56 protein-coding genes and 1 pseudogene (1 of these 57 only partly in view) are annotated in these 57,671 nt (G+C 43.3%); 39 read left to right on the forward strand and 18 right to left on the reverse strand.

The features are described from left to right. Nucleotides 1–92 precede the first annotated feature (92 nt). The 5 genes from JOE45_RS17335 to JOE45_RS17355 form a co-directional block, all read right to left on the reverse strand. On the reverse strand, nt 93–776 hold the full coding sequence (locus JOE45_RS17335) for a hypothetical protein (protein ID WP_210023124.1): 684 nt from the start codon (nt 774–776) through the stop codon (nt 93–95). A 193-nt stretch (nt 777–969) separates the two neighbouring features. After that, a complete protein-coding gene (locus JOE45_RS17340) occupies nt 970–1,329 on the reverse strand; it encodes a ribbon-helix-helix domain-containing protein (protein WP_210023123.1) in 360 nt (119 codons plus the stop codon). A gap of 434 nt (nt 1,330–1,763) precedes the next feature. Next, nucleotides 1,764–2,795, reverse strand: a complete 1,032-nt coding sequence (locus JOE45_RS17345) for a hypothetical protein (protein ID WP_210023122.1) — start codon at nt 2,793–2,795, stop codon at nt 1,764–1,766. Nucleotides 2,796–3,171: 376 nt separating this feature from the next. Continuing rightward, nucleotides 3,172–3,393 (reverse strand): hypothetical protein, encoded by a 222-nt coding sequence (locus tag JOE45_RS17350; protein ID WP_210023121.1) that lies wholly within the window; start codon nt 3,391–3,393, stop codon nt 3,172–3,174. Between the two features lie 168 nt (nt 3,394–3,561). Next, nucleotides 3,562–4,482, reverse strand: coding sequence for a restriction endonuclease (locus JOE45_RS17355; RefSeq protein ID WP_210023120.1), 921 nt, complete (start codon nt 4,480–4,482; stop codon nt 3,562–3,564). Between the two features lie 92 nt (nt 4,483–4,574). Here JOE45_RS17355 and JOE45_RS17360 point away from each other — a divergent pair, with 92 nt between their 5' ends. Both JOE45_RS17360 and JOE45_RS17365 read left to right on the forward strand, forming a co-directional pair. Then, on the forward strand, nt 4,575–5,690 hold the full coding sequence (locus JOE45_RS17360) for a hypothetical protein (protein ID WP_210023119.1): 1,116 nt from the start codon (nt 4,575–4,577) through the stop codon (nt 5,688–5,690). A 68-nt stretch (nt 5,691–5,758) separates the two neighbouring features. After that, nucleotides 5,759–6,580, forward strand: a complete 822-nt coding sequence (locus tag JOE45_RS17365) for a NaeI family type II restriction endonuclease (protein ID WP_210023118.1) — start codon at nt 5,759–5,761, stop codon at nt 6,578–6,580. A 35-nt stretch (nt 6,581–6,615) separates the two neighbouring features. Here JOE45_RS17365 and JOE45_RS17370 read toward each other — a convergent pair whose 3' ends face one another. Then, nucleotides 6,616–7,860: a DNA cytosine methyltransferase gene (locus tag JOE45_RS17370; RefSeq protein ID WP_210023117.1), complete on the reverse strand. Its 1,245-nt coding sequence runs from the start codon at nt 7,858–7,860 to the stop codon at nt 6,616–6,618. A 218-nt stretch (nt 7,861–8,078) separates the two neighbouring features. On the opposite strand from JOE45_RS17370, the gene JOE45_RS17375 reads away from it, so the two are divergent. The 3 genes from JOE45_RS17375 (at nt 8,079) to JOE45_RS17385 (ending at nt 10,342) form a co-directional block, all read left to right on the forward strand. Then, nucleotides 8,079–8,492 (forward strand): very short patch repair endonuclease, encoded by a 414-nt coding sequence (locus JOE45_RS17375; RefSeq protein ID WP_210023116.1) that lies wholly within the window; start codon nt 8,079–8,081, stop codon nt 8,490–8,492. A 140-nt stretch (nt 8,493–8,632) separates the two neighbouring features. Beyond that, the gene (locus JOE45_RS17380; protein WP_210023115.1) at nt 8,633–9,802 is read left to right on the forward strand and encodes a DUF262 domain-containing protein; all 1,170 of its coding nucleotides are present in this window, start codon (nt 8,633–8,635) and stop codon (nt 9,800–9,802) included. Nucleotides 9,803–9,811: 9 nt separating this feature from the next. Continuing rightward, nucleotides 9,812–10,342, forward strand: a complete 531-nt coding sequence (locus JOE45_RS17385) for a HEPN domain-containing protein (RefSeq protein WP_210023114.1) — start codon at nt 9,812–9,814, stop codon at nt 10,340–10,342. A 319-nt stretch (nt 10,343–10,661) separates the two neighbouring features. Here JOE45_RS17385 and JOE45_RS17390 read toward each other — a convergent pair whose 3' ends face one another. After that, nucleotides 10,662–12,761 (reverse strand): AAA family ATPase, encoded by a 2,100-nt coding sequence (locus tag JOE45_RS17390; protein ID WP_210023113.1) that lies wholly within the window; start codon nt 12,759–12,761, stop codon nt 10,662–10,664. Nucleotides 12,762–13,062: 301 nt separating this feature from the next. Then, a complete protein-coding gene (locus tag JOE45_RS17395; protein ID WP_210023112.1) occupies nt 13,063–13,725 on the reverse strand; it encodes a hypothetical protein in 663 nt (220 codons plus the stop codon). A 703-nt stretch (nt 13,726–14,428) separates the two neighbouring features. Between JOE45_RS17395 and JOE45_RS17400 the strand changes: the two genes are divergently transcribed. From JOE45_RS17400 to JOE45_RS17450, 11 genes are all read left to right on the forward strand, one after another. Next, nucleotides 14,429–15,037 carry a hypothetical protein gene (locus tag JOE45_RS17400; RefSeq protein WP_210023111.1) on the forward strand — a complete coding sequence of 203 codons (609 nt, stop codon included), beginning with the start codon at nt 14,429–14,431 and terminating at the stop codon, nt 15,035–15,037. Between the two features lie 667 nt (nt 15,038–15,704). After that, on the forward strand, nt 15,705–18,146 hold the full coding sequence (locus tag JOE45_RS17405) for an AAA domain-containing protein (RefSeq protein WP_210023110.1): 2,442 nt from the start codon (nt 15,705–15,707) through the stop codon (nt 18,144–18,146). A 258-nt stretch (nt 18,147–18,404) separates the two neighbouring features. Further along, nucleotides 18,405–19,397 carry a ParB N-terminal domain-containing protein gene (locus tag JOE45_RS17410; RefSeq protein WP_348632553.1) on the forward strand — a complete coding sequence of 331 codons (993 nt, stop codon included), beginning with the start codon at nt 18,405–18,407 and terminating at the stop codon, nt 19,395–19,397. 633 nt (nt 19,398–20,030) lie between these two features. Further along, complete coding sequence (locus tag JOE45_RS17415) at nt 20,031–20,807, forward strand: DeoR/GlpR family DNA-binding transcription regulator (protein ID WP_210023108.1); 777 nt, start codon at nt 20,031–20,033, stop codon at nt 20,805–20,807. Between the two features lie 4 nt (nt 20,808–20,811). Further along, nucleotides 20,812–21,756, forward strand: a complete 945-nt coding sequence (pfkB, locus tag JOE45_RS17420) for a 1-phosphofructokinase (RefSeq protein WP_210023107.1) — start codon at nt 20,812–20,814, stop codon at nt 21,754–21,756. A gap of 31 nt (nt 21,757–21,787) precedes the next feature. Next, complete coding sequence (locus JOE45_RS17425) at nt 21,788–23,164, forward strand: fructose-specific PTS transporter subunit EIIC (RefSeq protein ID WP_210023106.1); 1,377 nt, start codon at nt 21,788–21,790, stop codon at nt 23,162–23,164. A gap of 14 nt (nt 23,165–23,178) precedes the next feature. Continuing rightward, nucleotides 23,179–23,631, forward strand: coding sequence for a PTS sugar transporter subunit IIA (locus JOE45_RS17430; protein ID WP_210023105.1), 453 nt, complete (start codon nt 23,179–23,181; stop codon nt 23,629–23,631). 23 nt (nt 23,632–23,654) lie between these two features. Then, entirely contained in the window at nt 23,655–23,927 is a 273-nt protein-coding gene (locus tag JOE45_RS17435) for an HPr family phosphocarrier protein (RefSeq protein ID WP_210023104.1), read from the forward strand. 40 nt (nt 23,928–23,967) lie between these two features. Next, nucleotides 23,968–25,692, forward strand: a complete 1,725-nt coding sequence (ptsP, locus tag JOE45_RS17440) for a phosphoenolpyruvate--protein phosphotransferase (RefSeq protein ID WP_210023103.1) — start codon at nt 23,968–23,970, stop codon at nt 25,690–25,692. A gap of 323 nt (nt 25,693–26,015) precedes the next feature. Next, nucleotides 26,016–27,206: an aromatic acid exporter family protein gene (locus tag JOE45_RS17445; RefSeq protein ID WP_210023102.1), complete on the forward strand. Its 1,191-nt coding sequence runs from the start codon at nt 26,016–26,018 to the stop codon at nt 27,204–27,206. A gap of 246 nt (nt 27,207–27,452) precedes the next feature. Continuing rightward, nucleotides 27,453–27,680, forward strand: coding sequence for a DNA-binding protein (locus tag JOE45_RS17450; protein WP_210023101.1), 228 nt, complete (start codon nt 27,453–27,455; stop codon nt 27,678–27,680). A gap of 356 nt (nt 27,681–28,036) precedes the next feature. Here JOE45_RS17450 and JOE45_RS17455 read toward each other — a convergent pair whose 3' ends face one another. Further along, complete coding sequence (locus JOE45_RS17455; RefSeq protein ID WP_210023100.1) at nt 28,037–28,438, reverse strand: sensor histidine kinase; 402 nt, start codon at nt 28,436–28,438, stop codon at nt 28,037–28,039. 5 nt (nt 28,439–28,443) lie between these two features. Continuing rightward, entirely contained in the window at nt 28,444–29,349 is a 906-nt protein-coding gene (locus tag JOE45_RS17460) for an MEDS domain-containing protein (RefSeq protein WP_210023099.1), read from the reverse strand. Between the two features lie 197 nt (nt 29,350–29,546). Between JOE45_RS17460 and treC the strand changes: the two genes are divergently transcribed. The 7 genes from treC (at nt 29,547) to JOE45_RS17495 (ending at nt 36,145) form a co-directional block, all read left to right on the forward strand. Beyond that, a complete protein-coding gene (treC, locus tag JOE45_RS17465) occupies nt 29,547–31,241 on the forward strand; it encodes an alpha,alpha-phosphotrehalase (protein WP_245247364.1) in 1,695 nt (564 codons plus the stop codon). Nucleotides 31,242–31,261: 20 nt separating this feature from the next. After that, nucleotides 31,262–31,981 carry a trehalose operon repressor gene (gene treR / locus JOE45_RS17470; RefSeq protein WP_210023098.1) on the forward strand — a complete coding sequence of 240 codons (720 nt, stop codon included), beginning with the start codon at nt 31,262–31,264 and terminating at the stop codon, nt 31,979–31,981. 22 nt (nt 31,982–32,003) lie between these two features. Beyond that, the gene (locus JOE45_RS17475; protein ID WP_210023097.1) at nt 32,004–32,864 is read left to right on the forward strand and encodes a carbohydrate ABC transporter permease; all 861 of its coding nucleotides are present in this window, start codon (nt 32,004–32,006) and stop codon (nt 32,862–32,864) included. Then, nucleotides 32,854–33,675 (forward strand): carbohydrate ABC transporter permease, encoded by an 822-nt coding sequence (locus JOE45_RS17480; protein ID WP_348632554.1) that lies wholly within the window; start codon nt 32,854–32,856, stop codon nt 33,673–33,675. The genes JOE45_RS17475 and JOE45_RS17480 overlap by 11 nt, the downstream gene beginning before the upstream one ends. A gap of 61 nt (nt 33,676–33,736) precedes the next feature. Next, nucleotides 33,737–34,990: a sugar ABC transporter substrate-binding protein gene (locus JOE45_RS17485; protein WP_210023096.1), complete on the forward strand. Its 1,254-nt coding sequence runs from the start codon at nt 33,737–33,739 to the stop codon at nt 34,988–34,990. Nucleotides 34,991–35,080: 90 nt separating this feature from the next. Then, complete coding sequence (locus JOE45_RS17490) at nt 35,081–35,737, forward strand: MgtC/SapB family protein (protein WP_210023597.1); 657 nt, start codon at nt 35,081–35,083, stop codon at nt 35,735–35,737. A gap of 180 nt (nt 35,738–35,917) precedes the next feature. Further along, the gene (locus JOE45_RS17495) at nt 35,918–36,145 is read left to right on the forward strand and encodes a MerR family transcriptional regulator (RefSeq protein WP_210023095.1); all 228 of its coding nucleotides are present in this window, start codon (nt 35,918–35,920) and stop codon (nt 36,143–36,145) included. A gap of 222 nt (nt 36,146–36,367) precedes the next feature. Here the strand turns inward: JOE45_RS17495 and JOE45_RS24255 are convergent. Beyond that, nucleotides 36,368–36,625, reverse strand: a pseudogene (locus JOE45_RS24255) (SIR2 family protein); the annotation flags it as partial. A gap of 539 nt (nt 36,626–37,164) precedes the next feature. Between JOE45_RS24255 and JOE45_RS17505 the strand changes: the two are divergent. Beyond that, entirely contained in the window at nt 37,165–37,467 is a 303-nt protein-coding gene (locus tag JOE45_RS17505; RefSeq protein WP_210023094.1) for a helix-turn-helix domain-containing protein, read from the forward strand. A 331-nt stretch (nt 37,468–37,798) separates the two neighbouring features. On the opposite strand, the gene JOE45_RS17510 is transcribed toward JOE45_RS17505, so the two are convergent. Both JOE45_RS17510 and JOE45_RS17515 read right to left on the reverse strand, forming a co-directional pair. Then, nucleotides 37,799–38,977 carry an NAD(P)/FAD-dependent oxidoreductase gene (locus JOE45_RS17510; RefSeq protein ID WP_210023093.1) on the reverse strand — a complete coding sequence of 393 codons (1,179 nt, stop codon included), beginning with the start codon at nt 38,975–38,977 and terminating at the stop codon, nt 37,799–37,801. A 26-nt stretch (nt 38,978–39,003) separates the two neighbouring features. Continuing rightward, nucleotides 39,004–39,444, reverse strand: a complete 441-nt coding sequence (locus tag JOE45_RS17515) for a DUF1641 domain-containing protein (RefSeq protein ID WP_210023092.1) — start codon at nt 39,442–39,444, stop codon at nt 39,004–39,006. A 411-nt stretch (nt 39,445–39,855) separates the two neighbouring features. On the opposite strand from JOE45_RS17515, the gene JOE45_RS17520 reads away from it, so the two are divergent. The 11 genes from JOE45_RS17520 to JOE45_RS17570 all read left to right on the forward strand — a co-directional run bounded on the left by JOE45_RS17520 (nt 39,856) and on the right by JOE45_RS17570 (nt 50,637). Then, a complete protein-coding gene (locus JOE45_RS17520; RefSeq protein ID WP_210023091.1) occupies nt 39,856–40,227 on the forward strand; it encodes a GNAT family N-acetyltransferase in 372 nt (123 codons plus the stop codon). A 189-nt stretch (nt 40,228–40,416) separates the two neighbouring features. Continuing rightward, nucleotides 40,417–41,199, forward strand: coding sequence for a 5-deoxy-glucuronate isomerase (gene iolB, locus JOE45_RS17525; protein WP_210023090.1), 783 nt, complete (start codon nt 40,417–40,419; stop codon nt 41,197–41,199). Nucleotides 41,200–41,572: 373 nt separating this feature from the next. Further along, the gene (locus tag JOE45_RS17530; RefSeq protein ID WP_210023089.1) at nt 41,573–42,865 is read left to right on the forward strand and encodes a hemolysin family protein; all 1,293 of its coding nucleotides are present in this window, start codon (nt 41,573–41,575) and stop codon (nt 42,863–42,865) included. A 281-nt stretch (nt 42,866–43,146) separates the two neighbouring features. Continuing rightward, the gene (locus tag JOE45_RS17535) at nt 43,147–44,316 is read left to right on the forward strand and encodes an ABC transporter substrate-binding protein (protein ID WP_210023088.1); all 1,170 of its coding nucleotides are present in this window, start codon (nt 43,147–43,149) and stop codon (nt 44,314–44,316) included. Nucleotides 44,317–44,443: 127 nt separating this feature from the next. Next, on the forward strand, nt 44,444–45,307 hold the full coding sequence (locus JOE45_RS17540) for a branched-chain amino acid ABC transporter permease (RefSeq protein WP_210023087.1): 864 nt from the start codon (nt 44,444–44,446) through the stop codon (nt 45,305–45,307). A 19-nt stretch (nt 45,308–45,326) separates the two neighbouring features. After that, complete coding sequence (locus JOE45_RS17545) at nt 45,327–46,277, forward strand: branched-chain amino acid ABC transporter permease (RefSeq protein WP_210023086.1); 951 nt, start codon at nt 45,327–45,329, stop codon at nt 46,275–46,277. A 1-nt stretch (nt 46,278) separates the two neighbouring features. Beyond that, nucleotides 46,279–47,040, forward strand: a complete 762-nt coding sequence (locus JOE45_RS17550; RefSeq protein ID WP_210023085.1) for an ABC transporter ATP-binding protein — start codon at nt 46,279–46,281, stop codon at nt 47,038–47,040. After that, a complete protein-coding gene (locus JOE45_RS17555; protein ID WP_210023084.1) occupies nt 47,040–47,756 on the forward strand; it encodes an ABC transporter ATP-binding protein in 717 nt (238 codons plus the stop codon). Before JOE45_RS17550 ends, JOE45_RS17555 begins: the two co-directional genes overlap by 1 nt. 187 nt (nt 47,757–47,943) lie before the next feature. Then, the gene (locus JOE45_RS17560) at nt 47,944–48,741 is read left to right on the forward strand and encodes a GDSL-type esterase/lipase family protein (RefSeq protein ID WP_210023083.1); all 798 of its coding nucleotides are present in this window, start codon (nt 47,944–47,946) and stop codon (nt 48,739–48,741) included. Nucleotides 48,742–48,752: 11 nt separating this feature from the next. Beyond that, a complete protein-coding gene (locus JOE45_RS17565; protein WP_210023082.1) occupies nt 48,753–49,664 on the forward strand; it encodes an ABC transporter ATP-binding protein in 912 nt (303 codons plus the stop codon). Continuing rightward, entirely contained in the window at nt 49,657–50,637 is a 981-nt protein-coding gene (locus JOE45_RS17570; RefSeq protein ID WP_210023081.1) for an ABC transporter permease, read from the forward strand. The genes JOE45_RS17565 and JOE45_RS17570 overlap by 8 nt, the downstream gene beginning before the upstream one ends. A gap of 172 nt (nt 50,638–50,809) precedes the next feature. Here JOE45_RS17570 and JOE45_RS17575 read toward each other — a convergent pair whose 3' ends face one another. Both JOE45_RS17575 and JOE45_RS17580 read right to left on the reverse strand, forming a co-directional pair. Next, complete coding sequence (locus JOE45_RS17575; RefSeq protein ID WP_210023080.1) at nt 50,810–50,941, reverse strand: stalk domain-containing protein; 132 nt, start codon at nt 50,939–50,941, stop codon at nt 50,810–50,812. Between the two features lie 26 nt (nt 50,942–50,967). Then, nucleotides 50,968–51,147 carry a stalk domain-containing protein gene (locus JOE45_RS17580; RefSeq protein ID WP_210023079.1) on the reverse strand — a complete coding sequence of 60 codons (180 nt, stop codon included), beginning with the start codon at nt 51,145–51,147 and terminating at the stop codon, nt 50,968–50,970. A gap of 102 nt (nt 51,148–51,249) precedes the next feature. Here JOE45_RS17580 and JOE45_RS17585 point away from each other — a divergent pair, with 102 nt between their 5' ends. The 4 genes from JOE45_RS17585 (at nt 51,250) to JOE45_RS17600 (ending at nt 55,174) form a co-directional block, all read left to right on the forward strand. Then, nucleotides 51,250–52,149, forward strand: coding sequence for an aldo/keto reductase (locus JOE45_RS17585; RefSeq protein ID WP_210023078.1), 900 nt, complete (start codon nt 51,250–51,252; stop codon nt 52,147–52,149). A gap of 23 nt (nt 52,150–52,172) precedes the next feature. Beyond that, the gene (locus tag JOE45_RS17590) at nt 52,173–52,817 is read left to right on the forward strand and encodes a LytTR family DNA-binding domain-containing protein (RefSeq protein WP_210023077.1); all 645 of its coding nucleotides are present in this window, start codon (nt 52,173–52,175) and stop codon (nt 52,815–52,817) included. A gap of 133 nt (nt 52,818–52,950) precedes the next feature. Beyond that, nucleotides 52,951–54,465, forward strand: coding sequence for an acetyl-CoA hydrolase/transferase family protein (locus JOE45_RS17595; RefSeq protein ID WP_210023076.1), 1,515 nt, complete (start codon nt 52,951–52,953; stop codon nt 54,463–54,465). Between the two features lie 289 nt (nt 54,466–54,754). Beyond that, nucleotides 54,755–55,174: a YkvA family protein gene (locus tag JOE45_RS17600; protein WP_210023075.1), complete on the forward strand. Its 420-nt coding sequence runs from the start codon at nt 54,755–54,757 to the stop codon at nt 55,172–55,174. Between the two features lie 181 nt (nt 55,175–55,355). Here the strand turns inward: JOE45_RS17600 and JOE45_RS17605 are convergent, their stop codons facing one another. From JOE45_RS17605 to JOE45_RS17615, 3 genes are all read right to left on the reverse strand, one after another. Then, nucleotides 55,356–56,870 carry a LysM peptidoglycan-binding domain-containing protein gene (locus tag JOE45_RS17605; RefSeq protein ID WP_210023074.1) on the reverse strand — a complete coding sequence of 505 codons (1,515 nt, stop codon included), beginning with the start codon at nt 56,868–56,870 and terminating at the stop codon, nt 55,356–55,358. A 110-nt stretch (nt 56,871–56,980) separates the two neighbouring features. Beyond that, nucleotides 56,981–57,415 (reverse strand): Hsp20/alpha crystallin family protein, encoded by a 435-nt coding sequence (locus tag JOE45_RS17610; protein WP_210023073.1) that lies wholly within the window; start codon nt 57,413–57,415, stop codon nt 56,981–56,983. A 24-nt stretch (nt 57,416–57,439) separates the two neighbouring features. Further along, nucleotides 57,440–57,671: the 3' portion of a spore germination protein gene (locus JOE45_RS17615; protein WP_210023072.1), read on the reverse strand. Its footprint extends 11 nt past the window's final position; 232 of the gene's 243 nt are visible here — the last part of the coding sequence; its start codon lies off the right edge, out of view — the gene reads right to left on this strand; it ends in the stop codon at nt 57,440–57,442.

A 57,671-nucleotide genomic window follows, 5' to 3' on the forward strand; every position in this document is an offset into this window, starting at 1 on the left:
TCTTTTATTCAAAACGAACACAAACACGTGTTCCTGTTTAATTGCAAAAAAAGAAGAGCAACTATGTAGCTGCCCTTCTTTTGACCAGATTCTCACTGTTCGTAGATTTTGTCCTCAGTCATTTTTCGAAGCAATTTTCCAATTTGCTCAACTTGTTTTAGATAATGCTCAGCGTATTGTGTCATTCGATCATCTGGAACATGTCTAGTTATATAACGAAAATCATCAACAATTATGTCAGCGATATTCATTTTAAGTTGGTGAACAAGAATAAAACGGATATCTGAAGAACTATAAAAAACCTCGTAAAAATTCGCGTAGTCATCGGCATCGATATCTTGATTAATATTATCGATGGATCGGTCTATTGTTTTTTTCGTGTTTATTATATCTTGAGCATAGGCCGCTACTGTTTCGTAATCTTGCAATTTAAAAGGTAGACCAGTTTTGTATATCGTAATATGTCGAATCAAAAGCACAAAGACAGATTTCAGGTGTTTAGGTATCTGAAAATCACGGCCTACTTTGTACTCTGATAGCTCTTTTCCCATCAGGGCACACGCTTCTTTGAAGTTTTTAAGAGTATTACGATAAGCACGGTCTTCACTAAGGTACGGATATACTTCACTTGCTAAGAATTTCAATGAGTAATAGTTTTTCTCATTGTTCTTTTCTTCGTTCCTATTTTTGTTTTTTTCCTTATCGTTGTTCCTATTCTTGCCTTTTTTCATAACTTGCCCATAATGAGCTGGTCTATTATATGGATTCTTTGGCATTTTTCCCCCGACGTTATAGTTGGTTTTGTGACATACACAATTATATTCGGAGTATTAAGCTTAGAGCAAACCGAGAATGTCTGCCCGCTGTAGACAAATAAAAGTATGAGTTTCTCTATGTTTCTTTAACAATTCTTACGTCCGGACGTGAGTATCTTGGCATAGTATAGGTGGGCAATATTTGACAAATGCTTTATGATTCGCTATGTCCATATAGTTGTCGCAAAAGGGCATCAGAAACTGCTTCGCTGAAGCTTCGAATCTTTCTCATCTTTTTCTGTTTCTTCAATGCATCGAATAGTTCAATTGGAAGATAGACTGTAACCTTTTGATATCCGTCTCCAAAATGCGGGGAACGGCTTTTATTGTCTTCGTGTTCTTTGACTTCGACTATTTCTGTGGGACGTTCGGGTGCCTGGAGTGGGACCAGCTTAGTTTCGTTCTCATTCTCTTTGTTTACTGATCCCCAATTGATACCGTGGAGGGGTTCATTTCTTCTGCCCCCCAAATCCAGGCTACGCTTTCTCCGCATGGTGTATCCGCTTGCTTCCATTCAAACCAACCTCCTGCTTTGTTTGAAATCCGACGTCGACATCGATGTCGATTTTGTTATAAGGATGTTTGTGTGCAAGTGAAAAGTAATGCGAGGAATGAGGCCTGTTTTCTTCTATGTTCCAGTTACGTGCCGCACGCCGAGCGTCTCGGCGTCATTCTAATATATAATATACCATTATTTTACATTTCGATTGCAGTTTTTTGATTTGCTTAAGTGCAAAAAATAAAGGCTACCTAGTTTGTAACCTTTATTTAATTTTAGACAAAGTTGTCTTTATAGTAAACCACTGATGTGTCGATCAATTGTTGTTGTTAGTTAGGTTTAACTTTTTCCATTCATTAAAATGAACTAAATCAATGCTTAGTTGTTTTATAACATCTTCAATCTTTACAATCATGTGTTTTGCCTCCTAGTTGAGTTCTATAAATAGATTAGTTTCCGAGCTTGTACTTTGGATTAATTAAAATTTTTTCCGCTGAGTGTCGGGTATGGAAGCGCATGTCTCTTGTGGATTGATTTGCTTGTTCAGTAAAAGCTTCCTTCAACGTAGCGTTTTCGAATTGGAAGTAGTCCCTGCCTTTCTGACTGCCGAACAGGGCGACCATGGCGTAGTTAAAACTAGCGGGGTTGCAGATTCCTGCGGTACCGGGCGGAAGAAGATCAATGATGTGGCCGATCGTCAATTCGTTGGAGTCGATAATATGCTTATCCAGAGAGAGAAGCAGGGAGGCGAAAAGGACGTCAGCGTTTGATCGCAGCTTGATCTTCGACAAATCAAAGCGTCGTGATTTCGCGTCAGTCCAAGAGAAATTGGTGATTTCAGGCTCCTTGGTCGAGTAGCCTGCTGCTACGTTCTTATATGCGTTACGGTTGCCGTACGCCTTGAGGAAGCGATCGAGCTGCAGGCGGTTTTTGGCTCCATAGGACAACTTGGGGATGATCGCGCGGAAGAGTTCGGAGTAGCGTTCGAGGTCCTGCAGGGAGCGTGAGAAGGTCTGTTCGCTGTCCTGATGGTTAATCGCCTTGAGCAGCTCCGACATAGCCTGAATGCGATGTTGGTCGGCTATCTCGAAGTCGTCTGGGCGCAGCAGGTGAAGGAGAAAGGCTGCGGCGTTGAAGCCGTTTTGCCAGTCGTGCAGGCGTTTCTCCCAGAACTGAAACGATTGCGCGGCCCCGAAGGAAGCGCCCTGGACAAACTCGGGCCACGCCTTGACGATGGCGAGGATCGTTCTGCTGTGAGCCGAGGGCATGTCTTTCCGCTGCCAGGCACCGAAATGCCAGCCGAGCGCCTGCCTGAGCGCGGTGATCGGCACGGTGGCGGGATCGCAGAACATTCGCTTCCACTCGTCCAGCGGCTCTACCGGGTATCTGGTGTAGGGGAAACGGGACAGGTGCTCGTCGATCTGCTCTTGGATGAGCGCGGCGATTGCGCGTTTTTCTTTTTCGCTTAGTGTTATGGACATCTGTATCGCTCCGTTTAGTAGGAAAATTGGCGACGGTATCGTCGGTTGCGCTTGATGACGCTCCGGTCGCTACCGTCGCTTATTTAGGGACAGACAGGGGTCAGAAGTATTTATCAAAGTCTACGGGATTAGGTGCGAATGTATTTTTCTGATCTTGATTTTTAGGCAACCTGTAGTCCTCGTCGTGGCCGTTCAGGGCGATCCGCTGCTCCGGCGTTAGGAACGGGTCTTTGAGTTGGATGTAGAACGGCTTGGCCAGCTCCCGTACCCAGGCGAGCGCGGCGGGGACGGTACCACCATGAAAAACGGGAGGACCGTCTATCCAGAGGTCCTCCCATACGAATTCAACTTGTTCGCTTTTTGCGTCAATGTGTACTTAAATGTCTGTTCCGTCGACATACGGATTGGTGCCGTTCTTGTCGGTAGTTCTAAGGACAAGCCTTACCTTAATCGCGTTATCCACGGTCAAATCCTCATGTACTTCAGCCATCGCGGAGGCCATCACCCACACATTTGCACTTTCCCGTTCACTTAGAGTGCTCCCATTGTATTCAAATGTTTCTTTGAGCTTGTCCAAAATGAGCTTGACTGTTTTCATTACATACATCCTTCCAAATGAGAATAGCCCAAGGAGGAATTCCTTGGGCTTCATTATTATAGTACATGTTTAAGAACGGAGACTTTACGATTTTGATAATGTTATTTTACAGTGAAACTTAATTGATTCTTAGTATGGAACATGACCTCACAGAGAACCAGCCTGCTATTAGTGCTTGCTTTTGTTAGATATAGGGTCGAAGTAAATGTAACCTTGTGTTTGAGCTGCCCTAACTTTGGCATCAAGCATATCACTGAATGATATGTTACCACCGAAAACAAAGCTAAGGTCCCCACCGTCAATTAAAATTGTCTTAATCGATTTTCCAGATGTGAGCGCCGAGACGGAGTCGCGTGAGTACCCGTTTATGGAAACAAAGAAACCACGGCCATACATCTTCCCCTCCACCTTATATGCAAAGTGGTAAAGAGCATCGCTGGCTGTTAAAGCGTCGTGCCATTTAGCTTCTACAATATAGTTCTCACCATCAAATTTTATTGACCCATCGATTTGTTCTCCCTTAATCTTAAAAGACTCAGTTATTTTAAGGCCTTCATATTCCGCCAAGTCCTGAAGCAGTTTTTCTAGCTTATACCCTCTCTCTTGGGTCGATATAGTCACATCACTATAGAGCCTGATAAAATCGTTATTCAGACTTGACAGAGATATCCTTTGCATTTGAGCGGCTCTAGCTGCTTCCTGTTGACGACGTTCCTCTTTTACTTTAGCATCGCGTATTTCTTGTACTTGCTTCAAATGATTAATACACCGCAATGCTTCAGCTTCATCCAGCTTCTTTAGCTTCTTGAAATAATAAGGGTCAAAGTGGTTCCATTCTTTTAAAGATACGAGCATTGCTCTAAACTGCCCCCACCCTCCATCGTCCCTAGAATGAAGTGCTTGAAAAACTCGATCGACTATTTGGGCACGGTTCAAGCTTTCTTCATTGTAGTTTTTGACAACGGCTAAATCCCGTGAAGTACAGTTATTATTCTTTAAAAAGTCAACAATTTGCTCTTTTGGCCAAAATATTGCTAGTATGCACGCCCTCATCGCATCAGCAATATCTTTTGGGAACTTTATTGACACGTCAGACTTTCAACTCCTCATAGAATTCTTAATAGGAAAAATGGTACAATGTTGGGGGTGAATACCTAGATGTCCATAGCGCAGGTGATAACATGACAAACAATAACCAAAAGACTTATGATTCCATTCTATCAAAAATTCGAGCAAATTATGAAGATGTAAGTTTAGCAGAGCTTAAGCGAATATCGGAAATCATATGTAGCCGCTATACAGGCAGTGATATCATCCTGAGTCAACTTTCAAATAAGGAATTAATGGGAAATATGGATTACTTTTCAAGGTCCTATTTTGAGCTGGTAAATTACAAAAAAGTGTGGGGATCCGGTTCTAAGCACTACATACTCAGCTCGTTATTTAAATCAAGTTACGGTCTGAGCTCCGAAAGTCGGAAAAGAATATTCGCTGAGAAAGAGTTGTTTATTGAGCAAGATAATGTTGGATATGGCAATAGGTCCGGATTCGCTCATTTTAAGTTTTTTGTAAGGGGGAAAATCCCTTATTTATTTTTAGTTCATGAATACGGATACAACAGTATTACCAACAAAATAGAAGAGCTAGTAACAACAATTGAAAATGAATTTTTGCATGATATTGGTTTTGATATAATTAAAGATGAAGTGCAGATTTTTTATAAAGACGTCGGTGAGCATTATGACCAGGTAACACTTCAGCTAGAGATGAAGAATCCGAAGTGGAGAAGTCTTGAAATGCATGAACAACTGTGGTTTGACCAAACATGGGACTCAATTGGACTTGGTGGGGAAGAGCCTGGCCGGAACACATATTTTTTCGAAAAAGGAAAGCAATTCGATGCATACAAAACAATCATGGAAATCTTTGTCAACGTGAAAAAGGAACTTTTTATAGTCGACAATTATGTTGATTCCAGCTTGTTCCTTATGTTAGATATTGTGAAGTCAAGTGCTTCTATAAAGCTATTGACGTCCAAAATGCACGGGGACGCTTCGATAGCAGTAGATAAATTTAAAGCACAAAGAGGAAACTTCGATTGGTGTAAAGCCAAGGATTTCCATGATCGATACTTAATTGCAGACAATGACTGCTACCTGCTCGGGGCTTCTATTAAGGATTTTGCCAACAAAGCGACAACCTTGGTGGCAATTAAAGAAAAAGAAGTCATCAAGGTGATAAAGACCTATGCTTTAAACATGTTTCAAGAGAATTTGGCCAAAAATGCCGGGGAGTAATATCTTCAAAATTAAATGGCTTTTGGGTTTCAAAAGCAGCAGAAGAAAAGAAGTCTACAACGAGGTGGATGAAATTGCAACAAATGAATCTCTTTTCAGACGATACAGATTATGAATTATCTAGAGTTATTACTTTTTTTAAGAGTATCCCGAATTTTGAAGGGAAGCTGGGACGAATACTCAGGAGGTCGATTGATGAAGTAGTAAACGGTAGATATACGGGGAGATTTAGCATTGACCAATTGGATAAAACTGAGAAAACTTATATTGGAACTCGTTTCCAACATATGCTTCAGCATGAACTTGAATTGCCATATGGTGAGGTTATGGATGCATTAATCGATGGAATTGAAGTAGATGTCAAGTTTACAATTGGAAAAAATTGGACAATCCCCTTAGAGGCGGATGGTCACATTTGCCTACTTATTTCTGCAGATGATAACAAATCGGTTTTTCAAGCGGGATGTTTACGAATTTCGTCAGAAGTACTAAATACAGGTAAAAATAGGGACAGTAAAAGGTCGATTAACGCGGAAGGAAGGGATTTAATCACGTGGCTAGTATCTAATGGAACATTACCTAGTAATTCATTACTAAAATTGGATCCTGAAGTAATTAAAAGAGTATACTCGAAAAAATCTGGTCAAGAAAGAATTAACGAACTGTTTCGTTCTTGTCCAGGAATTATCTTCAACGGTGCCGCAATAGAATCTGTTGCAATGCAAAAGGACTCTTCCAAACGGGTTCGCGATGCGCGCAATATTTGGTTAAAGCCCGAGGGAATAAGCATCTATTCAGGCAAATATGACAATGACAAATTAGAACAAAAAGGGCTTAAACCATTAGAAAAAGATGAGTTCATATCATTTTATGATCTTGAAAAAGAATAAACTAAGGACTGTCTCTGTGACAGTCCTTAGTTTATTTAATGAGCTAGACTATATATCTCCGAAGACTCTTTGATTTCAGTCTCAACAACGGACTCAGAGAAGACTTCGTCTACTACTTGTTGCAACAATGTGTTGAATGCGGCGGTAGTCATCCGGTTTCTATCTTTTTTTAACTCTACGGATGGTATGCGATCCAACTGTCTAGCTAAATTATTCGCTACGGCTTGCGCCAACATGGGGGGGACCGCATTACCTATTTGTCTAGCAATCTCCGCCTTTGATCCGACGAATATAAATTCATCATTAAAAGTCTGTAGCCGCGCAGCTTCGCGATGGGTAAGCGGGCGATGGGCTTCAGGATGCAAATAACAACCTTTCTCAGGTTTGAAAAACTCAGTTCTAATAGTATAGGCCGGTTCCTCCCAGCGTAATCTTCCAAAAACGTCCGTACTTCCTGAGGGTTTTTCCAACCAACAGCGCGGTGTGATCTCCGGAGCTTTCCGCATTAAATCAAATCGATTTCCACCCGGCGGAATTAACCGATAACGCCTGAGAGAAATCTCTGTAGGGTTTCTTCCGAAGTGCAGGTTCTGGGATTGGCCGACTTCTTCCGGTTGAGGAGATTCTAATGTAGTTGTATCGGGATATAACGGCAAATCTGAAATAGCATCCCTTACATTCCTGCGAACTGTAAGCGGCAAGGGGAATGTTGGAAAATGTGGACCCAACAAACCAATAATAAAAGCTCTCACTCTTCGTTGGGGAACACCATACTCGACGGCTTTAAGCTCTCGATAATTCACCGTGTATCCCATCCGCTCGGCAAGGGTTTTTATTGCAATCGCTTCTCTTGATCTTAGCAGCTCCGGTACATTTTCTATTACAAAAGCGAGAGGTTTCACTTGGGCTACGACCCGCATGTACTCTTGCCACAATTGGTTCATTCGTAAGTGCTCGTCTCTTGGAGAGATCTTACCTAAAGGGGAAAATCCCTGGCATGGAGGACCGCCTATAATAATATCCGCTTTAAGACTAACTGTACCCAGTTTCCTGATATCATCATTGAATACACATCCCGGTCTGGCTATATCAAGCATTTCACTTTGCAACAAGTCATCTTCAATTATTTGGTGATTAAAATTTTTGGCGTAGGTTCGAGCGGCAGCTTGGTCAAATTCGACTGCAAAAACTGATTTATATCTCCCAGTGTTGTTGAAGCCCAAGGAAAGCCCGCCTGCTCCCGAAAATAAGTCGATAGTTTTATAGGTTCTTCTGGACATACTGTCGTTAGCTCCTTTCCGAGATAGTTCAACACCGATGCGCCTTCTATGATACCATATTTAATTGACTGCTTCCTCTATTAGTTTATCACAGAACATATGTTCTTACAATTTTTATGTTAAGAACAACTAGTACTTGTATAAATTCAATTCATCCGTTATTAATTGTATGCTGTTTGGTTGATATTATAAAAATAAAGATTCAAGGAAGGATCAAAATGGTCGATTTTGTGGACAGAGTAACCCGAAGCAGAATGATGCAAAAAGTCAAATCTATTTCTAAGCTGGAAGAAATGATTAGCAAGGAATTATGGAGACGGGGGCTTCGAATGAGGCGAAACGTTCTCGATTTGTACGGAAAGCCTGATTTCAGCTTAAAAAAATATAAAATCGCCATTTTTATTGATTCCTGCTTCTGGCATTCATGTGAGCAGCATGGTACGGTTCCACAAAGCAATACGCAATTTTGGGAAACGAAGCTTAACCGAAATAAGTTGCGTGATCAAGAAGTAACGCAATATTATGTGGATAAAGGCTGGAATATTTTGCGCATATGGGAGCATGAATTAAAGCAGGACTGGGAAGGAGCAATTAACAAAATTGTTACCTTTGTACTACAAAAGTCTTCCTAAAATTTGGGTACAAATGTTAGTATTAAATATGTAGATAATATTTGGAAGACAGTATTATTCAAGGACATATTTCCCCTAAGCGGAGAGCGAGGGGATGCCTACTGATTAAAAATGGTCTATAAGGCGAAGGGAGAATTGCAATGGTTGAAGAAAAAGAGTGGTTTGATGAGGTTGATACTTCTAATGATACCGAATACAATTCAATTGGTGAATATGACATTACGTCCACACCTAATGATTTTAATGTAATTACAATATTCAACTTTATTGAAAAAGGAATCTTTAAAATCCCCGCATTTCAAAGGAATTATGTTTGGGATATTAAAAGAGCTTCAAAACTTATTGAGTCGATAATACTAGGACTTCCTATACCACAGATTTTTTTATACGAGGAATCAAGAAATAAATTTTTAGTTATAGATGGGCAACAAAGGTTACTGTCCATTTATTATTTTATTAAACAAAGGTTTCCGCGACAAGATAAAAGAATTGAGCTAAGGGAGATATTTGATCGAGAGGGCAAAATCCCTGAATCGATACTGGCAAATGAAAATTATTTTACAAATTTTAATCTTAAACTAGAGAGTAGTGACCCTAACAAGCCCAGCAAATTCAACAAGATGAATTATGCAACATTAGAAGAATACCAGACTGAGTTCGAACTGAAGACAATACGAAATATGGTAATAAAGCAAAACCAGCCTGATAATGAGCATTCATCAATTTTTGAGATTTTCAATAGATTAAATACAGGAGGATATAACCTAAAACAGCAAGAAATTCGAGCGAGTTTGTTTCATTCTGACTTTTATAATTTGTTGAACAGAATTAACCTGGATAAAAGATGGCGTCGTCTTTTAGGCAAAGTATCACCCGATTTGCATATGGCAGATGTAGAATTTCTTTTGAGAGGATTTGCGATGCTATACAACGGACAAGAATATAAACCATCAATGAATAAATTTTTAAATTTATTTTCAGGACAAAGCAAATCTTTCACAAGGGATAAAATTGAAGAAGCGGAGAAGGTTTTTTCAGCTTTTTTAGCAGCATCGGAAAAATTGGATTCGAATATTTTCCATAGTTTGAAGGGGTTTAGTGTTTCTATTTTTGAAGCAGTTTTCACAGCAGTAGGACGACCCTTTGTTAATAACACTAAAAAAGATGTCGAGATTTTTATAAGTGAAGATAAGGTCAACCGACTTAAAGGGAATACCACATTTATTGACGCCACACAATCGAATACTGTTAGTAAAGACAACGTTTCTACAAGAATTGCTCTAGCACAACGGATTCTTGTTAATGAATAAGGTGCCGTTATGAGTACATTTATAGATGTGGTATATAATGAAAGTAAGGCTATTAAAGACTTTCTTAAAGAACAAGATCAAATCTCTTTTTTGAGCGAAGTCGACGACCAATCAAGAAAAAGTTTGCTGTTGTCAGCGGCTAGTTATTTTGAAAGTAGACTAACAGATATATTATTAAATCATTTGAAACATATCACCAACCAAAATCCAATGATAGTATCTTTTGTGAAAAATAAAGCTATTAGTAGGCAGTATCACACGTATTTTAAATGGGATGATGTTAATGCAAATCAATTTTGGGGGTTGTTCGGGAATGATTTCAAAAACGAAATGAAAGAATTAATAAGGAACAACCCCAAAATAGATGAGGCGGTTAAAGCATTTTTAGAGATTGGAAATGAACGAAACAAACTTGTGCATGGGAACTTTGCGATATATAAGTTGGAAAAAACACTTGAAGAGATTTACTCTCTTTCTAAAGTTGCTGAGCTTTTTTTGGAGTTTTTGGAGCATCGCTTTCCATGCCAGCCGCAAGGTTAAGTTGTAACCTTGGATATAAATATGAATGACAAACCCCCAATTGTTAAATATTTGGGGGCTTACTTAACTTACATCTATTAATTGTCATGGGCCAAGAATTTTATTTAAAGAGGCCGCGGAAGAAACTTCGCCTTAGCGATGATACGGCGACCTTCGGTAAATCTTGAACTACGCCACCTCCCCGAACATTCTCAGCATCACGCGGCGGCGGATTGTGGATTTGCCAAGCCACGGTTCGCTTTTCTGAACCCTTGTCCATATAAAACCACAAAATGAGCTCTGTCCAAATTACCTGGTCAGAGCTCATTTTGTATGAATGTTATACGAACTTCATAAAAAGCTTTTGCCATAAAATTTTGGTTGAGTCATTAATAATTTTTGAGCGCTGTAAAAGCAGGCGTTGTTTTGCCAAGCGTGCTAAATCAACTTTCCAACCTATATTTAAGTGAATACTGTGTTTGTGTGCAAAATCTTGAATTTGGTTAATTAATGAGTTGCCAGCGACATAGACGTCTTCAAACTCCTCAGACTCAACATCACGAAAAAGTCGTACTATTCCGGGTCTAATCATGTCAAAAGGAATAAGGTCCTCTACCTCGCTATTTTCAATTTCAGTAATATCAAACACTTCAATGATTTTGTCGGGCGCATCCTTGTAAAGACGTTGTTCCAGTTTATTCTTAAAGTCTCTTCCTGGTTTATCAGAATCTAGTAATACAAAGGGGAGATCATCTGATTTACCAGAGAGTAAACTTGCGATACCCTCAACTCCTCGAACTCCACCCGACGGTACAAACACTATTTCTTCTTTTGGAGCTATGAGTTGTTCACTAATCAAGAAATTTTTTATTGCGCTTAGATAGAACTGATCAGATGGCCCTTCAACAATTATTGGCTTACATCCTTGCAACAAGGTGTCAGAAATACTAAGTCCAAGGGCCGCATGGATAGCATAAACTGATCTTGCTTGAGATTTATCTTCAGCTGCTCTAAGATCTTCAGAAGCAACTGTATACCCTTCGTCATCAACGTAAACAACTTTTACACGATCAACATGACTAGTGTCTACCAGAAATGGAGAATGTGTGGTATTAATAATCTGATTAGTATTAGAAAGGCTTTCAAAGAATTTAGATAAATCTCGTTGGGCTAACGGATGTAAAGATAGTCCCGCCTCATCTAGTAATAGTATTGCTCCTTTATGAGATTCTTGACTTTCTACAAGGAATATTAGATAGAAACTCAGGAACCACTGTAACCCTGTGCTTCTACCCTCTAATTCGACCTGCTCCGGTCTAATTTCATCTGATACCCATATTCGAAAATGCTTACCGTCAGCATGGAAATCGAAGCGGTAATTTCCTTGCTTCCACCAATCTCTAAATTTAGAAGTTAAACTAGCAGAAGCAGATTGAAGGAGAACGTCTCTTTCAGTTTTATTTTGAGCGGCTTTACTTATTTCCTCAATAGGTGGCTCTTGAGTAACATTACCGTATGCATCTCTTATAGGCTCAGGGTCTTTACCAAGTTCAAGAATTTCTTGAGGATCAAGTCCGACGAATTCAAATAATACACGCAAGGTTCTAACTTTCGCTTCAATACTACCAGATAGATCAGAGCGTTTTAAATTATCGATGACGTGAGGTAAGTAAATTTCGGAATCTAAATTCCCATAGTTTGAGTAGTATACAAATGATGGGAGCTCGCTTAAAACTAACTTTCTGGCTGCCTCTATACTTGATGGGTTAGGTCTTTCTAGGATGGTTTTAAATTCCCGAATCGAGTTCAATGTATCCATTAAAATCGGTCGTATAACTGAGGTTTTCATTTCTTTTGAGTTGAGATATAAACCATCGATAATAGCATTAATGTCAGATAAAATTAGTTCTTCTTTCTCACCGATTATTTCAAGGGATGCGGTAAGCCGCTGAAGAGTTTCATCCTTTATACCCTCCTCGGTCTTACCGGCTTCGTCTAAGGAGCCTATTAAATTGAGTGCATTTTCGATAATTTTGCTTAAATTCGGAGCAAGAATCGAGGCTTTACCTTTAGCATAAGGGAAGCCGATATAATAATTACCGTTAAAATCCCTATCAATTGAAGCGATTCTAACATCGTCATACTCGCCACCAGTAATTTTAACCAGGTTCTGTATTAAGTTGTGGGGAAGTTCAAATTCAGTTTTTATGAAAATAGGCTTCTTTTCTTTGTCTCTTAGTTCTGAGTATCGTTTTCTAGGAAGATCAGCAAGTAGATCAATCTTACCTCCCTTAACAGGGTGGAGTTTCCAAAGAGCAGTGAGTAAATTAGATTTTCCGGCTTCATTTACACCGACTAGTGTGGTGACATCATCACATTCAATCCAACCACTGTCTCTTACCGATCTAAATTCTAGGACTCTATATCGAACTAATTTCATTGAATAACCCCCCCACTATTTCTATACGACTAGAATAACATAGAATTTGGATATTGTACTATGACATAAAAGAGAGGTGATAAGTGTTAAGCGGCATCTCCGACAACCAAATCATTACGCTCCGGCGAATTGTGGTTTTGCACAGCCATGGTTCAGAAAAATGAACGCTTGTCCGTTCAAAACCACAATGTGTAATGGCGGACAGGGGTTCGAGACGCTACAATCCGAATCAGGCATTGTCATTAATTTTATAGATACCATCAAATATAATTTGAAATCGTTTTTTGACCATAATTCGCTTTCATCGCTTACTATCCTTGCACAACTGAGCTGCATTGATTGATACTGTCGATTTCTTGGCGGATTCTCTAAACATAAGCAAGATTTTAGTTTTATTTTCAATTTGGTTTTCAAGGAAATGTAGAAATTCAGGATTTGTAATCAGTCGATTTCTTTTATCATCATTTACGTTGATCGATAAGAAAATCCCTTTTTGATATTGGTATCTGCTAATGAATTGATCAATCTTTAAGAGATCATTCTGCATTTCTTCTCGTGTAACCTTGGGGTTTGCTTTTACTTCGATAATCAAATCTTGATGATCAAATGTACCGGGCTCATGAATCAAGAAATCGGGGTAATATATTGCATCAGTACTTTGAATACTGAACAGTTGTTCAATTTCCTTTCCAACTTGCGATTTTCGTAGTTCTGCTTGTAGAATGACTTTTTCGGTGAGGTTATTTTGCTCCATGATCTTTCGATATTGATGGTAAAGTTCATAACAAAAAACACGCTCATGATGCCGCGTTAAATAAGGTATCAATTGTTCCCGTCTCGGATCTTCATCACCAATACCATGAGCGTTTAGCATAGAATTAATCCAAGCTTGAGAGCCATAGTACACTTCGTTTATATTGTTAAGGGCCTTTCGGAGAAATTCTATATAGTCAGGTAAGTTCATTTTTGTCCTTTGTTCCTTTCCTTTTTCTTAGGAAGAAATAAAATCTTATTAGGAAAGTTCTTCAAACGGCTCTGGATTTCCTTTTCATAGCATTTAGTAAAATGAAATTGGGTGATGGCTTAAATGAGTGTATATCGCTCTAAGGATATCATGCCACATCCCCAAATATCCTTAGCATCACACCACGGCGGATTGTGGATTTGCCAGACCACGGCTCAGTTGTTAGAACCCTTGTCCATGCAAAACCACAACAATTAATGATGGACAGGGGTTTGCTACGCTCTCAGTTCAAAACAGACGATTTGTCAGTAATTGTTTCAGTACCGTCAGTTGCGTTTTTAGACGCTTTGACGGTACTTTCGCTTTTCAATGAATTTTTCTGCACTGGCCCAAAAAATGGTATAATGTTGATAAACTGATTATTTTGATTTGTACTATAATTCCTCTGCAATTACATAGTGGAAATAAAGTTAAGTCTGATTGCTTGATACTGTGAAACATAATTTTACACATGCTCCTTTGAATCACCTACTATGGACGAGCGACTACAGGAAATCCATGAAAGAAAGAATGTTTTTCGATGAATAATAGACCGCAGGTCAAAGGGACCGAGCATGAAGAGGCTGCTGGGACCCTTGTCCGCTGAACATGCGAAGGGGAATTATTGGGAATTCCTTTGCGTGGGTAAAGGAGGCCTATAAAATTGACGAATCATCTAGTTAGTTATTATCCAATGATCCTAAATGGAAGAGGAAGAAGGGCAGTAGAAAAGCATCAATTAAAACCATATATCGATCATTCAGTTCGGAGAGAACCGAATTTCGATCACGCTTATCCGGGAATTAGTGCTCTCTGTCGTAAAAGCATGTTAGCTCCTAAATTAAAAGTTGGAGATATTGTAGTATATATCACAGTTAAGGGTAATCATGAGGGGGATACTAAAAGACACCATCGACTAGTTGCCGCTTTGAGGGTGATTGAAATTTGCCCTGATCATCAAACAGCTGCAATATGGTATCAATCTAGGGGGTATTCGGACCTGCCTACAAATTGCATTTTATCCGCCCCTGTTGGATGGGATCAAACTATCCTTACAAAAGAAAAAGCGGAAGAGGCGGAAGCAGATTACATTGATACTGCTGGTGAATGGTCAGTATATGTGATTTGCGAACCGATTCATATGAATCTTATAACACCGAAAGCAATTTATGAGAGTGATTGGGAGGCAATTATTGGGCGAAAAACCCCGAATACGCAATATAAAGTTAACTTAACCGTTACGCAATATAATCAATTATGTACGTTTTTTTGAACAGAGTCAGAGTTTGAGTCTTGTTATGCCACCCCCAAAAACAACCGAAGCATCACGCGGCGGCGAATTGTGGATTTACCAAGCCACGGCTCGGAAAATCGAACCCTTGTCCATATAAAACCACAATGGTTAAAGTGGACAGGGGTTTATCATGGTTGTAAGCCTACCCACATGGTTAAGATGTTTCGACAACCTTCCCCCTATTCCCACGAATTTGCAAATTAACAACCTCCATTTTGACTACTTACTTAGCAGGAATTACATGATATCCCTAGAACTCTCTAATATTGCACTTACTCAATATATAGTGAGGCTTGCCATGGATGTAGAGAAATATCTAATCATGATCCGAGGAAAAGATAGGACAGAGGAAGTTAATTCGTATGAATATATAGACTCAAAAATACGAATCATTTATAAAAATTCTTTGCGAGAGTACAAATATAAACCTGAAAATGTACTGATTTTGGAACATCCCAAAGTCACGGAGATAACGGAAGGCATGGCGGTTTTTTTCGATGGATACCCTTTTTCCAGTGTAATACGAGTGCAAGATTTCGGGCTTATGATACGGGTACATTTTGAAAATGGGACTAGTGGATCGTATGAATATAAACGTATTCAGATTAAAAATTGTGGCATCCAGCTGTCTGAAGTGAAACTGATAATGGATTATTGGCGATCTATTTCGAAGCAAGTGAAGAGTGAAGATGACCAAGAGGATAATGAGGGCTTTTTGGCCAAAGAATTTTCCAAATTAACCTTTGTTCATCCCGACAGTGTATTGAGCTGTTATCTTAACGCTACTCCAGTCCGCAGTACCATTTCAGATGATTCCAACTTTATATTTCCGTTTCGCTACAATGTCAGCCAAAAGAGTGCGCTCCATCAAGCCTTGAAAAGCACTATCAGCATCATTGAAGGACCGCCAGGTACAGGAAAAACCCAGACGATTTTGAACATACTGGCGAATCTAACTGTAATGCAGGGCAAGACTGTGGCTGTTGTCTCTGGCAATAATGCAGCTGTAGCAAATGTCCGAGAGAAGCTTGAGCGTGAGGGCTATCATTTCTTCGTTGCAAATTTAGGGAAAAAGGAGAATAAAGAACATTTTTTCAGGAATCTTCCGGAATGGGATGTCTCTGATTGGCTAAGCGAGCAGTCGGAAGGGGGGATTACGGAGAAGTTAGCTAGCTTAGACAGTAGCATCCGCCGATTGATGGAGCTTGATCGGGAAAGGGCTGTCCTCAAGCAGAAGCTATCGGCGTATCTGCTGGAGCAGAAGCATTTTGAACATTTTTTTGCCCAAAAGGATGTGCAGCAATTAAGGAGGCTGTCTTTTTACCGGCAGACTCCTGAGCGGATTTTGGAATTTATGAAGGATAGCTTCCTTGCAGTTGAGTTCGGAACCAAGGATAATCTTTTTTACAAATTCAAGCTGTTCTTCAAGCATGGTTTTACCCGGTTTAGGTTGTTGAAGGATCAAGGGCATGACGTGATTCTGAATTACCAGCGGCAGTTCTATGTTTTTAGAGTGGAGGAACTGACCAAACAAATTGACGCCATAGAGCGGGAATTGAGATCTCAGTCATACCAACAATTAATGGATGAGCACCAGTTGTATTCGATCAAACTTTTGCGACAAAAATTGCATGAGAAATATCATAATCGCCAGAAATTGAAGTGCGACGAGAAATCGTATATGAATTGGAAGCATTTTCGGTCTTTTATTGAACATTATCCGATTGTATTGAGTACGACTCACTCCTTGCGCAATAGTATCCCGGGCAATTATTTGTTTGATTATTGTATTATCGATGAGTCCTCTCAAGTCGACCTGTTGACGGGGGCATTGGCCTTATCCTGCTGCAAACGGGCTATCATTGTTGGAGATACAAAGCAGTTGCCACAAATTGTAGATAAAGAGATAGAGAAACGCCTGGGAAACGATGCTTATGCTGAGATGAACGATGCATACAATTATTTTCAGCATAACGTACTTTCCTCTCTGCTGGCCTTATATGGGGATTCTATTCCCAAAGTGATGTTAAGGGAGCATTACCGATGTCATCCCCGGATTATCGAGTTCTGCAATAGAAAGTATTATAACGGAGAACTTATCACTTTTACGCACGAGACCGAAACGGATACTCCGCTATTGATTTATAGGACGGTTGAAGGTAATCATATGAGGGATGGAAGAAAGGGAAAGTTTAATCAGAGGGAATTGGATGTGATCGAGCAGGAAATTCTTAGGGGATTGATAGAAGAGGCTGCGCGTCATTCAGATATTGGGGTGGTCACGCCCTTCCGCAATCAGGCGGATAAGGCATCCAAGCAGTTTCATTCGTTAGTAGAGAGCGATACCATACATAAGTATCAAGGGCGCGAGAAGCCGACAATGATTATGTCCACTGTGTTAGACCAGACCCGATCAGGAAAAATAGGAATGAAATTTGTAAATGATCCCTGTAAGATCAATGTGGCGGTATCCCGTGCTCAGAACCAATTTATTCTGGTAACGGACCGAAAAGCCTTCAAGAAATACGGAAACGAAATTAGCGATTTAATGCGATATATGGAATATAGTACACTGGACCCTAATGTTGTGGAAAGCGAGATTGTCTCAATCTTCGACCTGCTGTATCAAGAATATTCGGATAAGCTTAGACGTTTTCGGGAAAAAGTTGGACAATATAATAGCTCGCGACATAAGAGCGAAAACATTATGCATACTTTGTTGGATATGATTTTGCAAGAATCACGCTATAAGGATTTTCAGCTGGCTAATCAGGTGCTGTTATTGAATTTATTCCCCAATCTGACCATATTAGATGAAGGGGAGCAGCGATTCGTGCGGCATCGGGCATCCGTTGATTTTGTCATCTATCATAAGTTTGATAACTCTCCCGCCCTTGCCATCGAAGTGGATGGATTTGCCTTTCATGAGAATAACCCGAAGCAGCTAGAACGGGATAAGAAGAAAGAGAAGATTTTTGAGAAATATGGGATTGCTTTGCACCGCTTCCCAACAACAGGAAGCGGGGAGGAAACCAAGCTCAGAGGACTGCTTGACAAACAAATGTCTGCAAAGATGGATTCACTTTGAAGAGTTACGCCACCTCCCCAAACAACCTCAGCATCACGCGGCGGCGGATTGTGGATTTGCCAAGCCACGGTTCGCTTTCTGGAACTCTTGTCCATACAAAACCACAATGGTTAATATGGAAAGGGGTTCTATACGTCCCTATATTATGTTTTAAAGAAATACCATCAGTTGCATCTAGGTGACGCTCTTGACGGTATTTTTTGACATAGGACAATTTCTGCTAATCATAGCCTTTTATAAAAGCAATTTAAAAGGACGGTGGCGAAATTGTTTCTACCTATTAATAATATACTTATTGATATAAGAAAGCGGATTAATTTGGACACGATTTCACTTGAGAATGATATCAGACACCGGGGATTAATAATGCCCATTGATGTAGAAGGTCCAGATGAAAACAACAATTATTACTTAATAAACGGGGATCGTCGCCTTGAGGCTTGGAAAAATGTTAGGGTTAATGAGCCGATTGAAGTTAATGTAGTGAGAGGATTTACTTCGAGGTTAGAACGAAATAAAGAGCGGCTTCAAATGCATCTGGATATAAAACCTATGCCGGGTGTCGATTTTCAAATTCTGATTGAGGACATTTTGAGAGAGAGTGGACTGTCTGATGCGGAACTTGCAAAAGAATTAAAACGAGATAAGAGGAAAATTCGGAAGTATAAACCTGGGAGTGAGGTTCCAGAGAATGTAAGGGAGGAAGTTGCGAAAGTTCGAGGTAGTCAAGATATGCTTGAGGTGATTTATGCACTTAATATTGATATAAATTTTAAGCAAAGGCTGTATAAGAGTCTGCTTTCAAGAAAACTTACTGGCGATCATGCCAAGGCTGTGAAGAGGCTTATTAATAATGATGTTTATGGTCGTCTGAACGAGCTTCAAAGAGTACGTGCCATAGAGGATGCCTTGCAACAAGCTACATTTACTAAATTAGATGCTGAGTTAGTGGTACTTAATGAATTAATGCGAACCAAGCCATCTGAACACCAAGACAAGTTTAATACATGGTTGTCGAATATATTAAATTCGATGGGAAAGGTTGCTGATTATTTACATCCTGATTTGGAATTTTTGGTAAGCCAACTTCAAAAGAAGCAATTAGCGAAAGCAGTAGGTGAAATAAACAAGGCTGTACGTTGGCTTTGGAAGGATAACAGGCAAACTGAACAAACAACCTTGGAATCGGAATTGATAATTCAGCGAGAAAGTACGGATACTGGTTACCGTTACATATTTCGTTATCGATAATCTTACGCGACAACTTGAAACATCCTCAGCATCACGCGTCGGCGAATTGTGGATTTGCCATGCCACGGCTCGTCTCCATAAAAAGCGAGAGCATCAACCAATCGGTTGATGCTCTTGTGCGTTTACGGAGCGGAGTGAGCACGGCGGGCAATTTGGATCGAACAGATCCATACTCCCCTCGTCCCATACGCCAAATTGATAATGGGGATAGCGGCCGATGAACTTCTTGGGTCTCAGGAATATCACGATTTGCCATAAGGGCCCAACCCGAGTTGTCGCAGAGTTTACAATGTGAAGGCAGCTTTAGGGCTGCACTTTTCCTGTATCAATCTTCTTTAAAAGATGATCCTGACTCATATTACAACTATGAGTCAGGATCATCTTTTTTGGGGAAAATACAAAGAACAGCTGTACATCCGTTTAACATCCGCTTACCACGGACCGTTCATTTTCATCGAAGCCTGCACATTTGTGAGTGAATTTCAGTATAACTTTGAATATGTTGCTCATGCTAGCGCTTTACAAATAAAATATGAGCATATATAATCATAAATAAGATCATATAGTCATAAATGATCATGAAATAGCTTGATAATGGCCAAAAGTGGGCAGGGATTTTGAAGGGGATGGGCCGTGTTGTTTGAAGAGGAACGTAAACAAAAGATTGCTGAATATGTGATCAGTCGAAGCCGGGCATCGGTACAGGAACTTGCAGCTTGCTTTCAAGTATCGGAATCGACGGTCCGCCGGGATTTACGTGATCTTGAGGAAAACAAACCGCTGCGAAGAACACATGGTGGTGTGGTTGCCATTCAGCATCAGGAGCCTTCTGAGCCTTCTTTCGAAGAGAAAGAGGATCGGTTACGTCCTCAGAAGGAAGCTGTCGCCAAAAAGGCTGTTTCCTTCATTGATGAGGGGGATACTATTTTTTTGGATTCGGGTACTACAACGTATTACCTAGCGAAGCAGTTAAAATCATTTAGGCAGCTCACAGTGGTTACGAATTCCGTCATGGTTGCGCACGAACTGAAGAGTGTAGATCATATCGATGTATTGTTAACCGGTGGAGCTTTAAGGCGGGAAACCCAGGCGATGGTGGGTCCGATTGCGAACCAATCCATACGCTCGATCCGCGTCGATAAATTATTTCTGGCCATCAATGGAATCGATCCGGAGGCCGGTTTGACCACACCAAACTTATTGGAGGCGGAAGCCAAACGGTGGATGATCCGTTCAGCGAAACAGGTTATTCTGGTCACGGATCACAGCAAGTACGGGAGAGTGACCTTTGCCAAGGTAGCGGATCTTTCGGAAATCCATCATTGTATTATCGATGATGACGCTTTAACGGAGCAGGCTGCGAAGGAAATGGAGCTAGAAGGCATCAAAGTCACATTGGCTAGGGGGTAATAGAATGATAGGCTCAGTCCTTACGGTAACCATGAATCCGGCAGTAGATAAAACGGTTACAGTCGATAAATTTTCATTCGGTCAGTTAAACCGAATTACTTCGGTGCGATTAGATGCAGGAGGTAAGGGAATTAATGTCGCTAAAGTATTAAAGCACTTTTCAGTCGATGTCAGCGCCTGGGGGTTGCAGTGCGGACCTGAGGGGCAAATGTTAATGACGAAGCTTCGTGAGTACGGCATTCCTTCCCATTTCCTTGAGGCGGAAGGGCGAACTCGCGTAAACCTGAAGGTTGTAGATGAATTCACGAAGCAAACGACGGAATTGAATGAACCGGGATTCTCACCAAGTCCGAAATTACTGGATGAGTTCGTTCAACGGTTTAAGGCAGGATTGGAAGGGGTGTCCCTTGTTGTTCTAGGAGGAAGCCTGCCCCCAGGTACCCCGGGTGATTTTTACAAGCAGTTGATTCAGACCGCGAACGGCCAAGGAGTACGTACCATCCTGGATGCGGACGGTGAGGCGCTGGCGAAGGGAATTGAAGCGGCTCCGTATGCGATCAAGCCGAACATACATGAGCTCGAGACGCTCATTGGCGCACCTTTGACTTCGGATGAAGCTATTGCTATTGCAGGAAGAAAGCTGGTTCGGAGTGGCATTGCCAATGTCATTGTATCCATGGGTGGAAGCGGTTCGATTATAGTGAACAGCGAGCAGGCGTTTCGCGTCAAACCGTTTCCGATTGAACCTAAGAGCACCGTAGGGGCGGGAGATTCCATGGTGGCCGCGATGGTATATTGTTACTTGCATAACAAGTCTTTAGAAGAAACGGCTAGGTGGACGTCCGCGGCGGGAACCGTGACGGCTTCAAAACAAGGTACTGAGGTATGCACGTTAAACGAAGTGCAGGAGAAGCTTGAACTTGTCGATATTTGCCCACTAACAGTTTGAGAAAGTCTTACATCAAGGGAGGGGTTCAATTATGAAAAAGATTTATGCGGTGACGGCTTGTCCGACAGGGGTAGCTCATACTTACATGGCTGCGGAATCTCTTCTTAAAGCAGCGAAAGAGAAGAATATCGACCTAAAGGTCGAAACCCGTGGTGCCGTTGGAGTGGAAAATGAGATCACGCCTGAGGAGATTGCAGGGGCGCATGCCATCATTGTAGCCGCGGAAATCGATGTACAGGAATCCCGGTTCATAGGAAAACCGGTGGTAAGGGTTCCTGTAGCTCAAGCGATTAAAGATCCAAATGGGTTACTTGAAGAGGCATTGAATAAGGAGGCGGCAGCTCCCGCAGACTTGATTCAAGAAGTGGAAAAATCAAAGGCTGAAAGAGGCGCATCAAGAAAGGGCGCCTACAAGCATCTGATGACCGGTGTTTCGACAATGCTTCCTCTAGTCGTCGCGGGCGGGTTGCTGATTGCCATTTCTTTTATTTTTGGTATTGAAGCTTTTAAAGAAGAGGGTACTCTGGCAGCTGCTTTAATGAGTATCGGCGGTGGTGCGGCCTTTGCTTTGATGGTTCCTGTCCTTGCCGGTTTCATTGCGTTCTCTATAGCGGAGAAGCCTGGTCTTGCTCCGGGCTTGATCGGAGGAATGCTGGCGTCGCAAACCGGTGCTGGTTTCTTGGGCGGTATTGTAGCGGGATTTCTGGCTGGTTACACGGCCAAATGGTTAAAAGAAAATATTAAGCTTCCGAGAAATTTGGAAGGACTAAAACCGATTCTTTTAATTCCGTTGATTGCCTCGGCGGTCACAGGCCTTGCCATGGTGTATGTTATTGGTGAACCTGTAAAATATATAATGGACAGTCTTACGATGTGGCTGCAAAATATCGGCTCTGCAAACGCGATTTTGCTTGGTGTGCTGCTTGGCGCGATGATGGCGTTCGATATGGGAGGACCATTTAACAAAACAGCTTATACATTCGCGATCGGCCTTTTGTCCAGCGGTGTGTATGGTCCGATGGCTGTGGTCATGGCGGCGGGAATGACGCCTCCACTAGGATTGTGGCTTGCTACGCTGTTAGCACCGAAGAAATTCACGAAAGAGGAGCGGGAAGCGGGGAAATCTTCCGGTGTGCTTGGTCTTGCTTTTATTACGGAAGGAGCCATTCCTTTCGCTGCAAGCGATCCTTTCCGTGTCATTCCATCGATTATGGTCGGTTCGGCGGTAACAGGCGCACTTTCGATGGTGTTTGGGGCTACGCTTAGGGCTCCTCATGGCGGAGCATTCGTTTTAGCCATACCTAATGCTGTAGGACAAGTAGGGCTATACGCATTAGCTATTGTAATCGGAACACTGGTCACAGCGCTCATGCTATCGATACTGAAAAAACCAGTCTCACAATCATAAGGAGGATTTTACAAATGGACGTAAGCGCACTTTTACAAGAACAATCAATCATTATCCCAATGGATGCTTCCGATAAAGCCGCATGCATGAGGGCATTGGTCGATCAATTGGATGCAGGTGGAGTTTTGTCTGACAAGGCTGCGTATCTTGAAGCCGTGATGAAGCGGGAAGAGACCGGATCTACGGGAATCGGCTTTGGGGTTGCGATCCCTCATGGTAAATCTTCCGGTGTCAAAAAGCCTAGCTTGGCTTTTGCGAAATTATCCAAGCCATTAGATTGGGAGTCGCTTGACGGAGCGCCAGTGTCAGCTGTATTCATGATTGCCGTACCTGAAGAAGCAGCAGCCAATGAGCACCTGAAAATTTTGATTGGTATTTCCCGCAAGCTCATCGATGAAGATTTCCGTAACCAACTGCTAGCTGTCGAAGAACCAAAGCAATTAATTAGTTTACTGCAAACCATCTAACAATAGAGTTGGGAGAATAGAGTATGTATACCAAAGAAACGGCGATTCGCAATGAGTCAGGTTTTCATGTCAGACCTGCACAATTATTTACGGAACAAGCGATTAAGTTTGAATCTCAAATAACTATTCAAGTGAAAGAACCGCATGCGGAAACAGACGGCAAAAGCATTTTGGGATTAATGGCTTTAGGATTAGAAAAGGGAAGTATGATTTCCATTTCGGCGGAAGGTCCTGATGAGAAAGAAGCCGTAGAAGCATTAGTAGCATTGGTTGAGAGCGGATTTGGTGAAGCGTAAAAAGGAAGTCAACAGGGAGTAAGAGAAGGGAGTGGAGTCTATGACGACGGGTTTAAATATCCAAGGTTTAGGCGTTTCTGAGGGTATACAGATGGGGAAGGCATTCGTCTACACCCCCGTTTCCCTGGATACAGTCGAAGACCGCAAAACCGATCATTCGGATCATGAAGCGGCTTTGCTTCGAACGGCTAAGGAGCAATGCCTGAAGGATTTGGATGCACTTATCGAACGTGCCCAGAAAGTTCTGGGGGAGGAGAAGGCGGTCATCCTCAAGGGACAAGTCAGTATGCTGAATGACCCTTCCTTCTTTCCTCCTATGGAAAAGTTGATCATTCAAGAGCAATGGTCTGCTGAAACAGCTATCCGTATGATTGTAAAAAAGACGGCCGGTTTATTCGAAAGCATGGCGAATGAATATATGCGTGAGCGGGCGGCGGATGTTCGTGATGTGGGCGGGCGGTTGCTGATGCATGTAAGAGGACGTCAGCAAAGCTCCTTATCGGATATTCAGGAAGAAGTCATCATCGTGGCAGATGACTTAACTCCTTCAGATACCGTTCAATTGGATACTCGTTTTGTAAAAGGCTTCATTACCCGTGTCGGGGGAAAGACGTCGCATACAGCGATCTTGGCGAATTCACTTGGGATCGCGGCCATTCTTGGTGCGGGGAAAGCGATCGAAACGATTCAAGACGGTGATTATCTCGTCATTGACGGTTCAACGGGCAGTTGTGTCGTCAATCCCGATGAAGAGACGCTAGCGGCTATACGCGAAAAAATGCGGCATCAAGAGGAAAGCCGGAATGAGCTGCAGGCTTATGCGAATGCGGAGGCGGTCACCTCAGATGGCTTCCGTATTGAAGTGGCAGCGAATATCGGTACCCCGGAAGAGGCGCGCGACCTGATAGAAAAGGGCGCCGAAGGCGTCGGTCTTTACCGCACCGAATTTTTATTCATGAGCCGCAGCTCAATGCCGGATGAAGAGATACAATATAATGCTTATAAATCTGTGGCCGAGGCCATGCAGGGACGTCCTGTCGTGATTCGGACGCTTGATATCGGTGGAGATAAAGAGCTGCCGTATCTGGAGCTTGAGCAAGAAATGAACCCGTTTCTTGGATATCGGGCGATTCGACTCTGCTTGGATCGTCAAGAATTGCTGGTCACCCAGCTTCGGGCCATTTTGCGGGCGAGTGTTCATGGCAATCTTAAAATCATGTTTCCGATGATCTCCGGCTTGGAAGAGTGGAGAAAGGCGAAGGCGATCTATGAGGATGTACGGGCGCAGCTGCAGCAAGAAGGTATTCCAACTGCAGATACGCTTGAGATCGGAATCATGATTGAAATTCCTTCCGCAGCACTTCAAGCGGATCGCTTTGCCAAAGAGGTTGATTTCTTTAGTATCGGAACGAATGACTTGGTGCAATATACGGTAGCCGTAGACCGGATGAATGAACGTGTATCGGATCTGTATGACTATTTCCATCCGGCGGTTATTCGCTTGATTAAACAAGTGATTGACGCCTCCAACCGTCAAAACATATGGACAGGTATGTGTGGAAGCATGGCGGGTGATCCCCTGGCAGCTCCGCTGCTAGTCGGACTAGGGCTGCATGAGTGGAGCATGGCTCCATCCTCCATGCAGAAGGTAAAACGCGTGGTGACCCAGTTGAATCGTGAGTCATGCAGCAAACTTGCCGAGCGGATCTTAGATATGGATACGCCGACGGAGGTACGGGCAGCATTAGAGTCATTCCAAGCCTAATACGAATTACCTATGTATTCCTCAACTAGAGGTCAGCTTAAACCGGCGTATTGTGGATTTACTCAACCACGCTTCGTCTCCATAAATTACTTTGAAGGTCATGACAGCAAGAAGTCATGGCCTTTTTTGACTTTAGATGATTGAAGCCGTTGATATATGGCTATTCGTGAATACGAAATACAATAAATAATACGTAAGAATTACTGACATATGTTGAATTAATCAAGATGAAAACATGTGAAGGTTGAAAATTAATCAACAAAAAGCAACTATATGTCATATAATATTACTCATGCATGGCTGTTTAACGGGGGGGATTTGCCATGATTGGTGCGAGAGTAATAAAGACTTGTCTGGCTGTTGCCATATCCATTCTTATTGCTAAAAGCTTGGATTTGTATGCATATCATTTTGCTGGAATCATTGCTGTTTTATCTGTGCAACCGTCACTATATCGCTCATTACGTAATGGTGTTCAACAAACAGCCAGCGCTGTAATAGGAGCTGTTCTCGGGGCTATAGCCTTATTTACCCTAGGGGAATCTTTTTTAGCCATGGGGTTCATTACATTCCTGTTGATGGCACTCCATGTCTACATTAAGTGGACGAATTCCCTTTTAGTATCCGTCGTCATCGCCATTAATACCATGGGAACGATAGGGCTTAATTTTTGGGAAGCGGCATACAATCAAATCGTCTTAGTATTCATTGGAACAGGTGTCGGAGCCCTAATCAATTTAGTACACAAGCCTGTTCATCAAGAAAGAGCGGAAGTCATCCTGAATCAGGCGGAAGGAATGCTTCGGGCGCTTCTTCATTATATTTTTCTTGACTTGGAAAAAAATCGAATGACGCCGTATTCATCCATGAAAAATCAATTCGATGAAATTAGAATGTATATAAAAAAAGGTAAGGAGATTTCAGGTCTTATTAATGAAGATCGAAAGTTTCGTAAAAGCAATTTTAAAAATACATCTAAAATCTTCAAATCATTTGAAACGATGCTGGAACGAATTCATGACATGTCCAAAGTTCTTACGAAAGTAGAATTAGTAGAGGATGAACTCATATTTTCGAAAAAAACAATTCATATTCTTATTACAATGCAAGAAAAGATCATTCAAGGGAAAAAGTTGAATCTGAAATTACTTAAGCGTGTATTAGATAAAAAAAGAAACCAATTGTGGAAGAATTCGATCGATTCGGAGGGGTTTTACAATTTTTATGGATATATAAAAGAATATCTTAATGAGCTGGAACATTTCCTAGTCGAAAACTCAGGTCAGATAAAAAAACAATTATCCTATTCTTCGATTGATCGTCCGGGACTTTTAGCGCAAATCTCTAAAATATTGGTAAAGTATAACTTAAATATTACGGACGTTTCCATACGCGTTAACGGTGAATTTGCAACTACAACAATTGAGGGCACTTGTAAATTCGACTTTGAGGGTGACCAGATGCTCCAAGAAATTCTAAAGATCGATCATGTACTTTCGGTCGAATTTAGATAATCCGATGCTAAGTTGTTGAGGTGCTCGGGTGACAGCAAAACGGTGACTACACCCGTTGAAGCCTGTGTGCCATTCTTTTATTTCCGAGTTTTCATAAAGGGGATGCGCGCGAGGGCATCCCCTTTGTCTGAGATATTGTCGATAGTTGTTCAAATTGGGGTTTAGGTAAAAACTTATATTTGTGATATAATAAAAGTATTCAGCCAAGAAAAGTTATTGGCTAAGAATAAGAAAGGTTGCAGATCTATGCGTGCATTCAAAGACTGGAATCTAAAAGTGAAGAAAACTTTTAATGCGACAAGTAACGAAGTTGTATTAACTGTTACCGAAGCAGGGAGTTTATTAGGTCTTTCTAAAGATCAAATGAAAACCTATGTAGATAAAAGCGGGCTAACCAAAGTTCCGATCATGAGAAGTGTTCATAGGTACCTTTTATTGAAAAGTGAAATAGATGAGATAATAAAAAAATCATAGCTGTTACACATATAGGGCTAACACCGGTGAGGTGTTTTTTATTATAACGGGGCGCAGCTCGGGTGACATCAAAACGGTGACTACACCCGTAGAGGCTTGCGTGGCGTTATCTTCGGACAGGGGTTCGGATCCTCGCGTCTCCGCAAAAAGCAAGAGTATCGACCCAATCGGTCGATACTCTTGCTTTTTGCGTTTATGGAGCGGTAAGGATAGGTGAAGCCAATTTTCGTAGATGAATACCTATGCCACATAGCTGCCGATGAAATTTTTGATTTTATCATGAAAAGGTCGCTTCCGTCACACCGTCGCTCGTTCCGTTCTGGTCAGTTGTGCTAAGCGGAGTGTATGGAATGTTCCTAATGTAACGGAAGTGAGACTTTTACCCGTGTTCCGTGGTTCAAACGACTCTCTACATGAATGGTGCCTTCAAAATGATCCACTAGCTTATTTACCATAAATAAACCGATGCCTTGGCCGGCCTTTTCATCATTCATTTTTCCATATTTGCGGAAAAGTTTCCCCAATTGCTCCTCTGTCATTCCAATTCCCCAATCTTCCACTATGATGTCTAGAAAACCGTGGTTTGTACTAACGGAAACGGAAACGGTATTCCTCTCGAAGCTATATTTGATAGCATTACTAATGAGATTGGACACAATTAACTTAAAGCCTTTGACATTGCTTAGAATCATCTCTGAGCCAGTCAATCGAATATCTGACTCCAATTTGATGTTTTGTGTTCTGCCCTTTATTTCCATGATTTCTAATACCTCGCCAATAATTTGCTGGGCTGCACCAATTTTCGGCGCCAGAGGGATTCGGTAGACAACATTTGTTCAGTCATAATGATATGTGATATTTCGTTATCGATAAGGTCTACATAGTCGCCAATAGCCTTTAGCTTATTCCTATCGTCCGTGTGGTCAAGACGGCTGTGGACTAGAGATGCATAGGCTTTAATGACTGTCAGTGGGTTTCGAACCTCATGGGAAACAACATGGACAAAATCAAGCTTTTGTTTATATAAGTCGATTTCGGATTCAAACTGGGTCTGAGCAGATAAGGTAGGGAAGGCCGTTCCCGATTTGCTGGGTTTACATTTTCGATATAAGTTTGAAAGAATGAATTCTTCATCGGTCAATAAATATTCGTGAGACCTCATCATTTCCAACTGTATGGCTGCGGGAACGGTGTTGGCATCATATGCGCATACGGTCAAAAATCCCAAACCAGCTACAGTAACGTCACATTCACATTCGTAAGTATGCAATTTGTCCAGGATGTTATCTTGCTCACGCCAATCGACATGTCCCCAGAGTCGGACTTCTTTATTTACTTTGAGGTGACGCTCTACAACTTCACTTAAATGATGTAGAACTCTGTTAAAATGGAAATCTTCATATATCCGATAAAATTCGACATTATCTATATAATGAATAGCCTTTTGTTGGTGTTCTGTTAGCTTCATTTCTTCCAACTTAGCGAGAATTAGCTTAAACCGTTCGGAACTATCTATGAAAATAACGTGCTGATTCAGATCAATACCGGCTTTAATAAAAGACACAGCGTTTTCGACATAGGTTTGTCGTGCTTGATAGAAGTAAAGGACGTGGGAACCGCTGTTTACATTGATATGCTGGGTCAGTGAGATGCTATGGGTAATGGCCAAGCTATATCCCTCCTTTCTCCGTCTTTTTTACTCTAGCCGCCCCTTCCTGAACATGTATATACAAATTTATTTTTTCTGTTGACCGTTATATCTTCATCAGTTATACTAATAAAAACTTGTATATACAAGTATATATATCTACTTGTATTTGCTTCATCAAGGTGGATATAGATCATAGTGGCTTTAAAAAGGATGAGATGGTAGTGAAGAGTAACACAAACATAGAGAATGATTGGTGGAAAAAAAGCGTCATTTACCAAATATATCCGAAAAGCTTTATGGATTCTGATGGAGATGGTGTTGGTGATTTAAAGGGGATTATTAGAAAGCTGGATTATCTCGCTCAATTAGGCGTAGATGTCATATGGCTGACTCCTGTATATGAATCTCCGCAAAAAGATAATGGATATGATATCAGTGATTATTATCGGATCGACGAGACATACGGGACTCTAGAAGATTTTGATGTTCTCATTCAGCAAGCTCGCGAAAGAAATATAAAAATCATTATGGATCTGGTTGTCAATCATACCTCAACCGAGCATGAATGGTTTAAACAATCAAGAAGCTCCAAAGATAATGAAAAAAGAAGTTATTACATATGGAAAGAATCGAAGGATGGGAAAGAACCGAATAATTGGGTTTCTAAGTTTGGCGGGTCCGCTTGGAAGTTTGACGAGATAACGGATGAATTCTTTTTGCACCTATTTGATCAAACTCAGGCGGATCTCAATTGGGAAAACGAGGAAATGAGAAAGCAAGTTTACGAAATCATGCATTTTTGGCTTCAAAGAGGTGTAGAGGGTTTTAGATTGGATGTCATTAATCTCATTTCCAAAAATCAATGTTTTCCAAGCGATGAATCGGGGGACGGTCGTAAATATTATACAGACGGCCCAAAAGTACACGAGCTGATTCATGAAATGAACAGAGAAGTATTCTCCAAGTATCGGATGATAACGGTCGGAGAAATGTCGTCCACTACGATAGACCATTGTATTCGATACACCAACCCTGACCATCAGGAACTGGATATGGTTTTTAACTTTCATCACTTGAAGGTTGATTATCTTGACGGTAACAAATGGGAGTTGGGAAGCTTTGATCTCGTAGCTCTAAAAAGGATTTTGAGCGAATGGCAGGTCGAAATGCATAAAGGCGGGGGATGGAATGCACTGTTTTGGTGCAATCATGACCAACCAAGAATCGTAGGCAGATATGGAGACGATGATCAGTATCGCGAAGAATCCGCCAAAATGCTTGCGACTACAATCCACATGATGCAAGGCACTCCCTATATTTATCAGGGTGAAGAAATAGGCATGACGGACCCGAAATTTGATAGCATCCATGACTACCGTGATGTTGAAAGCCTTAACATGTTTAAGATCATGCAGGATCAGGGACGAGATGTTAAGGAGATCATGGATGTTATTCAAAGAAGATCCAGGGATAATTCGAGGACCCCTATGCAGTGGGATTCGAGCCAAAACGCCGGATTTACCGAAGGAGATCCATGGATAAAAACAGCGCCAAACTGCAAGGTCATCAATGTGGAATCGGCTTTAGAGAATCCTGATTCTGTGTTCTATCATTATCAACATTTGATTAAACTCCGAAAGGAATTAGAGATTATCACTTCCGGAGATTATCAGTTGATTTTGGAAGATCATCAAGAGATCTTTTCATATCTGAGAAATGGAGAAAATGAAAAGGTGTTAGTGGTTAATAATTTTTCGCGGCATGAATCCGTATTTGAACTGCCGGAGGAAATCAATCTGCATGGGTATCAAAGCCGCATTTTAATATCGAATTATGAGGCGTCAAACACGGATGTTTACCGAATGGTATTGCGGCCTTATGAATCCATCGTGTACCATTTTGAAAAATAATGGCCGATAGGGGCGTTACAATGAAAAATAAGTATACGGCGATCTACAATGATGTCGTCAGTAAAATAGAAAATGGCGAGATCGAAGCCAATACCTTACTTTCTTCTGAAAACGAACTGGTTCTTCAATATGAAACATCAAGAGAGACGGTAAGAAAAGCACTGAATTTACTGTCCCAGAATGGCTATATTCAGAAAATTAGGGGTAAGGGTTCCGTTGTATTGGAAACAAAGAGATTTAATTTTCCTATATCAGGCTTAGTGAGTTTTAAAGAGCTTGCGCAGAAATTAGGCGGAACATCTAAAACGATCGTTGAGGAGCTAAAGGTCGTTAAGCCTGACATGTTTATCTCGACGCATTTAGAAACAGACGAAGATGATGAAATATGGAAGATTATGCGGGTGAGGCAGATTGGAAATGAAAAAATTATTTTGGATAAGGATTTTTTCAAAAAGAAATATATCCCTGACTTGACCATCAAAATATGCGAGGACTCCATTTATGAGTACATCGAAAGCGAACTGGGTCTTAAGATCGGATACGCGAAAAAGGTCATTTCCGTTCAGGAGGCTTCGGAAGAAGATAAAACCTATTTGCATTTGGACAATTACACGATGGTTGTAGTAGTGGAAAATTACGTGTACTTGAATGATACGACTTTATTTCAATATACGGAATCCAGACATAGGCCGGATAAATTTAAGTTCGTGGATTTTGCAAGAAGGAATAATAATCTGTAGATGGCTGCGAGGGAATTCATCGATGCTAAATTATTTGAAAAAGTACAATTTGGAAATATTATTTTTGCTCCCCCTCTCTCTATATATTTTAGGGTTTACGATGATCCCGATAACGAAGAGTATCATGATGGGGTTTCAAGATAATATTACGGGTCAGTGGACTTTATCCGTATATGAATATCTGTTTAGTAAACCTGATTTCATGAGATCCATTTGGAATACCATCGGGGTCACGATCATTGGCCTAACGATTCAAATTAGCCTGGGGCTTTTCGTTGCCATCGTGCTCAAACAAACCTTTAAAGGCAAAAGTATCATAAGAGCCCTTGTGTTGATGCCGATGGGTATACCTACCCTGGTATCAGGTGTAACGCTGCTGTACGTATTCGGAACACAGGGTTATTTAAATGAATTGTTATATCGAATAGGTTTGATCGAAGTGCCAATCAATTGGACTAGCGGAAATATCCAGAGTTTGTTTGTCATCGCTATTGCGGATACATGGAAGGTATTGCCCATCGTGGTGCTTCTTTTATTAGCTGGATTGGAATCGATTTCAAAAGATGTTTATGAAGCTAGCAGCATTGATGGTGCGTCCAAATGGCATGATTTCAGGTATGTTACCCTTCCGCTGCTGAAGCCTGCCATTACGATGACAGTGATTCTACGGGCTGTTGATTCGTTTAGAATTTTTGAATTGCCGCAAATTTTAGTCGGTAAATCCGTTCCGTTCCTATCCACGTATGCCTACGAGGAGTATGCCTATAATAACTTGAGTGCATCTGGAGCTGCCTCCACCGTACTACTGGTTCTCATATTAATATTTGTCATGCTATACATCAAGTTTGTAGACAAAGGGGAGGGGCTAAGCAGTGGCAAGTAAATCGGCTAATACGAAAATATGGATATACCTCTCGGTTCTTATCATCAGCTTTTGTATGATTGCGCCGGTATATATATTGATAAAAATATCTTTCAGCGAGCCTCATGAAGTGTTGACGCAGCACCCTACGTTTTTAATTCATGACGTAACGTTTAAACATTGGAAACAGGTTTTTGAATCAGGTAATTTGTGGGAACCCTTAAGGAAAAGCTTTACAGTGGCATCGCTAACCATGCTTCTGGCTCTTGCGATTGTAACACCTGCCTCCTATGCCATTTCCAGACTGAATAAAAAAGCGAAGTACATTTTTATTTTAACGCTGTTTTTTACAAAAATGTTTCCTGTTGTGGGGATTGCGCTTCCGATCTCGGTCACTTTTTTGAAATGGAATTTACTCGATACGGATATTGGACTGGTGCTGGCGCATTTAATCGGACAACTGCCCTTTATGGCGTGGATTCTTGTGGCTACCTTTTCGGCCATTCCCTTCGATTTGGAGGAGTCTGCAGCCATCGACGGGGCTAGCCGCATGCAGACCCTATCTAAAGTGATCCTTCCTGTTGCAATGCAAGGGATTGCTGTTGCGGCTTTATATGTATGGCTTAATTCATGGAATGAATTTACGTATGCCCTATATTTGTCCCTTTCCACAAAAACGATGCCGCTTCAAATTTATTACTATGTCGAAAGAGGCGGGTTCTTCCAACAGGCAGCCTATGCAACCATACTGGCCATTCCTGTAGTACTGATCACTTTTATTCTTCAAAGATACCTGAAATCCGATTATCTCGGTGGGGCGGTAAAAGGGTAAGTCGCCCTTTTATCGGTTATACATGCAGGCAAGGCTAAAAAAATTTTTGGGGGAATCCATCATGAACACATCGATGAAAAAGCTAGTAACCGTAGGACTTTCAACCGTAATGGTGTCGGGAATCATTGCAGGCTGCGCCAAGAGCGACGATTCCGGCAATACTGCATCCTCGGAGTCCAAAACGTTGCGAGTGACTATGGCTTTAAGTGAAGAGGAATGGGCAGTGATGAGGAAAGAAATCATTCCTCAATTTGAACAGGCCAATAATGCCAAGGTTGAAGCTATTCAGGTTGAAGCCAAGGATGTAGTTAAAAAGCTGGAAGCGATGAAGCAGGCAGGTAAGATGGAGATTGACCTCATTGCGCAGGATGTAAACAATACCGCGTCACTCGTTTCCAAGGGATTGGTTGAAGACCTATCTGCCTATAAAAGCAAAATTCCAAGCGAATCGATTGGGAAATTGGTGGATGCCGGCGATTTTGAAGGTAAAACCTACTTCTTGCCATACCGACCTAATGTCGAGATTAACTATTATAACGAAAAGAAATTTAATCAATACGGCCTGACCCCCCCTACAACATGGGATGAGCTATTGCACGTGGCGAAAACATTGAAAGAAAAAGAGCAAATCGGAAGACTCGCTTTGAAAATTAAATTATCCGGCGATGTCATCGAAATTGTTGAGTTTATTAGACAGGCTGGCGGAGATCCGCTTGTTTTAAATGATGAAGGCACCATCAAAGCATACACGTTCCTGCAGGAGCTGTGGCCGTATCTGTCTGAAGATACATTAAAAGCAAGCTTTAGTTCGACGAACGGTTTCTTGGCTCAGGAATCTGTTTATTACGCTCCAAATTGGCCCTTTGGCGTTAATATTATCGTAAAAGAAGGCGGCAAGACAGAGATTAAAGCGAACTCAGGCTACAGTGGACCTGCTGGCGCCGTCAAAACCTTGGGTGGAGAAGTTGTAGGTATACCGGTAGGCTCTCCAAACAAGGAATTAGCTGTTTCGTTTATGGAATATTTAATGTCCAAAGAAGTTCAAGAAACAATGGTTACCAAGCTGGGTTGGCCATCCTTTAGAAGCGACGTTTACGGTCAAGTGGAAGATTGGCAAAAGCCATACTTTGAAGCCACTCAAAAAGGCTTAGAAGTGGCTGTACCCCTTTCTAACGTTCCCTATTGGGCTGATGTAAATAAAGCGATCAATGAGTCGTTGAAAGAGGTCGTTATCGATAGAAAAGATGTTAAAACGACATTAGATAAGTATGCAGCAGTGATCCAAAAAGCTAAGAGTGATTATGAAAATAAGTAAAGGTTAATATGGGAGAAGGGTTCCCCCATATTAATCTGATCTTATGGGGGAGACTTTTAATTGGATTTTTATGATTTTCTGATCAAGTTTATGGCGGCGATGCTGCTCGGGTTATTGATCGGTATTGACCGGCAGCTTAAGCATAAGCCTCTTGGGATCAAGACAAGCATGGTGATTTCTGTAGCCAGCTGTCTCGTAACGATTGTTTCGATTGAGTCCGTGGAAATATACTCCATTCCGGGGCATACGGTTATGGATCCCATGCGACTTACTGCACAAATTGTTAGCGGGGTAGGCTTTATCGGAGCGGGAGTTATTTTGCGCCGTAACAATGATGTGATTTCAGGCTTGACGACGGCGGCGATGATCTGGGCTGCATCGGGTCTTGGTATTGCAGCGGGGGCCGGTTTCTATAAAGAAGCGGTTTGTGCGGTTATACTGATCATTGTGGCCATCAATTTCGTGCCGCTGCTTTTCAAGCTGCTCGGTCCGAATAAGCTGAGGGAACGGGATCTTTCTATTCAAATCACGGTTAAAAACAATTGCGAGATGTCAGCGTTGATCGATGAAATCCAGCAAAATTCTATGACAGTAAAACGAACCAAGATAAAAGATATGACCGATGGCAAACAGCAAATGCAGTTAGTCGTATCCGCATCGTACAAGCTGCGGACAACGACGGTGTACTATACTTTAAAAAGGCTGAGGCACGTCATTGCTGTCGAGGTTGAGACGATTTCGTCCTAATCATCCGTTGGGAAATACACCTTAAATGGTGTATTTTTTTTCATTTACCTAAGAATCTCGCTATACTTTACAGTTATGTACTCGCACAGATCGGTTTAGGCAAAAACTTATATTTATGATATAATAGAAGTATTCAGTTAAGAAAAGTTATTGGTTAACAATAAGAAAGGTTGCAGATCTATGCATGTATTCGAAGACTGGAATCAAAAAGTGAAAAAAACTTTTAATGCTACGAGTAACGAAGTTGTATTAACTGTTACAGAAGCAGGGAGTTTGTTGGGTCTTTCTAAAGATCAAATGAAAACCTATGTAGATAAAAACAGGTTAACCAAAGTTCCGATCATGAGAAGTGTTCATAGGTACCTTTTATTGAAAAGTGAAGTAGATGAGATAGTAAAAAAATCATAACGGTTACACATATAGGGCTAACACCGATGAGGTGTTTTTTATTGTTACCGGGCGCTGTTCGGGTGACAACCAAACGGGAACTACACCCATAGAAGCCTGTGTCGCGTTATTTTTGGACAGGGGTTCGACTCCTCTGGTCTCCATATTGTAAATCCACAAACGAAAAGGAGCTAGGCCAATCAAATTGGCTTAGCTCCTTTCGTATTTATTCCAAAATTATTTTTATTGTAAGCCATTTTCGCTTCTATGCTGAAGAACTAAATTTAAAAGATCCTTCAGAGCAACAGAAACAACATCATGCCTTCCTTTGGGATATTCCAACAATTCAAGATTATAAGTTGACTTAATTGCTTTTTTTATAGAGTCATTCCTGTTGTTATCTACCAAGGCATAATGTGGTCTGCTACATTTTGCTGAAATATTTGCATTTTCCAAGAGCAAATTAATATCTGGGTCAGAAAGGCCGCTCCCAATAAATAATAATGTATTTACAAGAAATTATGAATCTAATACCCGATAAAATGATGAATGCTTATCTCTAGCATCGAAATAATCTCCTCGTGTCAGAATTGTTTGTTTAGTGTTACTTACACAACCGTTAAGCTTATAGCCATGGAGCCTCTCCTTTTGGAAGATAAGTAATTATAAACATTGTAAACCAGTATATGGTATATTAGTAGTGGCAATAGAGTATTTTCTGTATATATAACGCGGAGTCCGATTCTAAATCTAAGGTAAATATTGTATTTAACTGAAAGTCGTAAATCGATGAATGACTCGTACGTGAGCAAAAGAAGGACTACTCGAAACCTGCTCAAAAAGCGGTTCTCTAAACCCTTGTCCCAATAAAACCACAGATTTGTTTTGATACGGGGTCTTCCTGCTATATTTAATTCTGCAGGTATTCAAATCAGAACTACAAAAAGTGCTTTAGATATAATTACTGTACAAATTATAACGTATTCGTTATAATTTTATGTTACTCTGACTAAGATAGAGAATGTAAGGGAGTCGTTCCAGTGTATAAATACGAATTCGTCAGTTTACCCGAAGTTGATGAATTCATTAAAGAAATCGAAGAGAGGAAAAACCGGGGCGACAAGGATGCAAAAATTATGTTCGATAAGATTATTTATTGCATGGAACGTGTTCGCTTACAAGGAACTCGTGCCGGTGCTATTGCTCGTTTCGAGGGTGATACGACCGTTCCGCGCATCGATACGATTATCCGTGTCGCGATGGCACTAGGCGTAGACCTAACCTTAGTCCCTTCCGAACATTCCGGACATCATCAAGCTGCAGCAACAGCCGTATATGCTTGAACGTTTTATACTAAAGATAGGGATTTACTTGTTTTATTATGAATCAAAGTTAATGTATCAGCCGGAAGCTTTATCACACCTCCCCAAACATCCTAAGAATCACGCGGCGTCGAATTGTGGATTTACCACACCACGGTTCGTCTCCATAAATAACGAGAGCTTCGACCGTTTGCGCTCGAGGCTCTTTTCTGTTTTTAAGACATTACTTTTAACTAAACAGCTAAGAGTACTGAATTATTACGACTAGCGACCTTCATCCTCAATAAGTTAACGTTCCCAAAAACAACAAGCCTTCGGGAAACCCGAAAGCTTGTTCTCAGAAAAACTAATTTTAATAAGCAAGGGCAAACAAGCCGTTAATGTGGGAAAGGTAGCGGGCGTTGCTCGCTTTTTTCATAAGGGAAGCCGGTGTGCCTTTCAATTCAATACCGCTTTCGCCGATAGAGCCGATACCGTCTTTACGGCCCAGGCTGGCGAGCGTTCCTGAAAAGACAGGGGAGAAGGCATCCATTTTGCCGCCTTTGAAGGAAGCCGCGATATTCGCGCCGGCGAGCTCACCCATCTGCCATGCCAACTGTGCAGTTGGAGGATATGGACGGCCTTCAGGACCGAAGACGACCGCACAGTCGCCCGCGAGGAATACTTCAGGGTGGGATACGGATTGCAGGAATTCATTAACCGTTGCACGACCGCGATTGACTTCAATGCCGCAGTTGGCTACAAGCGAGCTGCCTTGTACGCCGCCAGTCCAAACCAGCGTGTTGGTATCGATGGTTCTGCCGTCCTTCAGGCTTACCGTTGAGCCGTTCACTTCTGTAATCGCCAAACCGGTCAAGAACTGCACGCCGCGTTTTTCCAGACTCACTGTCGCGCGCTCGATCAAATCTGCAGAGAAAATCGGCAGAATGGTTGGCATGGCTTCAACAAGGTAGAGTGATATATCTGCGAAATCCACACCATTTTTGCGGCAGATGCCTGGCAGCTCATCCGCGAGCTCGCCGACTAACTCTACGCCTGTGAGGCCGCCGCCACCGATGACGAATGTAGCGTCCGCTTTATTTTTAGTTTTGCTGTATTCACGGATACGTTCTTCAACATGCTTATAAATGCGGTTGGCATCGGCTACGGATTTCAATGTAAAGCTGTTTTCTTGAAGACCTGGAATACCAAAATAGTTGGTTTCGCTGCCCAATGCTAAAACTAATGTATCGTAATGGTGTGTTGTGCCGTCAGCCACTAACACTTTGCGCGCTTCCAAATCAATATGTTCAACTGCGCCGACTTTTATGTTGATATCCTTGCCCTTAAGCAATTTTTGCAATGGCAATGCAATAGCCTTCTCTGCAACGTTACCTGCTGCCAGACGGTGCAGTTCCGTAATAATTTGGTGCGATCCCACGCGATTAATGACAGTAATCGAAGCTTCTTCTGCTGACAAATGTGCACGTGCGGAAATCGCGCTTAACAAGCCGCCATAGCCGCCACCTAATATCAAAATTTGTTTTTTCACGTTTATCCTCCGTTCTGTGACATCAATTAGTCTTGTTGTTTTCTTTCGTTCATAATATCCAGGTATGCTTGTGCAAAACGAAGCATTTTTTGAAGCTCAGGATCTTTCAGCAATTTCAGCATGCCAAATACGCCGATGGTAGCATCACTTTGCTCAGCACGATCATTGGCTTCGATAGCCGCAGACGCATACCCCTTCACCTTTTCTTCAAGCGGCTTCACCACTTCTTGGATGCCGCCTACCATGTCCTGAATAAGCACGCGGTCTGTAGCTACCTTTTGTGCCAAATCATACGTCTTCGTCAGCAGTGTCATCATTTCGGTGAGCTTCGGAAGTTGGTCTACCAGCACAGTCAAGGATTCTTGTACTTCGGGCTTTAACAATTGATCCAGCACATCCGGCCTAGAGATCCCGTGTTCCGCGGAAGTTTCTTGCTCCTCTGACTTTTGAATGGTTGTTTCTAACATTGCTACATTCCTCCTTAATTCGTCTAAATAGTACCCGCTCGCTGCTGCAGATCATAAGATGTATATATAATAAACGTAATTTATTTATTATATCTTACCCTTGTGAAAATCTTCACATTAAATCCATTGAGTATGCATACATCCGAGCTGCTTATTCTATTGTACACCTAATCTGCAATTTTTGCATGATTCTTTGCCATTTTTTTAGTTGTAAATTTCTTGCCAGCTCGTCACACGGAATGGAACAAGCTTATTCATGATCTGCTGATTTGGCCGCGAATTATTTCTCCATCCGGTTTCTGTAACGTGAGTTTGCTTCATAAGCCTAGGCTTGGGGTAATGAAGTGTCAAGCTGCAGCTTGACTCAACAATGGGGACCATAACAACTCTACTCAGGAGGTGCACGGAACCATGAATGAAGAAAAGGCAACGGTTAGGGCAGAGACCGAGGAGATTTCGGCACAAAAGCTTGGAACCAGCTATATACTCCGTGGAATAAACGGTACGGTGGGAGAGATTACGTACCAGCTTGTTGATGTGGACACCTGGATTATCGATCACACTTATATCGATTCCCGTTACCGTGGGCATAATTTAGGACGGCTGCTGCTTGATTTTGTAGTTGAAGAGGCGAGAGAGAAAGGGAGAAAAATCATTCCCTCCTGTTCTTACGCGCTTGAACAATTCAAGCGCAATCCCGAATACGCAGACGTTTGGGAAAGAGGGGAAAACAGGTATTCCGACCCCTACAGCTCGAATAGTGCTGCTTTATCAAAGGACTAACATATCCCAAGCGGCTCTCAAATACCTAAACGAATACAATCAAAAGACACTGGCCATAGGTCGGTGCTTTTGATTGTGTACATTTTCTCTACTCAAAACTATTGATATGTAAGCGCTTATAACATATGATTAGGAATGATTCATATATGGTGCACACATTGATTTCCATAGAAAAAAGGAGTGGCAGCATTGGCTTATCTGTTCAAAGCGCAGGAAGTAGTAGGTTATCAAGACATTATCAAAGAGGATCACGATTTAAAATATCTTGCGTTCGGCAAAATTTCATTAAATGAAGGCAAAGAATATGCAAGCCAAACAGGTGACTATGAAACGGCCTTAGTGATTTTGACAGGTAAGGTGACGGTTGCTTGTGAACATGAGAAATGGACTGACCTGGGAGAACGGAACAATGTATTTGAAGGAAAAGCAACCACAGTTTACATACCTTGTCAATCTGAATATTATGTAACCGCACAAACGAATGATGTTCAAATCGCGGTTTGTAAAGTGAAAGCAGAGAAAAAGTGTAAACCTTTTGTTGTCAGACCGAACGATGTTGCAGTTCATCCTCGGGGCAAGGAAACATGGCAGCGGGAAGTCAATGATATCATCGGCGACAACGGAGAAGGTCGTGTCCATCGTATGCTATTAGGGGAGACCTATCTTCAGGCCGGGCATTGGTCAAGCTATCCTCCTCATAAATTTTCTTCCGATGAGCGGCATCTTGAGGCGTTCTTTCTTTATTATTTCAACCCTGAGCAAGGGTATGGTATCCAAATGCATTACACGGAGGATCAAAGTATTGATCAAGCCTATGTCGTAAGAAGCGGGGATAGCTTCGCAGTGGATAAGGGGTATCATCCTCTTAGTGCAGCGGGCGGATACCAAATCTATTATTTATGGATTATGGCTGGAGATCAAGGCAGAACATTAGTGCCTTATTTTGATCCTGCCCATACATGGCTTAAGTAAATAAATGTATTATGACCTAATTGCAAATCAAGGCTTGCAGTTAGGTTTCTTTATTCCCCGCGGGGAATAATGGGGTTCCAAAGTCACCCATTTTCCCATAAAATGCCGGGATGGAAAATGATTTTTTGGGAATCCTGTGGAGGAGCTTACAATGAGAAACTTGACATATGAGATATTTATTTGTAAATATTATAGTGGAGGTGGGTAAGTTTATGGACGACCTATCGGGGGACAATTATCATTGTATCCGTGTAATGAGTAGTCATTTGAATAGACGACGTGAATAAAGGCAAGAGACTCTCAATTATGATTTGAAGGGTTCTTTTGTCTTTTTATGGTTATATGGATTCAATTAAATGGAGGATGAGCAAGCTTGGAAATTATCATACTTATTGTTCTTATATTATTGAACGCCTTCTTCGCCGCGTCTGAAATCGCTCTGATTTCTCTAAACGACAACAAAGTGAAACTTATGGCCGAGGAAGGCAACAAAAAGGCCGTTATGCTCTACAAACTGTTAAAAGAGCCAAGCCGGTTTTTGGCTACTATACAAATCGGGATCACTTTAGCCGGATTCATGGCGAGCGCCTTTGCTGCCGAAAGCTTTGCGGGGAGCTTAGCCCGCGTCATTTACGAAACTGGAGTACCGATCCCGCAAGCCACACTAGAGACGATATCCGTGATCTTTATTACCCTGATATTGTCCTACTTCACGTTAGTATTCGGTGAATTAGTGCCAAAGCGGCTGGCCATGAAAAAGGCAGAAGCCATCTCCATGATCGCGGTGCGGCCTTTGACCCTATTGTCGGTCATTACATCTCCGTTTGTTAAGCTGCTTACGGGTTCTACCAACGTAATTGTTCGTCTGTTCGGCGTGGATCCCCATGCGAACGATGAGCAGGTAACCGAAGAGGAAATCCGCATGATGGTGGATGTGGGCAAGGAGCGAGGAACGATTCAGGAAAATGAAAAAATGATGATCGACAATATTTTTGAGTTCGATAATAAAGTGGTTTCTGATATTATGACTCACCGAACCAATATCGTGGCTATTCCGATCACGGCGTCGCTGAAAGAAGTCATTCAATTGATCCATATGGAGAAGTATACAAGATTCCCGGTTTTTGAGAAGGGAATTGACAATATTGTCGGTATCCTGCATGTAAAGGACATTATCCTGTGTCTGGAAGGCAATCATGAGCAGGTTCTTGATATCAAGGACGTGATACGTAAGCCGTATCTTATTCCGGCTGCAAAGCGGATTGATGAGCTGTTCAAGGATCTGCAGAGGGACAATGTCCATATGGCGATTGCTATTGATGAATATGGGGGAACGGCCGGCATTGTGACGATAGAGGATTTACTTGAGGAAATCGTCGGCAATATTTTTGACGAGCATGATGAGGAAGAGAAGGAAATTATCGTGATCGATGACAATACATTTATGGTGCAAGGCACAACGAACTTAGATGATGTGGAAAAATTCCTTAACGTGGAGCTGGAGACGGATGAATACGAAACGTTAAGCGGCTTCCTGATCGGACAGCTGGGCAGGATTCCCGACCAAGGCGAAAATCCGGTTCTGGAGTGGAACGGTATCGTCTTTAAGGTGGAAGAAGCGGATGAAAAGCGGATACTGAAGGTAAAAGTGTGCAGAGCGGTGTAATACGCGAATCACGATTCACCAGCCTACAATTAGAATAGATACAGCAAAATCCACGGACCCTCGGGTCGGTGGATTTTGCTTTGTAATGAAGGGGTTTAGATGAAAAGAGTGTTGAGTGGATGGCAGGGGGAACATGGCATACATCCATTTTTATGAATTTGAATATATTAGGGAATAAACAAAGAAAATGTCGAAATAGAGAGACATTTATTATTGACACTCTGTTAATAAATTTGTTACATTCTTCTTTATTAATACTTTTCTAAAAAGGGAGATGTATCATGAGACAGAGAAAACGTATGGGTACCGTGCTTTCAGCGGTTCTTAGCTTAGCGCTGCTGGCAGGGTGCGGCGGGCAACCTGCGGCAACGGACAGCGGGTCTGGGGCAGCTGCCGGTAATGGCGAGCAAGTGGCCAAAATCGGTTATATCGGTTTTATTTCCGGAAGCGGGGCAGCTTATGGTGAAGCCCAAAAGCAAGGTTTAGAGATTGCTCTAACCGAGTTGAACGAAGCAAACAAAGGAAAATTAAAAATCGAACTGCTGACTGAAGATTCGGGAGGTAAGAAAGAAAGCGCTATCAACGCTGCCAATAAATTGATTAACCAAGATAAAGTCGTTGCAATCATCGGACCGACCCTGTCTGGCGAAATGTTTGCTGTTGGACCGCTGGCGAGCGAATCAGAAACCCCGATTCTCGGAATTTCCAATACAGCTGAAGGCATTAACGATATTGGCGAATACGTATTCCGCAATTCCTTGCCGGAATCCGTCGCGATTCCCGCGGCTATGGAAGTGGCTGTGAAGAAGCATGACATTAAGAAAGCGGCGTTCATTTATGCGAAAAACGACGATTTCTCCGTGTCCGGGTTTAAAACGATGAAGGCAACGGCTGAAAAAATGGGATTGGAGAACCTAGGTGAAGAATCGTTCTCGAATGGGGATGTCGATTTCGCCGCACAGCTGACCAAGATTAAAGCGACCAATCCGGATGCTTTGTTCGTATCGTCCTTATATAAGGAAGGTTCTCTAGTTGTGAAAAAAGCGCGTGAAATTGGTCTGAACGTACCGATTATCGGCGGCAACGGCTTCAATAACCCGCAAGTGCTGGAGATTGCCGGCCAAAGCGCGGAAGGGCTTATCGTAGCAACTCCGTTCAGTACAGACAATAAAGAAGAGCATGTACAAAATTTTGTGAAAAAATTTGAAGAGAAATATGGTAAAAAACCGGATCAGTTTGCGGCTCAGGCGTACGACGGACTGCACATTGTTGCTCAATCGTTGTTGAAAACAAATAAAGCCGACGACCGCAATGCGCTGCGTGAGGAATTGGCCATACTGAAGGACTTCAATGGCGTATCAGGCAAGCTTTCCTTCGATGAAAATCGTAATCCGATCAGTGTGCCGTTAGTCGTTACAGTTGAAGGCGGCAAGTTTGTGACGTTTGAATAGGCAAGCTTTCGTGTAGCACTTGTTGGAGATAGAAAAAGTTGAATAGTAGGGAAACTAACCAAGTTACCCGGGTGCTGCCCGGGTAGCTTGTTTCGTAAGCCCATTTTGCAAAAAAGGAGGAGAACGCATGATTTGGCAGCAGCTTTTCAACGGATTAACCGTCGGAAGCACTTATTCATTGATCGCTATTGGCTATACGCTTATTTTCGGTGTACTGCGTATTATCAACATGGCACATGGTCAGATCTTTATTTTCGGGTCGCTTGTGGGACTAAGTCTCACAGTTAATTCCGGATTGCCGTTCATGGTTGCATTTCCCGTTGCGATAATTGTATCGGGGATATTGGGGCTCGTGCTTGAATTCACCGCGCTTCGGCCTCTTAGGAAAAAGAACGTGCCGCACTTGGCGCCTTTAATCAGCACGATTGGTTTCGCCATCCTAATAGAAGAATTGACTCATGTTTTCTTTGGAGCGGACTCCCGATCGGTGCCGGCTGTTGGAGCGACGGTTTTTCATGTAGGGCCCTTACAGATGCGTGTGGCGGATCTGATCATCATTGGGATCTCACTGTTTTTAATGGTTGTTCTGAATTACTGGATTCAAAAGACCAAAATGGGCAAAGCGCTTAGAGCGACAGCGGAGAATACGGAAACTGCAGGGATTCTGGGCATCAACACCAACGCTGTCATTATAATGACCGTTGTGGTTGCTTCGGCTCTTGGCGGTATAGCCGGAATGCTGATCGGTATTGCTTATTCCGCACTGATACCCACTATGGGTCTTACACTGGGCTTCAAAGGCTTGGCAGCACTTATCCTTGGCGGAGTAGGCAGCATTCCCGGGGCGATGGTGTGTGGCGTGCTTATCGGCATGGCAGAAGTATTAGCCGTTGCCTATGGCGATTCCTCTTACAGGGATGCTGTTGCCTTCGGTATGATTATTGTCATTCTGCTCATTCGGCCGCAGGGCCTGTTTGGGAAAAAGGCGTAAAGGGGGATAATGAGAAGAAATGGACTTTTTAAATCCTTATACGCTGCAGGTATTCACGTTTTTGTTCCTGAATTTAATTTTGGCAATTAGTATTTATATTACCTTGTCTACGGGACAGCTTTCGCTTGGACATGCAGGGTTTATGAGTATTGGCGCGTATACCGCATCCATTGCTACCAAATCGGCCGATTTGCCGTTGATTGTTGCATTGATCCTCGCGGTTATCATTACCGGAATTGTAGCTTTAATTATTGGTTATCCCACATTAAGGCTTCATGGGTTGTATCTGGCTATTGCTACCCTTGGTTTTGGTGAAGTTGTCCGGGTCATTATGCTGAACTTAAATATCACTAACGGTGCCCTGGGCATGACCGGATTGCAATCGATCGGAACACGGCTATACGATCTGGAGAAGTTAATCGGTCTGGATGCATCCGCACTGGGTATTTCCGTAGCTCAAATGAAAGCATTATCGACCTTAATTGCGATGATACTGTTGTTTATTATCATTTTGTTATGCCAAGTTCGTTTGGACCGCTCCCGGGTTGGCCGTGCGTTTAGCGCCATTCGTGCGGATGAAACAGCAGCCCGTGCAATGGGCATCAATATTACGTATTACAAGATGCTGGCTTATTTGATCGGTTCCATGCTCGCGGGCCTTGGCGGCGGACTCTATGCCCATATTACGACAAGCATTACTCCTGACGATTTCAATTACCACCGGGTTGTGGAAATCCTATCGTTCGCCGTTATCGGCGGTTCGGAGGTCATTATCGGTCCGCTCTTTGGGGCGGCGCTGCTAACAGGATTACCTGAGTATTTGCGCGTCTTGGCCGAATACAAAATGATTTTCTACGGCAGCTTATTGATTCTCGTTATGGCTTTCCGTCCGCATGGCTTGATTACGGCCAGCACATTTGCCAAATGGAAAAAACGTAAAAGTAAATCTTCCGGCAAGGGAGGCCAGTAACATGCTGCTCGAATTAAAACAAATCGGTAAAACATTCGGCGGGATTAAGGCCCTGTCGGACGTGAATTTTACCTTAGATAAAGGTCAGATTCTTGGTTTGATCGGACCTAACGGGGCTGGGAAAACCACAATTTTCAACATGATTACAGGCATTTTTCCGCCGACTAAAGGAAGCATTGTTTTTGACGGAACGAATTTGCTGCAGCTGCCTCCACATAAAATTACGGAGCTGGGCATCGCTCGTACTTTTCAAAACATCCGTTTGTTCGGTCATATGAGCGCTTTGGAAAACATCAAGGTCGGGATGCATACGGTAACCAAATCCGGTTACTGGGCTTCTCTTCTGCATCTGCCGGGTCAAAAGAAAGAAGAGGCTCATGTACAGGAACGTTCGATAGAGCTGCTCGAATTCGTTGGCCTGAAGGACGTTGCCGATATCCGGTCCGATACGCTGGCGTATGGGCAGCAGCGCAGACTTGAAATCGCTCGGGCGCTTGCGACGAATCCGAAGCTGCTTTTACTGGATGAACCGGCAGCGGGAATGATCGAGAGTGAGACGCACGAGCTGATGGATCTGATCCGCAAAATTCGCGACAACGGTACGACGGTGCTGCTTGTAGAGCACGATATGCCACTGGTAATGAACCTGTGCGATCGAGTGGTATGCATCAATTTCGGCGTAAAAATTGCTGAGGGCGCACCTGAGGAAATCCAAAACCATCCTGATGTCATCGAGGCTTACCTCGGGAAGGAGGATGACTGATGCTTACGATACAAAATCTCGAAACGTATTATGGCAACATTCGTGCATTAAAGGGCATTTCGCTTGAAGTGCCCGAAGGGAAAATCGTTTCTCTGATCGGCGCTAACGGGGCCGGGAAGACGACGATGATGAAGACGGTGGCCGGTGTGCTTACGCCGCGGAACGGTTCCATCACCCTTAACGGTAAGCAGGTACAGGGAATGAAGCCGCACCAATTGGTCAAGGAAGGACTTGCTTTGGTGCCAGAAGGGCGGCAGGTGCTTGCTCCGATGACCGTGCTTGAGAACCTTGAGCTTGGCGCCTACCAGCGTAACGATCGTCAAGGCATACAGCAAGACATTGAGAAGATGTTCGCTTGGTTCCCGATTCTGAAAGAGCGGGTGGACCAACTGGCTGGAACGATGTCCGGCGGACAGCAGCAAATGCTTGCGATCGCCCGTGCGCTGATGTCCCGTCCGAAGCTGCTGCTGCTTGATGAGCCTTCGATGGGTCTTGCTCCGATCATTGTTTCGGATATTTTTAAAGTCATCCAGCAGATCAATCAAGAAGGAACAACGGTGTTGATCGTGGAGCAGAACGTTCGACAAGTGCTTAAGATTGCAGACTACGGATACGTTCTCGAATCCGGACAAATTGTCCTCAGCGGCGAGGCGAAAGATTTGCTGCACAATGACCGGGTGAAAGAAGCGTATCTCGGCGGCAAGAAGCATGCATGAGGAGTTATATATCACATAGAAGGACAGACGAATGATGAATTCATTCGTCTGTCCTTTCTTTATTATTTAGTATGCAGCATCGTCTTTGCTAGAAGCTGATCCGTTTTTAGTTTCTATTCATCTTCTTTTCAGCTTTTTGTGCTATGTTCGGAAAAAAAGTAAGTAGGGAAGGTGGATGGGGAGTACGATGAGAGAGAGATCGATTCATTGGCTTATGGTCGTATCGGCCATATCTTGTCTGATCTGGATGGGCGGTCTGGCTTGGACGCTCCAGCATTACTTAAGCGATGCGGCGGCAGCTCCTGCGGAGAGGGCTCCTGTCTCCGAGGAGAGTTCGCCTGCACCAGTGCTGGAGAATGATGATGGGAGCTTTCGGCTGCTTGCGCTTGGCGATTCTTTAACTAGAGGCAGCGGGGATCCGGAAGGAAGGGGCTATGTCGGTTATTTGTTGGATCACCTGAAGGAGAAGTCGGAGCAAAAAGTTATAATGGAAAATTATGGGGTAGATGGGCAAACCTCTAGTCAGCTGGCCTTGCTCCTTCAAGAAAGAGAGCTGCTGGCTCAAGTGAAAGCCGCTGACGTCATCGTCATCAGTATAGGCGGGAATGATTTGTTCCGGGGTGGGGAAACGCTGGGGCATCTGGATCCGGTGAAAATTCAAGAAATCGAGGATACCTATTTGCGCGAGCTTGATGGGATTCTGAAGCAGCTTCGGGAGGAAAACGCCGCAGCGAGGATTTTTCTGATCGGCTTGTACAATCCGTTCATCGAACTGCAGGATACGGAAACCACAAGCAAGATCGTAAGAGACTGGAACTATAAAGCTGCCGAGGTCGCGGCCCAACATCCGCAAACCATTTTGGTTCCGACCTTCGACTTGTTTCAATTGAAAGTCCAAGATTATTTGGCGAGCGACTTGTTTCATCCTAATGCAGCCGGGTACCGTTTAATCGGGGACAGGGTAGCTTCGTTAATTACTTGGTAGGAGGTGGGCGTATGAGCGAGATTACACTGTCGGTGCAAGGCCTGAGAAAGGTCATTGGGAAGCGGGAGATCATTCAAGGTCTCGATTTTGAGTTAAAGCGCGGCGAGGTGTTTGGTTTTCTCGGACCTAATGGCGCGGGAAAAACCACAACCATTCGAATGCTGGTGGGGCTCATTAAGCCTACGGCCGGCACCATTCGAATATGCGGCTATGATATAGATAAGCAGTTCCCAGAGGCGATGAGGAATCTGGGATGTATCGTTGAAAATCCCGAGCTATACTCCTACTTGAGCGGATGGAGCAATCTGCAGTATTTTGCCCGAATGATGGAGGGGATAGACGAGGCACGGATCACGGAAGTGGTGAAGCTGGTCGGCTTGAGCGCGAGAATTCACGATAAGGTAAAGACCTATTCGCTGGGCATGCGCCAAAGGCTCGGCATCGCGCAAGCATTGCTGGGGAGCCCGAAGGTTCTGATTCTGGATGAGCCAACCAATGGGCTGGATCCCTCTGGCATTCGGGAGATGCGGGAATTCATACGCTATTTGGCTGAAAAAGAAGGCTTAAGCGTACTGGTGTCCAGTCACTTGCTCAGTGAAATTCAGCTGATGTGTGACCGGGTCGCGATTATTTCGAAAGGACGAGTCGTTCAAGTGGGCGCGGTGCACAGCCTTCTCGCTCATCAAGAACGGGTCATTTGGCGGTTATCCCCCCTGTCGAAAGGGATTCGGGTTTTGCAGGAGCGAACGGGTTCGTTACAGATGGAAGGGGACACCTTGATTACCCCCTATATCGAGCAGGAGGTCGGGCAATGGAATCAAGCTCTGGTGGAAGCGGGAGTGACCGTGACGGAAATGAGCCGCAGGCTTCCCTCACTGGAGGATCTGTTCATTGAGCTGACGGGAGGGCAAAGCATTGATTAACCTGGTCTATAACGAAATGGTGAAGCTGACCGGAAAGAGAAGACTGCTGATCGTGACGCTGATTATTGGGATCCTGATCTCCTTGTTTACTTATGCGCAGTATCGGCAGGCGGAAGAAAACCGCAAGCGATTTGGAGATATCGATTGGCGTATGGCTTTGGAGCAGCGAATTGCGAATTGGGAGAACCGATTAACGAATCCCCGGACGACGGAGGAATCGCGGCAAAGTCTGGAGATTCGCATCGCTCAGCAGCGATACTATTTAGAGCATGACATTAATCCGGCTGAGCCCGGTGCTCCGACATTCGTGAGAGGTTTTGTGGAGAATAGCATCAATCTGCTCCTGCCCTTAATGGTGATGGTCATCGCGGCAGATTTGGTATCTTCTGAGCATAGCGGAGGCACCATGAAGGTACTGCTGACGCGGCCTGTAAGAAGATGGCGAATTTTACTCAGCAAATATTTGGCGCTGCTGTTTTCGGTGTCGTTCATTATTACGCTATTTGGCTTGCTATCGGCTCTCATATCCGGGATGGTGTTCGGCTTTCAGGGCTGGTCAGCGCCGGTTCTTACAGGATTCTCAGTAAGTGAGGGACAGTTGGATTCATCGGGTGTGACGATGGTGCCTCAGTGGCAGTTTATCCTGATGGCGCTGGGACTGGCATGGTTTGTTTCGGTCGTGGTCGCTACGATAACATTCATGCTCTCAGTCCTCGTTCGAAGCACTGCTGCGGTCATGGGGATTATGCTGGCCTGCCTCATTGCCGGGACGATTCTGAATGCGATGGTCGCCTCTTGGGAATCGGCAAAGTATCTGTTTATGGTCAATCTGCAGCTTATTGATTACCTGGAGGACGCTGCTCCGCCAATCGCGGGCATGTCGCTGGGCTCCTCGCTGTTAGTGCTTCTGGTCTGGGGTGCTGCGGCGCTGATCATTTCCTTTGTATCGTTTACCAGGCGGGATGTGTATTAGTTGATAAAAAAGGCAGTGACCCTGCAAGGACCCATGCGGTGGTGGTTCTTTGCAGGCGATTTCAGCGTACGTCCCCGCTCCGTAAATTTGACGGCAAGAACATCAGTTCTGAATGTATTAACCGGGTGTGTCCTGAGGAACGAAGATCATGCTGCGGTTTCCATGTGTAAACTTAACCTCTGTAAGCGCCGCTGTCAGGCTTCGGAAGCTGGGACTTGTCCGTCGAGATAAGAACGGAACGGCTGTCTCCGTCCCATTCGATCTTTTCCCCGAGAGCTTCACCGACGAAGCGCAGCGGCACCATGGTCGAACCGTTGACGATTTCCGGGGCTACTCAAGGTCTGTTTGAGTTTGACCGATCCACGCGCCCTTCCAACCGATTTGCAAGCGTATAGCTTTATCGCCTTTGTTCGCATCGATGATCTGATTCTCTCCATCCCACTCAACGGTTGCGTAGAGCCTTTTGGCTGCAGCCTTGTTTGAAACGACGGTTAGATTGATCTGCTCCAAGCCGGCGTATGATTTTGATGGTTGGGTAAGGAAAAATATTGGTTTAACGCGTTTTGTTGGGGTAAGAATATCAAGGTTGGCATGTTGAAGGAGATGGTGAAAATGTCTAAACATAACAGTGAACAAATTCAATATATAAATAATGCTAATGCTGAACACCAGGTTCAACTTTCAGACGGAACCTTATTGCCAAGACTGGGTCAGGGAACCTGGTATATCGGGGATGAGCCGTCGAAGAGAAAAGAGGAGATTCAAACCTTAAGACTCGGTGTGGAGCTAGGAATGCACCTGATCGACACGGCTGAAATGTATGGTGACGGAAGAGCGGAGTCTCTGGTTGGAGAGGCCATCGAAGGAATCAGAGATGACGTCTTTTTGGTATCCAAGGTGTATCCGCACAATGCGGGACTAGGACGTATAGCCAAAAGCTGTGAGGATAGCCTGAAAAGACTAAAGACGGACAGACTCGACCTTTATCTGCTTCATTGGAGAGGGATCGTTCCTTTAAGCGAAACGATAGAAGGTATGGAACGCTTGGTTGAAGCGGGAAAGATTTTGAGATGGGGTGTCTCGAATCTGGATACGGATGATATGAAAGAATTGTTCCGTTTGGATAAAGGGGCCCATTGTGTAACCAATCAAGTGCTCTATCATTTGGGATCCCGCGGCATAGAATATGATTTGCTGCCTTGGCAAAGAGAGTTTCGCATGCCGATTATGGCATACTGTCCTATGGCGCAGGCAGGTTCTTTAAGAAAAGGTCTAATAGGGAACCCGGTGGTTAAGGATATCTCCGAAAGGCGTGGGATTACACCTTTCCAGCTCCTTTTAGCATGGTGCATAAGAAACGGAGATGTCATAGCCATACCTAAAGCCTCAACAGAAGACCATGTGCTGGAGAATGCCGCGGCAGGCTGCATTGAATGGACTGAAGAAGAGTTAAGAAGACTGGATGAAGTATTTCCGAAGCCTTCTAGAAAAGTTCCTCTCGATATCGTATGATGGTTTTGAAGAAGGTGCGTGACATGGAGCATTTTACAATGGATTCAATATTTAGTGCGATAGGGGAACTGTTCTCTGATGAAACCTCTATTGCTGTTTCAAATACAACGGAATATATATATTACCGTCCAAGCAAACGGATTGATCTGAAAATAAAGTCAGGTGATCCCATTAAAGAGGGGACCATTACGCATAAAGCGTTAGCCGGTAAACAAAAAATCTCCGAGTTTATTGACCGTGACATCTTCGGAGTGCCCTATTACGGCATGGCGGTTCCTTTGCTCCAAGAGGGCCTGATTACGGGGTGCGTTTCTGCGATTTTTCCTACCCTGACGACCGGGAAATCCGTCGTAACCGTGAAATATCATGACGGTTGGGTCCCGATTCCTTATCCAGAAGTGATGTATCTGGAAGCCAGCGACCGCAAAACGTATGTGGTAACTGAAAAGCTGTCCGGCACCCATAAATATACCTTGAACGAATTTGACTTCCTTTTGCCGAAGGATTACTTTGTGCGATGCCATCGTTCTTATATTGTGAATGTAAACCATATCAAGGAAATTTACCCCGATACCCATTCAACCCTTGTGCTCATTATGAAAAACCAAACCAAGATCACAGTCAGTCAATCGTACACCAGTTACTTCCGGAAATTGCTTGGCTTTTGAAGATAAAACTGTGCCTCAGTCGACAATATTCGTGTTCTGTCCCGTTTTTCATCCATCTCATCCAAAAATCTCTCCCCCTTGATGGCCATCGTTTAAAATGATGAAAAAGACATGTCGATAGGGGGAGAGCCTTTTGGAAAGCGTTTATAATCGAATCAGAAATCAACATTTACAACACAAGGTCGTTTCTGCGGAAGAAGCTGCTTCTTGGATTACAAACGGTATGACACTGGGTTTAAGCGGCTTTACTCGTGCGGGAGATGCGAAAGCGGTTCCCATGGCGCTGGCAGAGCGTGCCAAAACCGAAAAAATGAAAGTGAATGTGTATACCGGTGCTTCGCTTGGGTCGGATATTGATAAATTATTCGCTGAAGTAGGCTTGCTGCACAAACGTCTTCCTTTCCAGGCCGACCCTGCCATGCGCAAAAAAATTAACCAAGGCGAATTTTACTTTATAGATCAGCATCTGTCGAAAACCTCGGAAATGGTACGCGGGAATGTGCTGGACCCGATTGATTTTGCCATTGTGGAAGCGATTGCAATAACCGAAGACGGCATGATTATCCCGTCGACCTCTGTAGGAAATTCGATGGTCTTCGCGCAGCACGCGAAGTCCGTTATCGTTGAAATTAACCTGGCCCAGCCACAATCGCTAGAGGGACTTCACGATTTGTACGAGCCAGGCAAGCAGGGAGAACGTTCCCCCATTCCATTAACGAGGCCGGATGACCGGATTGGGTCTCTAGGTATACCGGTGGACATGAATAAGATTCGAGGGATCGTCTTCACGAACCAGGCCGATTCTCCGTCTACCATCGTAGCGCCGGACAAGGAAACGGAAATGATCGCGCAGCATCTCATCTCCTTTTTGCGTCAGGAGGTCCGGGAAGGACGCTTAACGAATCGTCTCGCTCCTCTCCAGTCCGGAATCGGCTCGGTCTCCAATGCCGTCTTCCATGGCTTCCTGCAATCGGAATTTACGGATCTGGAGGTATATTCCGAAGTGCTCCAGGATGCCGTGTTCGATTTAATGGATGCGGACAAGGTCCGCTTCGCCTCCTGTTGTTCTATTACGCTGTCGGGTTCGAAGATGGAAGAAGTGTTCCCTAATCTCGAGAAATACCGCGACCGTCTCATGTTAAGGCCGCAAGAGATTTCCAATCACCCCGAGGTGATTCGCCGAATGGGATTAATCGCGATTAATACGGCGCTCGAATTCGATATTTACGGCAACGTGAACTCAACGCATGTTATGGGGACGAACATGATGAATGGCATAGGAGGCTCGGGGGATTTTGCACGGAACGCCCGCTTGGCGATTTTTGTCACCAAATCGATCGCAAAAGACGGGAATATATCCAGTATCGTGCCATTTGTTTCTCATGTGGATCATACGGAGCACGATGTGGACATCGTTGTCACCGAGCAGGGATATGCAGATTTACGAGGGCTGGCTCCGAGAGAGCGTGCAGAGCTCATCATTCAACGCTGCGCTCATCCGATGTATCGGGAGCCCTTAATGGAATACTATAAGGAAGCCCTCACTAGAGGCGGGCAAACTCCTCATGTCTTGGAAAAAGCGCTGTCATGGCATACGAATTATGCGCAGTCCGGGACGATGCTTCAGAAAGTTTTGCAAAGAGGATAATAAGACATAAGAAAGCACCTGAAAGGGTGCTTTTTCGTGATATCATGCGACACTCATTTTGTAAAAAACAAACCCTGAGCAGGAAAGTAAAGACGTTTAAGCTAAACAAGCTGTTTTTATTATTATTATGCGGTTTAATGTAAAATAGAGAGAGCGGAGGTCTCTTCTCCTGCATACAGCAAGCGGGAACTATGATACCGCGGTAGCACATGCAGGCAAACGGACGGAAACAATCACAGTTGCGGTGTAAAGATAAGAGCGTCTTTATCATAACGGAGGGAATTCATGAATGGACAATTCAAAGTATGAAAAGCATTACTCGGAGACGAGATTATGGTCAAAGCTGGGCAAATATGCCAAGGATGCGGGGATGAAAGTAGTATACAGCGGCTTGCTGCTTTATTACGCGCTGGAGAGTCCCCGTATACCGCTGAAGGCAAAGATTCAGATATACGGCGCTTTGGGCTACTTGATATTGCCGTTGGATATCGTTCCTGACATTCTTCCCGTAGTTGGATATGTAGATGATTTAGGAGCGCTGATGTTAGCTGTAGGCGCGGTTGCAATGAATATGGATCATGACGTGAAGCAAAAAGCAAAAAATAAATTAAAGGATTTTTTTGGGGAAGATGCGGCCCAGCATCAAGATATCATTGACGTCGATGCGCAGATCGTTGATGATGGCGATTCGTCTCTAACCAAGCCATGACGGTCACGGAACCGGCCTAAGAATCGGCGCGAAATGCGGTAGATTTGTCGTTGTTACGCCGGGAATAAACGTAGTAGAACGCCAGAGTGTTGCGGCGGTGATCATGTTTTCTAAAGAGCTAGAGGCTGCCCCTCGGTTATAACGACTTCTGGGACAGCTTCAAATTTTGTACAGAAACAGGTTAAGTGACACTTTTTGCTACTACAAACTCCTTATCCAGCATAGTCCACATATCGGGGTCCTCCATTCCTAAGCGCCAGAGGGCGATTCCCCGGATGCCCATACGATAGGCCAGCTGCAGCTTTGCGCGAATACTCGCCGCATTTTCAAACCATACCTCATGTTCATTTCCCGATTCATCCGTGTAAGCAAACATAGGTGTCTGCGTCCTTTGATCGAAAATGACAGCCTTGTTGTATTTTTTTGCACGCTCCATCGCCATATCGTAAGTCACATACGTGTTCCTTTTCGTGGTTAAGTTGAAATCAAAGCCGAATACAGAAACAGCAGCCGTTATTTTCCTGCCGGGCATTTTGGTTAAGGCATACTTGACTACACTCTCCATCCATCCGATGGAAACGACGGGTCCGGGCCCGCTTCCCGGCCACCCGTGTTCATTATAAAGCATGACCACGAATTCATCGACGGCTTCCCCAATCACCGCATAATTGAAGGGAGCGGAAAAAGGGTTAGTCGGAGCGTCTGAAGTTCGTGACGGAGTGGCAACGGAATAATAATATCCCGTTTTTCTCAGTTCTTGACCTAATTCTCTGTAAAATGCGGAAAGCAGCTCCCTATCCTCATAATGAACATCCTCAAAGTCGATATTTACACCGTCAAAGTTATACGTCTGCAGGAGCTTGATCGTGTTTTGAATAAAGGCTTTGCGGGTATCGGAGGTGGCCAGCGTTCGCCGTACCACTTCTTTGTTGGCTTCCTGGTTTCCCCGCTCATAAAGCAGGTTATGGATGGTGGCCAGCATTTTCACGTTATGATGGTGGCCGAATTCCACGACTTTACGCATATAAGCATCATCAAAGACAGGAAATTTCTCCACTTGAGTCGGATTTTCCCGGTCTATTCGGAAATGAAACATTCCGGTATTCGATTGCAGGGCGGTATTTGCGGCAAAATCCTGGTAGGAACTGGGTAATGTCGGGCCTTCTTCTTCCGTATAATAAGTGAATATTTCCTGGATCGGACGCACTCCGTCATGCGGAACCAGGTTCACGATATCGCGGAAAATCCAGCCCGCCTTTCCATTATAGAGGCGAACGCGAACCCAGTCTCCCGCAATGCCGGTAACGGGAAGGCGGGCGCCGCGTTCCATCCGGGCGATCACCGGAAACCCTGTTCCCGCGTAGCTGCGTATATTGGCCGTATCTACGCTGACAATGACCTCCGTGTAGATGGGAATACGCAGTTTTTGCCCTACTTGCAGCGAGGCTGTTGTCAACTTGTTGAGCATCATCAACGCTTCTACCGTCGTATTAAATCTCGTTGCAATCGAATAGAGCGAATCGCCTGGCTGCACTACATACATGAAGGGCACGGAGACCGGGATGGTTAACGGTTGCCCAATGTATAATGCTGGAGAGGTAAGATTGTTCGCTTTCATTAGCGCCTCAACGGTAATCCCAAACCGTCTGGAAATCTGATAAAGAGTATCCCCTCGTTGAACAACATAAGTCAGCATGGGCTCTCCTCCTTTACCGTTTTATCGTTTCACCGTATCATGCTATGCAAAAAGCCCATACAAGGAGACTTCTTATTTTTGGAGATAGACGGTGTTGTTTGGCTCAGTGGCTATTCAACCGATATTTTGGTTTCTCTGTAGGGAGGGAGAGGAAATCGAAGGATGAGCATACCCTCTGCCAATTTGGCGGATACGGTGCTCAATTGTACCGGATAAGGGAGACGGACACTTCGTTCGAAGGTGCCAGTATAGCGTTCAGACAAGATAGAATCCTCTATGCTAATCCGGTTATTTTTCATTCCCTTAATATGAAGCGAATCGCCTATGATCGTAAGATCCAGTTCTTCCTTCCGAATGCCGGGCAGCTCCACAAGAATGAAGGTTTCCTCATTCGTATTGAACATATCAACAGGCGGGTTCCAACCCTGGCTTGCGGTTTGCGGAGAGTTGTCTTTTTCGTTAGCATCCATCATCGTATCCCAGAAGTCGCCGTTCGCACATTGGTTTGCAAATTCCATCCATTCCTTTACTCTTTTCATATTCATTCCGCTCACTCCCGTAGGAAGTACTTAAAACTGATTGGTTACAGGAGCCGAAGGGTTGGCAATTTGGTCCTGATCGCTAATATCCGGGTCTAAGGCAACATTAAACATGTTCGAAAATGTTGGGGATAAGTCTCCCAAAGCAAAATTGGATCCCACCAATTTGGTGTTGGCGGTATGGCTGTTATGAACTGTGGCGCCATTGTTAATATTTCCATTCTGCGTTACACCGTTTGTTTTCATTTTGGCGATATTTATG

Origin of the sequence: Paenibacillus sp. PvR098 (genome assembly GCF_017833255.1) — a bacterium.
In the GTDB taxonomy this organism is placed as follows: Bacteria; Bacillota; Bacilli; order Paenibacillales; family NBRC-103111; genus Paenibacillus_G.

What these genes read in the sequence shown, in the direction of transcription:
- JOE45_RS17335 (WP_210023124.1), bottom strand. Translation starts at nt 776, where the DNA reads ATGCCAAAGAATCCATATAATAGACCAGCTCATTATGGGCAAGTTATG.
- JOE45_RS17340 (WP_210023123.1), bottom strand. Translation starts at nt 1,329, where the DNA reads ATGGAAGCAAGCGGATACACCATGCGGAGAAAGCGTAGCCTGGATTTG.
- JOE45_RS17345 (WP_210023122.1), bottom strand. Translation starts at nt 2,795, where the DNA reads ATGTCCATAACACTAAGCGAAAAAGAAAAACGCGCAATCGCCGCGCTC.
- JOE45_RS17350 (WP_210023121.1), bottom strand. Translation starts at nt 3,393, where the DNA reads ATGAAAACAGTCAAGCTCATTTTGGACAAGCTCAAAGAAACATTTGAA.
- JOE45_RS17360 (WP_210023119.1), top strand. Translation starts at nt 4,575, where the DNA reads ATGACAAACAATAACCAAAAGACTTATGATTCCATTCTATCAAAAATT.
- JOE45_RS17365 (WP_210023118.1), top strand. Translation starts at nt 5,759, where the DNA reads ATGAAATTGCAACAAATGAATCTCTTTTCAGACGATACAGATTATGAA.
- JOE45_RS17370 (WP_210023117.1), bottom strand. Translation starts at nt 7,860, where the DNA reads ATGTCCAGAAGAACCTATAAAACTATCGACTTATTTTCGGGAGCAGGC.
- JOE45_RS17375 (WP_210023116.1), top strand. Translation starts at nt 8,079, where the DNA reads ATGGTCGATTTTGTGGACAGAGTAACCCGAAGCAGAATGATGCAAAAA.
- JOE45_RS17380 (WP_210023115.1), top strand. Translation starts at nt 8,633, where the DNA reads ATGGTTGAAGAAAAAGAGTGGTTTGATGAGGTTGATACTTCTAATGAT.
- JOE45_RS17385 (WP_210023114.1), top strand. Translation starts at nt 9,812, where the DNA reads ATGAGTACATTTATAGATGTGGTATATAATGAAAGTAAGGCTATTAAA.
- JOE45_RS17390 (WP_210023113.1), bottom strand. Translation starts at nt 12,761, where the DNA reads ATGAAATTAGTTCGATATAGAGTCCTAGAATTTAGATCGGTAAGAGAC.
- JOE45_RS17395 (WP_210023112.1), bottom strand. Translation starts at nt 13,725, where the DNA reads ATGAACTTACCTGACTATATAGAATTTCTCCGAAAGGCCCTTAACAAT.
- JOE45_RS17405 (WP_210023110.1), top strand. Translation starts at nt 15,705, where the DNA reads ATGGATTATTGGCGATCTATTTCGAAGCAAGTGAAGAGTGAAGATGAC.
- pfkB (WP_210023107.1), top strand. Translation starts at nt 20,812, where the DNA reads ATGATAGGCTCAGTCCTTACGGTAACCATGAATCCGGCAGTAGATAAA.
- JOE45_RS17425 (WP_210023106.1), top strand. Translation starts at nt 21,788, where the DNA reads ATGAAAAAGATTTATGCGGTGACGGCTTGTCCGACAGGGGTAGCTCAT.
- JOE45_RS17430 (WP_210023105.1), top strand. Translation starts at nt 23,179, where the DNA reads ATGGACGTAAGCGCACTTTTACAAGAACAATCAATCATTATCCCAATG.
- JOE45_RS17435 (WP_210023104.1), top strand. Translation starts at nt 23,655, where the DNA reads ATGTATACCAAAGAAACGGCGATTCGCAATGAGTCAGGTTTTCATGTC.
- ptsP (WP_210023103.1), top strand. Translation starts at nt 23,968, where the DNA reads ATGACGACGGGTTTAAATATCCAAGGTTTAGGCGTTTCTGAGGGTATA.
- JOE45_RS17445 (WP_210023102.1), top strand. Translation starts at nt 26,016, where the DNA reads ATGATTGGTGCGAGAGTAATAAAGACTTGTCTGGCTGTTGCCATATCC.
- JOE45_RS17450 (WP_210023101.1), top strand. Translation starts at nt 27,453, where the DNA reads ATGCGTGCATTCAAAGACTGGAATCTAAAAGTGAAGAAAACTTTTAAT.
- JOE45_RS17455 (WP_210023100.1), bottom strand. Translation starts at nt 28,438, where the DNA reads ATGGAAATAAAGGGCAGAACACAAAACATCAAATTGGAGTCAGATATT.
- treC (WP_245247364.1), top strand. Translation starts at nt 29,547, where the DNA reads ATGGTAGTGAAGAGTAACACAAACATAGAGAATGATTGGTGGAAAAAA.
- treR (WP_210023098.1), top strand. Translation starts at nt 31,262, where the DNA reads ATGAAAAATAAGTATACGGCGATCTACAATGATGTCGTCAGTAAAATA.
- JOE45_RS17475 (WP_210023097.1), top strand. Translation starts at nt 32,004, where the DNA reads ATGCTAAATTATTTGAAAAAGTACAATTTGGAAATATTATTTTTGCTC.
- JOE45_RS17485 (WP_210023096.1), top strand. Translation starts at nt 33,737, where the DNA reads ATGAACACATCGATGAAAAAGCTAGTAACCGTAGGACTTTCAACCGTA.
- JOE45_RS17490 (WP_210023597.1), top strand. Translation starts at nt 35,081, where the DNA reads ATGGCGGCGATGCTGCTCGGGTTATTGATCGGTATTGACCGGCAGCTT.
- JOE45_RS17495 (WP_210023095.1), top strand. Translation starts at nt 35,918, where the DNA reads ATGCATGTATTCGAAGACTGGAATCAAAAAGTGAAAAAAACTTTTAAT.
- JOE45_RS17515 (WP_210023092.1), bottom strand. Translation starts at nt 39,444, where the DNA reads ATGTTAGAAACAACCATTCAAAAGTCAGAGGAGCAAGAAACTTCCGCG.
- JOE45_RS17520 (WP_210023091.1), top strand. Translation starts at nt 39,856, where the DNA reads ATGAATGAAGAAAAGGCAACGGTTAGGGCAGAGACCGAGGAGATTTCG.
- JOE45_RS17535 (WP_210023088.1), top strand. Translation starts at nt 43,147, where the DNA reads ATGAGACAGAGAAAACGTATGGGTACCGTGCTTTCAGCGGTTCTTAGC.
- JOE45_RS17540 (WP_210023087.1), top strand. Translation starts at nt 44,444, where the DNA reads ATGATTTGGCAGCAGCTTTTCAACGGATTAACCGTCGGAAGCACTTAT.
- JOE45_RS17545 (WP_210023086.1), top strand. Translation starts at nt 45,327, where the DNA reads ATGGACTTTTTAAATCCTTATACGCTGCAGGTATTCACGTTTTTGTTC.
- JOE45_RS17550 (WP_210023085.1), top strand. Translation starts at nt 46,279, where the DNA reads ATGCTGCTCGAATTAAAACAAATCGGTAAAACATTCGGCGGGATTAAG.
- JOE45_RS17555 (WP_210023084.1), top strand. Translation starts at nt 47,040, where the DNA reads ATGCTTACGATACAAAATCTCGAAACGTATTATGGCAACATTCGTGCA.
- JOE45_RS17560 (WP_210023083.1), top strand. Translation starts at nt 47,944, where the DNA reads ATGAGAGAGAGATCGATTCATTGGCTTATGGTCGTATCGGCCATATCT.
- JOE45_RS17565 (WP_210023082.1), top strand. Translation starts at nt 48,753, where the DNA reads ATGAGCGAGATTACACTGTCGGTGCAAGGCCTGAGAAAGGTCATTGGG.
- JOE45_RS17575 (WP_210023080.1), bottom strand. Translation starts at nt 50,941, where the DNA reads ATGGTGCCGCTGCGCTTCGTCGGTGAAGCTCTCGGGGAAAAGATCGAA.
- JOE45_RS17585 (WP_210023078.1), top strand. Translation starts at nt 51,250, where the DNA reads ATGTCTAAACATAACAGTGAACAAATTCAATATATAAATAATGCTAAT.
- JOE45_RS17590 (WP_210023077.1), top strand. Translation starts at nt 52,173, where the DNA reads ATGGAGCATTTTACAATGGATTCAATATTTAGTGCGATAGGGGAACTG.
- JOE45_RS17600 (WP_210023075.1), top strand. Translation starts at nt 54,755, where the DNA reads ATGGACAATTCAAAGTATGAAAAGCATTACTCGGAGACGAGATTATGG.
- JOE45_RS17605 (WP_210023074.1), bottom strand. Translation starts at nt 56,870, where the DNA reads ATGCTGACTTATGTTGTTCAACGAGGGGATACTCTTTATCAGATTTCC.
- JOE45_RS17610 (WP_210023073.1), bottom strand. Translation starts at nt 57,415, where the DNA reads ATGAATATGAAAAGAGTAAAGGAATGGATGGAATTTGCAAACCAATGT.